The 57671-nt window shown below is 41.0% G+C and carries 46 protein-coding genes, 2 tRNA genes, 1 other RNA gene and 1 pseudogene (1 of these 50 only partly in view); 34 read left to right on the forward strand and 16 right to left on the reverse strand.

All coding sequences use genetic code 11. The annotated features are described in order from the left end of the window. The 15 genes from rlmE to nlpI all read left to right on the forward strand — a co-directional run. On the forward strand, window positions 1-562 hold the 3' portion of the coding sequence (rlmE, locus tag SKA34_RS14085) for a 23S rRNA (uridine(2552)-2'-O)-methyltransferase RlmE (protein WP_005369560.1). It extends 68 nt beyond the left edge of the window; 562 of the gene's 630 nt are visible here — the last part of the coding sequence; its start codon lies beyond the left edge, outside the window; it ends in the stop codon at window positions 560-562. Between the two features lie 49 nt (window positions 563-611). Further along, window positions 612-2567, forward strand: a complete 1956-nt coding sequence (ftsH, locus tag SKA34_RS14090) for an ATP-dependent zinc metalloprotease FtsH (protein WP_006646201.1) — start codon at window positions 612-614, stop codon at window positions 2565-2567. A gap of 67 nt (window positions 2568-2634) precedes the next feature. Beyond that, window positions 2635-3468 carry a dihydropteroate synthase gene (gene folP / locus SKA34_RS14095; RefSeq protein WP_006646202.1) on the forward strand — a complete coding sequence of 278 codons (834 nt, stop codon included), beginning with the start codon at window positions 2635-2637 and terminating at the stop codon, window positions 3466-3468. Window positions 3469-3540: 72 nt separating this feature from the next. Next, window positions 3541-4878, forward strand: coding sequence for a phosphoglucosamine mutase (glmM, locus tag SKA34_RS14100; protein WP_006646203.1), 1338 nt, complete (start codon window positions 3541-3543; stop codon window positions 4876-4878). A gap of 264 nt (window positions 4879-5142) precedes the next feature. Next, a complete protein-coding gene (secG, locus tag SKA34_RS14105) occupies window positions 5143-5484 on the forward strand; it encodes a preprotein translocase subunit SecG (RefSeq protein ID WP_006646204.1) in 342 nt (113 codons plus the stop codon). A gap of 11 nt (window positions 5485-5495) precedes the next feature. Then, window positions 5496-5580: transfer RNA gene (locus tag SKA34_RS14110), tRNA-Leu, on the forward strand. Between the two features lie 57 nt (window positions 5581-5637). Further along, window positions 5638-5714: transfer RNA gene (locus SKA34_RS14115), tRNA-Met, on the forward strand. Window positions 5715-5902: 188 nt separating this feature from the next. Further along, window positions 5903-6358 (forward strand): ribosome maturation factor RimP, encoded by a 456-nt coding sequence (rimP, locus tag SKA34_RS14120; protein ID WP_006646205.1) that lies wholly within the window; start codon window positions 5903-5905, stop codon window positions 6356-6358. Window positions 6359-6380: 22 nt separating this feature from the next. Continuing rightward, entirely contained in the window at window positions 6381-7868 is a 1488-nt protein-coding gene (gene nusA / locus SKA34_RS14125; RefSeq protein ID WP_006646206.1) for a transcription termination factor NusA, read from the forward strand. A gap of 26 nt (window positions 7869-7894) precedes the next feature. After that, complete coding sequence (gene infB / locus SKA34_RS14130) at window positions 7895-10627, forward strand: translation initiation factor IF-2 (RefSeq protein ID WP_006646207.1); 2733 nt, start codon at window positions 7895-7897, stop codon at window positions 10625-10627. Between the two features lie 93 nt (window positions 10628-10720). Beyond that, window positions 10721-11116: a 30S ribosome-binding factor RbfA gene (gene rbfA, locus SKA34_RS14135; RefSeq protein WP_006646208.1), complete on the forward strand. Its 396-nt coding sequence runs from the start codon at window positions 10721-10723 to the stop codon at window positions 11114-11116. 2 nt (window positions 11117-11118) lie between these two features. Continuing rightward, window positions 11119-12069, forward strand: a complete 951-nt coding sequence (gene truB / locus SKA34_RS14140) for a tRNA pseudouridine(55) synthase TruB (RefSeq protein WP_006646209.1) — start codon at window positions 11119-11121, stop codon at window positions 12067-12069. A 196-nt stretch (window positions 12070-12265) separates the two neighbouring features. Next, the gene (rpsO, locus tag SKA34_RS14145) at window positions 12266-12535 is read left to right on the forward strand and encodes a 30S ribosomal protein S15 (RefSeq protein WP_006646210.1); all 270 of its coding nucleotides are present in this window, start codon (window positions 12266-12268) and stop codon (window positions 12533-12535) included. A gap of 390 nt (window positions 12536-12925) precedes the next feature. Then, window positions 12926-15052: a polyribonucleotide nucleotidyltransferase gene (gene pnp, locus SKA34_RS14150; protein ID WP_006646211.1), complete on the forward strand. Its 2127-nt coding sequence runs from the start codon at window positions 12926-12928 to the stop codon at window positions 15050-15052. Window positions 15053-15183: 131 nt separating this feature from the next. Further along, window positions 15184-16104 carry a lipoprotein NlpI gene (gene nlpI, locus SKA34_RS14155; RefSeq protein ID WP_006646212.1) on the forward strand — a complete coding sequence of 307 codons (921 nt, stop codon included), beginning with the start codon at window positions 15184-15186 and terminating at the stop codon, window positions 16102-16104. 46 nt (window positions 16105-16150) lie between these two features. Here nlpI and SKA34_RS14160 read toward each other — a convergent pair whose 3' ends face one another. The 3 genes from SKA34_RS14160 to SKA34_RS14170 all read right to left on the reverse strand — a co-directional run bounded on the left by SKA34_RS14160 (window position 16151) and on the right by SKA34_RS14170 (window position 20228). Next, window positions 16151-17029, reverse strand: a complete 879-nt coding sequence (locus tag SKA34_RS14160; RefSeq protein WP_006646213.1) for a U32 family peptidase — start codon at window positions 17027-17029, stop codon at window positions 16151-16153. A 10-nt stretch (window positions 17030-17039) separates the two neighbouring features. Further along, complete coding sequence (locus SKA34_RS14165) at window positions 17040-18047, reverse strand: peptidase U32 family protein (RefSeq protein ID WP_006646214.1); 1008 nt, start codon at window positions 18045-18047, stop codon at window positions 17040-17042. Window positions 18048-18194: 147 nt separating this feature from the next. Next, on the reverse strand, window positions 18195-20228 hold the full coding sequence (locus tag SKA34_RS14170; RefSeq protein WP_198138494.1) for a bifunctional diguanylate cyclase/phosphodiesterase: 2034 nt from the start codon (window positions 20226-20228) through the stop codon (window positions 18195-18197). Window positions 20229-20455: 227 nt separating this feature from the next. Here SKA34_RS14170 and SKA34_RS14175 point away from each other — a divergent pair, with 227 nt between their 5' ends. The 5 genes from SKA34_RS14175 (at window position 20456) to rimI (ending at window position 23773) form a co-directional block, all read left to right on the forward strand. Further along, on the forward strand, window positions 20456-20977 hold the full coding sequence (locus tag SKA34_RS14175; RefSeq protein ID WP_006646216.1) for an SCP2 domain-containing protein: 522 nt from the start codon (window positions 20456-20458) through the stop codon (window positions 20975-20977). Then, complete coding sequence (locus SKA34_RS14180; RefSeq protein ID WP_006646217.1) at window positions 20967-21470, forward strand: GNAT family N-acetyltransferase; 504 nt, start codon at window positions 20967-20969, stop codon at window positions 21468-21470. Before SKA34_RS14175 ends, SKA34_RS14180 begins: the two co-directional genes overlap by 11 nt. A 189-nt stretch (window positions 21471-21659) precedes the next feature. Further along, window positions 21660-22757 (forward strand): glycerol dehydrogenase, encoded by a 1098-nt coding sequence (locus tag SKA34_RS14185; protein WP_006646218.1) that lies wholly within the window; start codon window positions 21660-21662, stop codon window positions 22755-22757. A 169-nt stretch (window positions 22758-22926) separates the two neighbouring features. Further along, entirely contained in the window at window positions 22927-23328 is a 402-nt protein-coding gene (locus SKA34_RS14190) for a DNA polymerase III subunit psi (RefSeq protein WP_006646219.1), read from the forward strand. Continuing rightward, entirely contained in the window at window positions 23318-23773 is a 456-nt protein-coding gene (gene rimI, locus SKA34_RS14195; RefSeq protein WP_006646220.1) for a ribosomal protein S18-alanine N-acetyltransferase, read from the forward strand. The genes SKA34_RS14190 and rimI overlap by 11 nt, the downstream gene beginning before the upstream one ends. A 74-nt stretch (window positions 23774-23847) precedes the next feature. Here the strand turns inward: rimI and prfC are convergent, their stop codons facing one another. Next, window positions 23848-25437: a peptide chain release factor 3 gene (prfC, locus tag SKA34_RS14200; protein WP_006646221.1), complete on the reverse strand. Its 1590-nt coding sequence runs from the start codon at window positions 25435-25437 to the stop codon at window positions 23848-23850. A gap of 217 nt (window positions 25438-25654) precedes the next feature. Between prfC and SKA34_RS14205 the strand changes: the two genes are divergently transcribed. The 6 genes from SKA34_RS14205 (at window position 25655) to deoD (ending at window position 32990) form a co-directional block, all read left to right on the forward strand. After that, window positions 25655-26437, forward strand: coding sequence for a TatD family hydrolase (locus SKA34_RS14205; protein ID WP_006646222.1), 783 nt, complete (start codon window positions 25655-25657; stop codon window positions 26435-26437). Window positions 26438-26656: 219 nt separating this feature from the next. Next, window positions 26657-27946 (forward strand): NupC/NupG family nucleoside CNT transporter, encoded by a 1290-nt coding sequence (locus SKA34_RS14210; RefSeq protein WP_039860563.1) that lies wholly within the window; start codon window positions 26657-26659, stop codon window positions 27944-27946. Window positions 27947-28545: 599 nt separating this feature from the next. Continuing rightward, the gene (deoC, locus tag SKA34_RS14215; protein ID WP_006646224.1) at window positions 28546-29322 is read left to right on the forward strand and encodes a deoxyribose-phosphate aldolase; all 777 of its coding nucleotides are present in this window, start codon (window positions 28546-28548) and stop codon (window positions 29320-29322) included. A gap of 211 nt (window positions 29323-29533) precedes the next feature. Further along, window positions 29534-30865 (forward strand): thymidine phosphorylase, encoded by a 1332-nt coding sequence (gene deoA, locus SKA34_RS14220; protein WP_006646225.1) that lies wholly within the window; start codon window positions 29534-29536, stop codon window positions 30863-30865. 10 nt (window positions 30866-30875) lie between these two features. After that, window positions 30876-32096: a phosphopentomutase gene (locus SKA34_RS14225; RefSeq protein WP_006646226.1), complete on the forward strand. Its 1221-nt coding sequence runs from the start codon at window positions 30876-30878 to the stop codon at window positions 32094-32096. Between the two features lie 171 nt (window positions 32097-32267). Then, on the forward strand, window positions 32268-32990 hold the full coding sequence (gene deoD / locus SKA34_RS14230) for a purine-nucleoside phosphorylase (RefSeq protein ID WP_006646227.1): 723 nt from the start codon (window positions 32268-32270) through the stop codon (window positions 32988-32990). A gap of 88 nt (window positions 32991-33078) precedes the next feature. Here the strand turns inward: deoD and SKA34_RS14235 are convergent, their stop codons facing one another. Continuing rightward, complete coding sequence (locus SKA34_RS14235) at window positions 33079-33693, reverse strand: YtjB family periplasmic protein (RefSeq protein WP_006646228.1); 615 nt, start codon at window positions 33691-33693, stop codon at window positions 33079-33081. Window positions 33694-34026: 333 nt separating this feature from the next. On the opposite strand from SKA34_RS14235, the gene serB reads away from it, so the two are divergent. Continuing rightward, on the forward strand, window positions 34027-34992 hold the full coding sequence (serB, locus tag SKA34_RS14240) for a phosphoserine phosphatase (protein WP_006646229.1): 966 nt from the start codon (window positions 34027-34029) through the stop codon (window positions 34990-34992). Between the two features lie 90 nt (window positions 34993-35082). Here serB and SKA34_RS14245 read toward each other — a convergent pair whose 3' ends face one another. Beyond that, window positions 35083-37434 (reverse strand): PilZ domain-containing protein, encoded by a 2352-nt coding sequence (locus SKA34_RS14245; protein ID WP_006646230.1) that lies wholly within the window; start codon window positions 37432-37434, stop codon window positions 35083-35085. Window positions 37435-37581: 147 nt separating this feature from the next. On the opposite strand from SKA34_RS14245, the gene radA reads away from it, so the two are divergent. Continuing rightward, entirely contained in the window at window positions 37582-38976 is a 1395-nt protein-coding gene (gene radA / locus SKA34_RS14250) for a DNA repair protein RadA (protein WP_006646231.1), read from the forward strand. A gap of 67 nt (window positions 38977-39043) precedes the next feature. Here the strand turns inward: radA and SKA34_RS14255 are convergent, their stop codons facing one another. Both SKA34_RS14255 and ettA read right to left on the reverse strand, forming a co-directional pair. Then, complete coding sequence (locus tag SKA34_RS14255; protein ID WP_006646232.1) at window positions 39044-40027, reverse strand: M23 family metallopeptidase; 984 nt, start codon at window positions 40025-40027, stop codon at window positions 39044-39046. Between the two features lie 186 nt (window positions 40028-40213). Further along, complete coding sequence (gene ettA / locus SKA34_RS14260) at window positions 40214-41881, reverse strand: energy-dependent translational throttle protein EttA (RefSeq protein WP_006646233.1); 1668 nt, start codon at window positions 41879-41881, stop codon at window positions 40214-40216. A gap of 263 nt (window positions 41882-42144) precedes the next feature. Between ettA and sltY the strand changes: the two genes are divergently transcribed. Together sltY and trpR are read left to right on the forward strand one after the other, a co-directional pair. Continuing rightward, a complete protein-coding gene (sltY, locus tag SKA34_RS14265) occupies window positions 42145-44094 on the forward strand; it encodes a murein transglycosylase (protein WP_006646235.1) in 1950 nt (649 codons plus the stop codon). Between the two features lie 157 nt (window positions 44095-44251). Next, window positions 44252-44569 carry a trp operon repressor gene (gene trpR / locus SKA34_RS14270; RefSeq protein WP_039860686.1) on the forward strand — a complete coding sequence of 106 codons (318 nt, stop codon included), beginning with the start codon at window positions 44252-44254 and terminating at the stop codon, window positions 44567-44569. A 48-nt stretch (window positions 44570-44617) separates the two neighbouring features. Here trpR and yjjX read toward each other — a convergent pair whose 3' ends face one another. After that, window positions 44618-45133 (reverse strand): inosine/xanthosine triphosphatase, encoded by a 516-nt coding sequence (yjjX, locus tag SKA34_RS14275; protein ID WP_006646237.1) that lies wholly within the window; start codon window positions 45131-45133, stop codon window positions 44618-44620. Window positions 45134-45279: 146 nt separating this feature from the next. Continuing rightward, complete coding sequence (locus tag SKA34_RS14280; RefSeq protein ID WP_006646238.1) at window positions 45280-45921, reverse strand: helix-turn-helix transcriptional regulator; 642 nt, start codon at window positions 45919-45921, stop codon at window positions 45280-45282. A 650-nt stretch (window positions 45922-46571) separates the two neighbouring features. Between SKA34_RS14280 and SKA34_RS14285 the strand changes: the two genes are divergently transcribed. Together SKA34_RS14285 and SKA34_RS14290 are read left to right on the forward strand one after the other, a co-directional pair. Then, a complete protein-coding gene (locus tag SKA34_RS14285) occupies window positions 46572-49208 on the forward strand; it encodes a hypothetical protein (RefSeq protein WP_157044500.1) in 2637 nt (878 codons plus the stop codon). Between the two features lie 121 nt (window positions 49209-49329). Next, window positions 49330-50652: an IS4-like element ISPhsp1 family transposase gene (locus SKA34_RS14290; RefSeq protein ID WP_006643914.1), complete on the forward strand. Its 1323-nt coding sequence runs from the start codon at window positions 49330-49332 to the stop codon at window positions 50650-50652. Between the two features lie 57 nt (window positions 50653-50709). Here the strand turns inward: SKA34_RS14290 and ahpF are convergent, their stop codons facing one another. From ahpF to smpB, 4 genes are all read right to left on the reverse strand, one after another. After that, complete coding sequence (gene ahpF, locus SKA34_RS14295; protein ID WP_006646240.1) at window positions 50710-52290, reverse strand: alkyl hydroperoxide reductase subunit F; 1581 nt, start codon at window positions 52288-52290, stop codon at window positions 50710-50712. A gap of 252 nt (window positions 52291-52542) precedes the next feature. Further along, on the reverse strand, window positions 52543-53100 hold the full coding sequence (gene ahpC, locus SKA34_RS14300; protein ID WP_005369476.1) for an alkyl hydroperoxide reductase subunit C: 558 nt from the start codon (window positions 53098-53100) through the stop codon (window positions 52543-52545). 381 nt (window positions 53101-53481) lie between these two features. Then, window positions 53482-53851, reverse strand: a transfer-messenger RNA (tmRNA) gene (gene ssrA, locus SKA34_RS22660). Window positions 53852-53963: 112 nt separating this feature from the next. Next, on the reverse strand, window positions 53964-54446 hold the full coding sequence (gene smpB / locus SKA34_RS14305; protein ID WP_006646241.1) for an SsrA-binding protein SmpB: 483 nt from the start codon (window positions 54444-54446) through the stop codon (window positions 53964-53966). A gap of 204 nt (window positions 54447-54650) precedes the next feature. On the opposite strand from smpB, the gene SKA34_RS14310 reads away from it, so the two are divergent. Next, window positions 54651-55085: an SRPBCC family protein gene (locus tag SKA34_RS14310; protein ID WP_006646242.1), complete on the forward strand. Its 435-nt coding sequence runs from the start codon at window positions 54651-54653 to the stop codon at window positions 55083-55085. Continuing rightward, a complete protein-coding gene (locus SKA34_RS14315; RefSeq protein ID WP_006646243.1) occupies window positions 55075-55389 on the forward strand; it encodes an RnfH family protein in 315 nt (104 codons plus the stop codon). The genes SKA34_RS14310 and SKA34_RS14315 overlap by 11 nt, the downstream gene beginning before the upstream one ends. 75 nt (window positions 55390-55464) lie before the next feature. Here SKA34_RS14315 and bamE read toward each other — a convergent pair whose 3' ends face one another. Continuing rightward, entirely contained in the window at window positions 55465-55821 is a 357-nt protein-coding gene (gene bamE, locus SKA34_RS14320) for an outer membrane protein assembly factor BamE (RefSeq protein ID WP_006646244.1), read from the reverse strand. A 170-nt stretch (window positions 55822-55991) separates the two neighbouring features. Next, window positions 55992-57658 (reverse strand): annotated as a pseudogene (recN, locus tag SKA34_RS14325) (DNA repair protein RecN). Between the last annotated feature and the right edge of the window lie 13 nt (window positions 57659-57671).

Genomic DNA, 57671 nt, shown 5'->3' on the forward strand with positions numbered 1-57671 from the left:
TCAGGAAGCACAGAAACGTGGTTATCGTTCACGTGCATTCTTTAAAATTGAAGAAATTCAGAACAAAGATAAGTTATTAAAACCGGGCATGACAGTGGTTGACCTTGGTGCTGCACCTGGTGGTTGGTCACAATATGCGGCAGAAATTGTAGGCAGTGAAGGGCAAGTCATTGCTTGTGATATTTTGCCAATGGATTCCCTTCCAGGAGTGAGTTTCCTGCAAGGTGATTTCCGAGAAGAGGCAGTGTTAGATGCACTATTGGACCGCATTCAACCAGATATGGTTGACGTGGTGATGTCTGATATGGCACCTAATATGAGTGGTAATCTTGCATCCGACCAACCGAGAGCGATGTATCTTGTTGAGCTTGCACTAGATATGTGTCGACAAGTACTTGCACCGAATGGCAGTTTTACGGTAAAAGTTTTCCAAGGCGAAGGTTTTGACCAATATCTAGCTGAAATTCGTAGTATGTTCAAAGTGGTTAAAATTCGTAAACCAGATTCCTCGCGAGATCGCTCGCGTGAAGTCTATATTGTGGCTACAGGTTACAAACTGTAGTAATCTACATTCATCTTTTAGTTATCGCGAGGTTAACACCTTGAGTGACATGGCAAAAAACTTGATTTTATGGTTAGTCATTGCCGTTGTTCTTATGTCTGTATTCCAAAGTTTTGGAACTAACAGTAGTAAAGCAAGTGGTCAAGTAGACTATACAACATTTGTCCGTCAAATCGGTCAGGATCAGATAAAGGAAGTGCGATTCAATGATCGTGAAATCACTGTAACCAAACGTGATAATGCGAGCTATGTAACATACTTACCTGTCGCTAATGATCCTAAGCTGTTAGACGATTTAATTAACGCTAACGTAGCTGTTGCAGGTACACCACCTGAAGAGCCTAGCCTACTGGCTTCAATCTTCATTTCGTGGTTCCCAATGCTTCTATTAATTGGTGTTTGGATATTCTTTATGCGTCAGATGCAGGGCGGTGGTGGCAAAGGCGCCATGTCGTTCGGTAAATCTAAAGCGCGTATGATGAGCGAAGACCAAATCAAAACAACGTTCGCCGATGTGGCTGGTTGTGATGAAGCGAAAGAAGACGTTAAAGAACTGGTTGATTACTTACGTGATCCAAGCCGTTTCCAAAAGCTAGGTGGTAAAATCCCAACAGGTGTGTTGATGGTTGGTCCTCCTGGTACAGGTAAAACGTTACTTGCAAAAGCGATTGCAGGTGAAGCGAAAGTACCGTTCTTTACTATTTCTGGTTCTGACTTTGTTGAGATGTTTGTTGGTGTTGGTGCATCTCGTGTGCGTGACATGTTTGAGCAAGCAAAAAAGGCTGCACCTTGTATCATCTTTATCGATGAAATCGATGCGGTAGGTCGTCAACGTGGTGCTGGTGTTGGTGGTGGTCACGATGAGCGTGAGCAAACACTTAACCAGATGCTCGTTGAGATGGATGGCTTTGAAGGCAATGAGGGTATTATCGTTATTGCTGCAACGAACCGTCCTGATGTACTAGATCCAGCATTACTTCGTCCTGGTCGTTTTGACCGTCAAGTAGTGGTAGGTCTTCCTGATGTACGTGGCCGTGAGCAGATCCTTAAAGTTCACATGCGTAAAGTACCACTAGATGGTGATGTAAATCCGTCATTGATTGCACGTGGTACACCAGGTTTCTCTGGTGCTGATTTAGCAAACCTTGTTAACGAAGCGGCATTATTTGCTGCCCGTGGTAATAAGCGCACTGTTTCGATGGTTGAGTTCGAATTAGCGAAAGATAAGATCATGATGGGCGCAGAGCGTAAATCAATGGTTATGTCTGAAGAGCAAAAGGAATCAACAGCGTATCACGAAGCAGGTCACGCAATTATTGGTCGTTTAGTACCGGATCATGATCCTGTTTATAAAGTATCAATTATTCCACGTGGTCGTGCGCTAGGTGTAACGATGTACTTACCCGAGCAAGATCGTGTAAGTCACTCTCGTGAGTTCTTGGAGTCAATGATTTCAAGTCTTTACGGTGGTCGTTTAGCTGAAGAATTGATTTACGGCGTAGATAAAGTATCAACGGGTGCATCAAATGACATCGAACGCGCAACTGATATTGCACGTAAGATGGTGACTCAGTGGGGCTTCTCTGAGAAGTTAGGTCCATTACTTTATGCTGAAGATGAAGGTGAAGTATTCCTTGGTCGTTCAGTTACACAAAGTAAGCATATGTCTGATGACACAGCAAAGCTGATTGATACTGAAGTTCGCACTTTAATTGACCGTAACTATCAACGTGCTCGTCAAATTCTAGCTGATAATATGGATATCATGCATGCAATGAAAGATGCATTGATGAAATATGAAACTATTGATGCTGGTCAGATTGATGACTTGATGGAACGTAAATCAGAAATCCGTGCACCGAAAGGCTGGTCGGATAATGACGATACAATGAAACCATCGAGCAAAGAAGCACCTGAAACTGAATTAGCACCTGATGAGCCAATTGGCGATGGTATTGATGCGTTGACGAAAGAAGACGATACCGATACAAAACCTCAGGCTTAATTTAGCGTTGAATAAAAACCCTGGCCTTGGTCAGGGTTTTTTTTATCTTGATAAAATGGAATAGCAGATGCAGTTAACCAGTCGTAATAAAAATTTAGATCTATCTACCCCACAGGTCATGGGTATTTTAAATGTTACGCCAGATTCATTTTCAGATGGTGGACAGTTTACTCGTATCGATTATGCGCTAAACCATGTGGAAAGCATGCTACAAGCTGGCACATCCATTATTGATATCGGTGGTGAGTCAACGCGACCTGGTGCTAAAGACGTGGCACTTAATGAAGAGTTGGATCGCGTGGTACCGATTATAGAAGCTATCCGTCAACGTTTTGATTGTTGGATTTCAATTGATACCAGTAAAGCTCTGGTCATGAAAGAGGCGGTAAATGCTGGGGCTGATCTGATTAATGATGTTCGTGCGTTACAAGAGCCGAATGCATTAGAGATTGCCGCAAAAGCGAATGTGCCGATTTGCTTGATGCATATGCAAGGCCAGCCTCGTACAATGCAGCACCAACCGAATTATAATCATCTTATTCAGGATGTTTCTGATTTTCTGAGTGAGCGAATTTCAGCGTGTGAAAATGTTGGTATTTCACGTCAGCAGTTGATCCTTGATCCAGGTTTTGGATTTGGTAAAACGCTTGAACATAATTATCAATTGTTGGCGAAATTTGAACAATTTCACCAATTTGGTTTACCTGTATTAGCGGGGATGTCGCGTAAATCAATGATATTCAATTTATTAGGTAAGCCACCTGCTGAATGTCTCGCGGGTAGTTTAGCTTGTGCTACCATTGCAGCAATGAAAGGTGCGCATATTGTTCGTGTTCATGACGCTAAAGAAACAGCTGAAGTTATGAAAATTTATAATATGGTAATGCAACAAGCGAAATAAAAATGAATTGTGATGCTCACTTAATTAGTATTAGTGCGTCACAGAAGTATTCAACATAGCTAGGAGCAAAACATGTCTGAACGTAAGTTCTTTGGTACTGATGGTATTCGTGGTTTAGTAGGTGAAGCACCAATTACACCTGACTTTGTAATGAAGTTAGGTTGGGCTGCTGGTCGCGTACTATCGCAAACTGGGACAAAAAAAGTCTTAATTGGTAAAGATACCCGTATCTCTGGCTATATGTTGGAATCTGCGTTAGAAGCAGGCTTAGCAGCTGCAGGCTTAAAAGCCGCATTCACCGGACCAATGCCAACACCAGCAGTTGCTTATCTTACTCGTACGTTTCGAGCAGAAGCCGGTATTGTTATTTCAGCATCACATAACCCGTATTACGATAACGGTATAAAGTTTTTTTCTGCAAAAGGTACTAAGTTACCTGATGATATTGAGCTAGCAATTGAAGCTGAAATGGAAAAACCATTAACCTGTGTAGAATCAGCATTACTTGGTAAAGCTTATCGTATCGATGATGCAGCTGGACGTTACATTGAATTTTGTAAAGGTACTTTTCCAACCCATTTAAGCCTTGAAGGTTTTAAGATTATTGTCGATTGTGCCCACGGCGCGACTTACCATATTGCACCTAAAGTTTTTTCTGAACTAGGCGCTGAAGTTATCGCTATTGGTTGTGAGCCTAATGGTGTGAACATTAACGACAAAGTAGGAGCAACTGATGTCGCTGCGCTTCAGGCTAAAGTGCTTGAAGAAAAAGCGGATTTTGGTATCGCACTGGATGGTGATGGCGATCGTGTGATCATGGTTGATGAGCTAGGGAACAAAGTTGATGGTGACCAAATTGCCTACATTATCGCTCGCGATGCATTACGCCGTGGCGAGCTAAAAGGGGGTGTTGTTGGTACATTGATGACAAATATGGGCATGGAAGTTGCTCTTAAGAATTTAGGCATTCCATTTGTACGTGCCAAAGTAGGCGATCGTTACGTAATGGAAGAGCTGCAGAAGCATGACTGGTTGATTGGTGCTGAGAACTCTGGTCATGTCATTTTGCTTGATAAAGTGACAACCGGCGATGGTATTGTTGCTGGCCTTCAAGTTATGGCATCAATCGTTGCAAGTAAGATGAGCTTAAAAGAACTTTGTGATGGTATGGTTATGTTCCCTCAAGTACTTGAAAATGTACGCTTCAAAGGGACATCAGATCCATTAAAGTCTGATGCAGTTATTACTGCAACTAAATTAGTTGAAGAAAAGTTAGGTGATAATGGTCGAGTATTGCTACGTAAGTCAGGCACTGAGCCATTAATTCGTGTTATGGTTGAAGGTCAAGATGCGGCTGATGTTCAGCAATATGCTCTTGATATTGCAAAAGCAGTAAAAGAAAACTGTTAATTTGCATTTCGCGATAAATTTCAACTCTGAATTTTATCGAATAAAGAAAGAAGGCAGAGTAGCGTGATACTCTGCCTATATTTTTATGTCGACTTCGTTTTGGCTAAATGTTGTGCAAGTGATGTGGTGTAAAGCATTTTTCATCAAATATTACTTGTCACTACGATAGGGTTTCGCTAGTATGCAGTCGCTCCTTGGAAGATGGAGTGCGCTGGCCCTGCATAGAGCAAAGCTGGCATAGCAATTTAACCATAGGTGGAAGCCATGTACGAAATTCTACTTGTGATTTATCTTGTCGCCGCGCTTGGTGTAATTGGCCTAGTTTTGGTACAGCAAGGTAAAGGCGCAGATATGGGAGCCTCATTTGGGGCTGGAGCATCAGGCACATTGTTTGGCTCTAGCGGTTCCGGTAACTTTTTAACCCGAATGACAACAGTTTTGGCTGCAATTTTCTTTGTTATAAGTCTTGTTCTTGGCAATATGAGTGCAAAACAAGCAACAGAGGGAAGTGGTTGGGATAACCTAACTGCACCAGCGACAATACAACCTGTTGTTGAAAAAACAAAAACTGAGAAGGCACCATCAACTGATGAGATCCCTCAGTAATTAAAGATTTAGCCGAGATGGTGAAATTGGTAGACACGCTAGCATGAGGTGCTAGTGCCGCAAGGTGTAGGGGTTCAAGTCCCCTTCTCGGCACCATTATACTGGTTACTTGTAAAAGTAACGCCCGAACGATATAATTCGTTAGAATTCGGACGCGGGGTGGAGCAGCTTGGTAGCTCGTCGGGCTCATAACCCGAAGGTCGTTGGTTCAAATCCAGCCCCCGCAACCACTTTCCTGAAAATAAACTATTCTTAAATGCGAATGTTTGTTTTCTTATTGAGGCAACTTTATAGAGCCTCGGTAATCAGGGTCCAGTAATAAAAAACCCCGTAATTCGGGGTTTTTTATTATCTGAAACATGACCATTCAGGTATCTACTGGGCTTTATGCCCTTTTTTTGTTTCCAGGGGGGTTGTTTTGACAGCTTTAGAGACACAATTAACCGAGATGCTCGAACCATCAGTACTAGCTTTAGGCTTTGAATTGGTAGGTTTAGAGTTCATTCGTGCTGGTGAGCACTCCACACTTCGCGTATTTATTGACCACGAAAATGGTATCAATGTAGATGGTTGCGCAGAAGTTAGTCGCCAAATAAGTGCAGTGATGGATGTTGAAGATCCAATTACTGTGGCTTATAACTTGGAAGTATCTTCCCCTGGATTGGAAAGACCACTATTCAAAGCAGCACATTATCAGCAGTTTGTTGGCCACGAAGCTAACATAGTGTTAAAAATGGCGATGGGTAACCGTCGCAAGTGGAAAGGTGACATTGTCGCAGTTGAAGGCGAATTGATCACACTTAAAGTAGATGGCAATGAAGAGTCCTTTGCACTGAGCAATATCTCGAAGGCCAACCTGGTTCCAAAATTCTAACCGCTAAATTGGGGCATTAGAAATGAACAAAGAAATTTTGGCTGTCGTAGAAGCGGTATCCAACGAAAAAGCTGTTCCACGTGAGCGTATTTTTGAAGCACTAGAAATTGCACTTGCAACAGCAACCAAAAAGAAACACGAAGCAGAGATTGAAGTTCGTGTTGCTATTGATCGTAAAACGGGTGAGTTTGAAACTTTCCGTCGCTGGAAAGCGGTAGAAGAAGTGACTCAACCAACGCTTGAAATCACACTTGAAGCGGCACAGTTTGAAGATCCAACAATTGTTGCTGGCGATTACGTTGAAGATGATATTGAATCTGTAACGTTTGACCGCATTACGACACAAACAGCTAAGCAAGTTATCGTACAAAAAGTACGTGAAGCTGAGCGTGCTCAAATTGTTGAGCAGTTTATCGATAACGAAGGTGAGTTAATCACAGGTATCGTTAAAAAAGTAAACCGTGATGCGGTTATTATTGACTTAGGTAGTAATGCAGAAGCTGTGATCCAACGTGATGATCAGCTTCCACGTGAAAACTTCCGTCCGGGTGACCGTGTACGTGGTCTGCTATATAAAGTTGCGCCAGAAGCGCGTGGCTTCCAGTTATTCATGACACGTTCAAAACCGGAAATGTTGTGTGAATTATTCCGCATTGAAGTGCCAGAAATGGGCGAAGAGCTTATTGAACTAATGGGCGCGGCTCGCGATCCTGGCTCTCGTGCAAAAATCGCAGTAAAAACTAACGATAAGCGTATTGACCCTGTTGGTGCGTGTGTTGGTATGCGTGGTGCACGTGTTCAAGCTGTTTCTAGTGAACTTGCGGGTGAGCGTATTGATATCGTGCTTTGGGATGAGAACCCAGCACAATATGTTATCAATGCAATGGCACCAGCTGAAGTTGATTCAATTATTGTTGATGAAGATAACCACACAATGGATATTGCAGTGCAGAAAGATAATCTTGCACAAGCTATCGGTCGTAGTGGTCAAAACGTTCGCCTAGCCTCTCAACTCACAGGTTGGGAACTAAACGTTATGACAGTTGAAGATCTTCAGAAGAAGCACCAAGAAGAAGCGAAAGAGTCAATTGAAGTGTTTACTAAGCATCTTGATATTGATGAAGATTTTGCAACGGTATTGGTTGAAGAAGGCTTCACAACGTTAGAAGAAATTGCTTACGTTCCATTAAGTGAGCTAATGGATGTTGATGGTCTTGATGAAGAGACTATCGATCAACTACGTAGTCGTGCAAAAGCTGCGCTAACTACGCTTGCGCTTGCTAAAGAAGAAACGCTTGACGGTGCTGAGCCAGCTGAAGACTTATTAGGTCTTGAAGGTTTAGAGCGTGAATTGGCGTTCAAATTTGCAGCGAAAGGTATTTGTACGCTTGAAGATCTTGCTGATCAGGGAACTGATGACTTGACCGACATTGAAGGCGTGGACGATGCAAAAGCGGGTGAGCTAATTATGGCTGCGCGTAATATTTGCTGGTTCAGCGACGAAGCGTAATAAAAATAAAGCAAGGGAGGAGCATTATGTCAGAGGTTACCGTTAAAACATTGGCGGAAGAAATTGGTACGCCAATTGACCGTTTACTTCAGCAGCTTTCAGAGGCTGGTATTGCTAAGAATGCTGATGAAAATGTAAGCCAAACCGAAAAGCAGGCGTTACTAAACCATCTCCAAAAAGAGCATGGAGGTAGCAGTAATACTGACGGCGCTCCAAATCGTCTTACTTTGCAACGCAAGACACGCAGTACGCTTAGTGTGTCTGGTAGCGGCGGCAAGAACAAAAATGTTCAAGTAGAAGTGCGTAAAAAGCGCACTTACGTCAAACGTTCAGCTTTAGAAGACGAACAACGCGCAGCAGAAGAAGCTGTGAAGCGTGAAGCCGAAGAAGCCGCAAAACGTGAAGCGGAAGCTATTGCCAATAAAGCAGCTGAAGAAGCAGCAAAACGTGACGCTGATGAAGCGGCGAAACGTGCCAAAGAAGAGCAGAGTAAAGCAGAAGAGTCTGCAAAACGAGAAGCGGAAGAAAAAGCAAAGCGAGACGCAGAGGACAAAGCGAATCGTACCAAACAGGACAAGCGTAAAGCTGAAGATAAAGCTTTACGCGCCGTCGCTGACAAACAGGCTAAACTAGATGCTGAGGCACTACAGCGTCGTCTGGAAGAGGAAGCCAAGCGAAAAGCCGAAGAAGAAAGTCAGCGTCAGCTAGAAGAGGCTCGCAAGATGGCAGAACAGAATGAAAAGAACGGGGTAAAACCTGATCAAAACGTAAGTATGGAAAAATCTGATTACCATACAACGACATCAACTTACGCACGTGCTGCGGAAGATGAACAAGACCGCAAAGAAGAAACTTCTCGCCGTCGTAAGAAGAAAAAACCTGCTGCTAAGCAAGATGAGCGCGGTGGCCGTGGTGGCCGTAACCAACGTGGTCGCGGTAAACCTCAAATGAACAAACCAAGCTCAATGCAACACGGCTTCGACAAAACAGCGCAAGTTGCTAAGCAAGACGTTGTTATTGGCGAAACAATTGTTGTTTCTGAACTTGCTAATAAGATGTCTGTAAAAGGCGTTGAAGTTATCAAGGTGATGATGAAGATGGGCGCTATGGCGACTATCAACCAAGTTATCGACCAAGAAACAGCAGCACTTGTTGCTGAAGAAATGGGTCACAAAGTTGTTCTACGTAAAGAGAATGAGCTAGAAGAAGCCGTTCTTTCTGATCGTAACGCAGATGACTTAGCAAAAGTTTCTCGTGCTCCTGTTGTAACTATCATGGGTCACGTTGACCATGGTAAAACATCAACACTTGACTACATTCGTAAAGCGCACGTAGCTTCTGGTGAAGCGGGTGGTATTACTCAGCACATCGGTGCATACCACGTTGAAACTGACAACGGCATGATCACTTTCCTTGATACTCCTGGACACGCAGCGTTTACAGCTATGCGTGCTCGTGGTGCTCAAGCGACAGATATCGTTGTACTTGTGGTTGCAGCTGACGATGGTGTAATGCCTCAAACAATCGAAGCAATCCAGCACGCGAAAGCGGCAGGTGTTCCTTTGATCGTTGCGGTAAACAAGATCGATAAAGAAGGTGCTAACCCAGATAACGTTAAAAATGAGCTTGCTCAATACGACGTTATTCCTGAGGAGTGGGGCGGTGAGAACATTTTTGTTCACATCTCTGCGAAACAGGGTACAAACATCGAAGGTTTACTAGAAGCTATTCTACTTCAGTCAGAAGTACTTGAATTAACAGCAGCCTCTGAAGGCATGGCTAAAGGTGTGGTTGTAGAATCACGTCTAGATAAAGGCCGTGGTCCTGTAGCGACTGTTCTTGTTCAAGAAGGTACACTTCATAAGGGCGATATCGTTCTTTGTGGTCTAGAGTACGGTCGTGTTCGTGCGATGCGTAACGAACTAGGTCAAGAAATCGAAGAAGCGGGTCCATCTATCCCTGTAGAGATCTTAGGTCTTTCAGGCGTACCTGCATCTGGTGACGAAGCGACTGTTGTACGTGACGAGCGTAAAGCACGTGAAGTTGCACTTTATCGTCAAGGTAAATTCCGTGATGTTAAACTAGCTCGCCAGCAGAAAGCGAAACTAGAGAACATGTTCTCTAACATGACTGCAGGTGAAGTTGCAGAGCTTAACGTTGTGCTTAAGGCTGACGTTCAAGGTTCTGTAGAAGCTATCGCAGATTCTCTACGTAAACTTTCAACTGATGAAGTTAAAGTGAATATCGTAGGTTCTGGTGTTGGTGGTATTACTGAAACTGACGCAGTACTTGCAGCTGCTTCTAACGCTATCGTGCTTGGTTTCAACGTTCGTGCTGATGCGTCTGCGCGTCGTACTATCGAAAATGAAAACCTAGACTTACGTTACTACTCAATCATTTACCAGCTAATTGACGAAGTTAAAGCGGCAATGGGCGGTATGCTTGCTCCGGAATTCAAGCAAGAGATCATTGGTCTTGCTGAAGTTCGTGACGTATTTAAGTCACCTAAGATCGGCGCAATCGCTGGTTGTTTGGTAACTGAAGGTACTATCAAGCGTAATAACCCTATCCGTGTTCTACGTGAAAACGTAGTTATCTACGAAGGTGAGCTTGAGTCGTTACGTCGTTTTAAAGATGACGTTAACGAAGTTAAGAACGGCTACGAATGTGGTATCGGCGTTAAGAACTACAATGATGTTCGCGTTGGTGACCAGATCGAAGTTTACGAAATTGTTGAAATTCAGCGTACTCTTGATTAATTATCAACGTCGCTAACTGATTCAACAACATGATTATGGGGAGCTTCGGCTCCCCATTCTTTCAAGAGCCCTATTCTTAGAGAGAGCAACAAAATGGCAAAAGAATTTAGCCGTACCCAACGTGTAGCACAACAGCTACAAAAAGAATTAGCTGTCATTCTACAGCGTGAAATCAAAGATCCAGCGATCGCAATGACAACGATTTCAAGCGTTGATGTATCACGTGATATGAATTACGCCAAAATCTATGTGACGTTTTTCCCAATCGGTGAGCAAACCGCTGAAGGTAGCCTAGCAGCACTACGTGAAATGGCTCCTTACATTCGCTCACTATTAGGTAAAGAGATCCGTTTACGTGTAACACCTGAGCTGAACTTTATTTTTGATCAGTCTCTAACAGAAGGTATGCGTATTTCAAACCTAGTATCGAAAGCAGTACGTGACGATGAAGATCGTCGTGATGAAGACGAAGAGAAAGGCGAGGAGTAAGCATGGCACGTCGTCGTAAAGGTCGCCCAATTAATGGTGTCATTTTAGTTGATAAGCCTACGGGAATTAGTTCAAACGATACCTTACAGAAAGTAAAACGTATCTTTTTTGCGCAAAAAGCGGGCCATACTGGTGCGCTTGATCCTTTGGCGACGGGGATGCTGCCCATCTGTTTTGGTGAAGCAACAAAGTTTTCTCAGTTTTTGTTAGATTCAGATAAACGCTATCGTGTGATCGCGAAACTGGGCGAACGTACAGATACGTCTGATTCTGATGGTGAAGTGGTAGAAACACGTGATGTAAACGTTAATCGTGAGCAACTCGAAGCGTGTATTGATAAGTTCCGTGGTACAACTGATCAGATCCCATCGATGTATTCTGCGCTGAAGTACAAAGGGCGTAAATTATACGAATATGCGCGTGAAGGCGTCGAGGTTCCTCGTGAATCACGAAAAATCACTGTTTATTCTGTTGATTTACTGCGTTTTGATAATGATGAAGTCGAAATGGAACTTCATGTATCAAAAGGTACTTATATTCGTACTATCGTTGATGATCTTGGCGAAATGCTAGGTTGTGGTGCTCACGTTATCATGTTGCGTCGTACAGGGGTTTCTAACTTCCCGTATGAGCGAATGGTTACTATTGAGCAGTTACAAGCGATGCTTGATGATGCAAAAGCCAATGAGATCGAGCCTGGCTCTGTACTGGATGCTTTATTGCTATCAACCGATACTGCAGTACAAGATTTGCCTGAAGTTAATATCAATGCTGAGATTGCGGTGCATGTGCTTAATGGTAATCCAGTACATGCTGACAATGTTCCCGAAGAAGGAACGTTAGTGCGTATTTCTGTTGGTTCTGAGCGTGAGTTTATTGGTGTCGGTACTATCGATATCAAAGGTATGCTGGCGCCAAAACGCGTAATGGCGAATGAACATCAGCAAGAATAATATGTAATAATCGAAGCGCTTATTGGTTTGTTTTTAATGAATGCAATTAAGTCTTTTATTTATTGCTTTTTATTGCCGTGGTTACTAATTATTCGCTTGTAGTTCTCTATATCGATCAGTATAATCCGCGGCTTGGGTGCCGGCTGAATCAGAGATTGGCGGCACAAATTAAAACATCTTGTATTAGGAATGAGTTATGTCTCTGAATGCAGAAACTAAAGCAGCAATCGTTGCAGATTACGCACAATGTGAAAATGATACTGGTTCTCCTGAAGTTCAGGTTGCACTTTTAACAGCGCAAATCAACCACCTTCAAGGTCACTTTGCTAACCACAAACACGACCACCACAGCCGTCGCGGTCTACTACGTATGGTTTCTCGTCGTCGTAAGCTTCTAGATTACCTAAAAGGTAAGAACCTAGATCGTTACCAAGACCTAATCAAGCGTCTAGGCCTACGTCGCTAAGATTGCTTTTAGAAAGGAGCCTAATGGCTCCTTTCTTTTTGTTTTAAAAAAAGATAATACATACCGCAGTTCATACTTTTCCTTCTGTTATTTTCCTCAATTTCGTCTACTATCTGTACCGAAGTTAATCTTATGTTTGTTGTATGCATGCTAAGGCAGGAATATGATGGATAAAGAGAGATGCTGTAGTTAATCCCATTTTTATGTATCACGAGTCGTTTTCGTCGACCTTTAGGTCGCGGCTAATAAAATACCTCATCATGATGAGATATTTCCTTAGTCGCGATACGTGAAATTACATGAAAGTGAATATCATCACATGACGCTGTTGTTTGTCTTAGTTATAATTAGCAGGCAAATAGAAAGCGGAATATATTTAAGGAAATTCACGTGAATCCTATCGTAAAGACTTTCCAGTACGGTAACCACACGGTTACTCTAGAAACTGGTGTTATGGCACGTCAAGCGACGGCTGCAGTAATGGTTAGCATGGACGACACTTCTGTGTTCGTTTCTGTTGTTGGTAAGAAAACAGCAGTAGAAGGTCAAGACTTCTTCCCGCTAACAGTGAACTACCAAGAGCGTACTTACGCTGCAGGTAAAATCCCAGGTGGTTTCTTCAAGCGTGAAGGTCGTCCTTCTGAAGGCGAAACACTGACTGCACGTCTAATTGACCGTCCAATTCGTCCGCTATTCCCTGACGATTTCAAAAACGAAGTTCAAGTTATTGCTACTGTGGTTTCTGTAAATCCAGCAGTAAACCCAGACATCGTAACAATGATCGGTACATCTGCAGCACTAACTATTTCTGGTATTCCATTTAACGGTCCTATCGGTGCGGCACGTGTTGGATACATCAACGATCAATTCGTGCTTAACCCAAGCAATGTTGAGCTAGAAGAAAGCCGTCTAGACCTTGTTGTTGCTGGTACGAAAGATGCAGTACTCATGGTTGAGTCAGAAGCTGACCGCCTATCAGAAGAGCAAATGCTACAAGCTGTTGTATTTGGTCACGACCAGCAACAAGTTGCTATCAATGCAATTAACGAGTTTGCTGCTGAAGTTGCGACTCCTGCTTGGGATTGGGTTGCTCCTCAAGAGAACACAGCACTTAAAAACAAGATCGCTGAACTTGCGGAAACTAAGCTTGTTGAAGCTTACCAAATCACTGAAAAAATGGCTCGTTACGACCGCATTCATGAGATTGCTGGCGAAGTAAACGATGCAATTCTTGCTGAAGATGCGGAAGCAAATACAAAAGAAATCCACACTATCTTCCACGATCTAGAGAAGACAGTTGTACGTGGTCGCATCATTGCGGGTAACCCACGTATCGATGGTCGTGAAAAAGACATGGTTCGTGCGTTAGACGTACGTACAGGTGTACTTCCACGTACTCACGGTTCTTCACTATTTACTCGTGGTGAAACTCAGGCACTTGTTACGGCAACGCTTGGTACGCAACGTGACGCACAGATCATTGATGGCCTAACTGGTGAGAAGAAAGATCACTTCCTACTACACTACAACTTCCCTCCATACTGTGTAGGTGAGACTGGTTTTGTAGGTTCACCTAAGCGTCGTGAAATTGGTCATGGTAAACTGGCTAAGCGTGGTATTGCTGCTGTAATGCCATCTGTAGACGAGTTCCCATACACAGTACGTGTAGTATCAGAAATCACTGAATCTAACGGTTCATCTTCAATGGCTTCTGTATGTGGTACGTCTCTAGCACTTATGGATGCTGGTGTGCCAATCAAAGCGTCTGTTGCGGGTATCGCAATGGGTCTTGTTAAAGAAGGTGATGATTTCGTTGTTCTTTCTGACATCCTTGGTGACGAAGATCACCTAGGTGATATGGACTTTAAAGTAGCAGGTACTGATGACGGTATTACTGCACTTCAAATGGATATCAAGATCGAAGGTATCACTAAAGAGATCATGCAGATTGCTCTTAACCAAGCTAAAGGTGCGCGTAAGCATATCCTTAGCGTAATGGATAACGCAATCAATACTCCACGTGAAGATATCTCTCAGTTCGCTCCTCGTATTCATACAATGAAGATCAACCCTGAGAAGATCAAAGATGTTATCGGTAAAGGTGGTGCTGTTATTCGTGCACTTACTGAAGAAACTGGTACTACAATCGAGATCGAAGACGATGGTACAGTGAAGATTGCTGCGACTGAAGGGACTGCTGCGAAAGAAGCAATCCGTCGTATCGAAGAAATCACAGCTGACGTTGAAGTAGGTCGTATCTACACTGGTAAAGTAATGCGTATCGTTGATTTCGGTGCGTTTGTATCTGTGATTGGTACTAAAGAAGGTCTAGTACACATTTCTCAAATCTCACAAGATCGTGTAGAGAAAGTGTCTGACTACCTACAAATGGGTCAAGAAGTTCAAGTTAAAGTGCTAGAAATCGACCGTCAAGGCCGTATCCGTCTAAGCATGAAAGAAGCAGTTGAAACACCAGCTGCTGAAGCGCCAGCTCAAAACGAACAGCCTCAAGGCTAAGTTTTTTGCTAAAAGCATGATATAAAGGGGCTATCTAGCCCCTTTTTGTTATCTAAAAAACATCATGCTGTGTTCTATGATGTAGAGTAATACAATAGGACCGTGATTATTAAGCCTTAGGGAGAAGTGCTTTGATAGCAAATCGCTTTACATTTGCCGTTATGACTGTAGTGATGATGCTAACAGGCTGTTCGGCGATACCAACCAAGTGGACTCATCCACCGATGGCTATTCCATTCCAGCCAACTTTACAGCAGCAAATTCAATTAGCTCGCATTGATCAAATTTTGCAGCGAGACGATATTCCACAGGCAACATTAGCGAAAATATATTATGAGCGTGGGCTAGTTAATGACAGCTTAGGGTTACGCGATTTAGCGCGATTAGATTTTAATAAATCCCTCACTTTAGAGCCGAGCCAACCCGATTTATATAATGTGTTAGGGGTCTATTTTACCCAAATGGCACATTTTGATGCGGCTTATGAAGCGTTTGATTCTACCTTAGAGTTAGCTCCTAACCACCTTTATGCTCAACGTAATCGCGGTATTGCCTTGTATTACGGTGAGCGCTATGAATTAGCAAATCAAGATCTATTGCCTCATTACGAACAAGATCATAATGATCCGTATCGCGTGATTTGGCTATACCTTAATGATGTTGAATTAACCCCAGAGAAGGCTCAAGCTCAATTAAAACAACGCTATGATGCTAGTGATAAAAAAGCGTGGGGATGGCAGTTGGTACGTTTGTTTTTAGGGCAGATTACAGAGCGACAATTACTCAGTGATATTGCGGAGCAAAGCGAAAATAATGATCAACTTGCTGAACATTTAACAGAAGCGTATTTTTATCTAGGTAAGCTACATCAAAACAATCAGGATTACTCTACCGCTGTAATGCTCTATAAGTTGGCGTTAGCAGGCAATGTGTATGAGTTTATTGAGCACCGATTGTCGCTCCTTGAGCTCAGTCGATTATACTCTGAGTATCAAGATCAATCCCCTGATACTCAAAATGAAGAAACCGTCCCAGTAGTTCCTGGGGGATAAAAAGAAAAGCCGCAATAGCGGCTTTTTTATTTTTGTATTTTAGCAATTATTCTCTGGTGTTCAATCCAGCTAAGCTATGCCAGTAACCATTACATTGATGGCTATTCTCTATGTGATGACGAGTTGCACTTTGTTCATTCGCACGGAAATCATCAACCAAAGATAATGTATCAAGGCCAAGTGGGCTTAATCGCACGACATCAACGATATCTGCCATACCTTTAAGATCGTTTATCAGGTTATAGCAGTAGCCTGATTGAGTCTGAATACCATTTAGGGTAAAGACTTTTTGGTTTTCTTGGCTATTTACCGTGATCCCTTGTGGGTACTTAATACAGCAGGTTTCACAGTCATCTTTGGCGCGATTCTCTGCACGAGCGGTAAAGCAACGGGCAGAATACGCTAACGGTAGATAGCCATAGCTAAACACTTCCGTTTCAAATTTATTGCGAATGCCAAGTTTTTCACATTCAATTAAGGTGTTATTTAGCCATTCACGCGATAACTCAACGGGCATACACCAGCGGGTCATACCTTGTTTTAAAAACAGGTTCAATGTTTGGGCGTTATAACAGTTAACCGCAGGGCCAACGACAAAAGGAATTTTTGCTTCAGAAGCTAATTGAATCGCAGAGACATCGTTAGCTTCAATGATAAAATCACCATTCTCGATGTACTTTTTCATGATGCTCACTTCGCTTGGCGCTTCGAGTAGCGCCATTGTCGATAACACGACTTGTTTTCCGCTATCTGCGATATCTTTCGCGATATCTAACCATTGCGCAGGCTTTAACTCACGACGTTTAGAACACACACTTTCGCCTAAATAAATGATATCAATAGTGCTGTTTTTTGTTTGTTGATAAAATGCTTCAACATCATTTTTAGGCCAGAAATAAAGTAATGGGCCAAGAGAATATTTCATGGTTTGGCTCCTATTGCCATTTACGGTGATAAGCACCGAGTGTGGTTTGTTTACCTTCTGATACATTACCAAGACATGCATTCCAAGCAGGATTTACTTGGTAGCCTTCTGGGTTAGCTAAATAGTGATCAATCGCTGCACGCCATGTGCGGGTGACCTGTTCAACATAAGCAGGACTACGCTGACGACCTTCAATTTTTACTGAGGCGATATTGGCCTTAAATAGCTCAGGAAGAATCTCAAGGGTATTTAGGCTCGTTGGCTCTTCAAGGGCATGATAGCGTTTGCTCTCACCATCGATGTTGATATCAAAGCGACCTTTACATAATGTAGGGTAGCCAGCGTTTTCACCATGGCCATAGCGGTCAATGAGTACTTCGTTTAAACGAGACTCCAAGCCTTGTGGCGTTTCTTGCCAACGGACAAATTTTGCTGGTGAACAAGCACCTACAGTATTAGGGGATTCACCTGTCATGTAAGACGATAAGTAGCAACGTCCTTCTGACATAATACATAGGCTACCAAAAGCAAAGACTTCTAGCTCCATATCCGTATTACGTGCCAGCTGTTTTACTTGGTGAATAGATAAAACGCGTGGTAATACAACGCGTTTTATATTGAAATTTTGTTTATAAAAATCAATCGCGGCAGTGTTAGTTGCTGAAGCTTGTACTGATAGGTGAAGTTCTAAATCTGGATACGTCGTAGCGGCGTATTCTAGCACTGCAATATCAGCGACAATCAGCGCATCAACCCCCATAGCTGCTGCATTATCTACCGCTTTTGTCCAACGGTTGAAACCATCGGGATGGGCAAAGGTGTTGAGTGCAACATGTAATTTACGGTCGTGATCTTTTACGTACTGTACGGCTTTTTCGAGTTTACGGCCTGTAAAGTTTAAGCCTGCAAAATGGCGGGCGTTAGTATCATCCTTGAAACCGATATAAACGGCATCTGCACCATTATCAATTGCGGTTTTTAAGGCTGGAAGGTTACCAGCGGGGCAGAGAAGCTCCATTATTTTTTATCATCCAGTCTTTGAATAAAATTATGACCTTTGATACTAAAATTCTTTATCTTATGGTGCTTTGATTTTAGGCAGTTTTTCGTTGTTTTTATTAATAAAAAGGAGCGTTCTCGCTCCTTTTTTTGTGGTTTTTTTGACTCATTTATTTTGCAATAAAATGGCTTCTAATTCATGTTTTGGCATGGGGCGATAGAAGTGGAAACCTTGGATATAATCACAATTTAAATTAGATAGCAGTGTGGCTTGTTGACGGGTTTCAATTCCTTCGGCAACAACACTCATTTTTAGTGATTTACCTAAGTTGATAATGTTTTCAATTAAGGTTACCTGTTTGGGAATGGTGTCGATATCTTGAATAAACGCGCGATCCACTTTTAGTTCATCTAAGGGGAAGCGTGCAAGATAAGAGAGCGACGAATATCCAGTACCAAAGTCATCAATCGACAGTGCAAAGCCTAACTGTTTAATGGCATTAAGCATTTGGATGGTATGTTCACCATCACTCATTACCGCACTTTCTGTTAGTTCAAAGGTAATGTCAGCAGGGTTAATATCTGTTGATAAACGTAATTTATCGACAAAGTTAATTAAGCCTGAATTACCAAACTGTTGTGGTGATAAGTTAATCGCGACTCGTCCTGTTAGCAGTTTACGTTTTTTCCACTGACTGACGGTGGTGAAAACTTCACGCATGACTGCGCAGCCCAATTGTTCTATTAAGCCAGAGCTTTCCGCGACAGGAATAAATTGAGCAGGGCTAATATAGCCTTCAACGGGATGTTTCCAACGCACTAATGCTTCAGCGCCATCAATAGCAAAGTCACGGGCATTAACTTTTGGTTGATACCAGACTTCAAGGCCATTATTTTGCAGCGCTTTTTGTAGTTCTATTTCAAGCCATAAACGCATTCGCGCTTCTTTGCTCATGGCATCATTAAATTCAACTAAGCGGTTTCGACCTCGATGTTTCGCTTCATACATGGCGGTATCGGCATTTTGTAGCATCATGCGCGCATCATTACCGTGCCCTGGGGAGGTGACCATTCCAATAGAGCAGGCTAAGTGCTTTCTAAAATGACGTAGTTCAAACGGTTGATTAACCAGCGCTATGATTTGCTCTGAGATAATTTCGCCAGTGCGTTCATGCTCAGGGTTTGGTAATAGGATCGCAAACTCATCACCGCTTAAATAGCCCAAAATAGCCGTTTCAGGTAGTAATCGACGTAAGCGTTGTGCAATTTCTTGTAGCACTTTATCGCCAATGTGGTGGCCGAGTGAATCATTGATATTTTTAAAATTATCAATATCAATATAAAGCATCACGACAGGCGTTTCTGCTTTCATCAGTTGGTCTAACTGACGTGTAAAACCGTAACGATTGAGCAAGCCAGTTAATGGATCCATTTGTACTAGCTGTTCAATTTGCCCTTGCTGGCGCTTATTGCTTTTTTCTTGGATGCTTTCGAGTTTAACTAGTAACGCTTCAGTACCCATTTGTTTAACAGGAGATATGGTCAGCTTTAAAGGCTTAGTCTGTTCGTTATGAATAATTGGAAAGTAGTTTATTGTCTCTTTATTATCATTATTTTTTAAACGATGACTGGTGCAAGGTTGTTTCTGATTATCTTGCAGTAGCTGGTCCAGTGGGCGACCCAGTAGTTCTTTTTTTGAATGTAAACCAAGTTGTATCGCTGCTTGATCATTAGCATTAATAATAATGTTATTTTCAACTAAACAAATACCTTCAGTGATCAAGTTATTCAATTGTGTTAACTGATGTTCTGTCTCTTCTAATGAATGGATCAGGATTTGACGTTCAGAGGTATCAATTGAATGTAGAATGATATGTTGGACGGCGCCCCTGCTATCCAATAATGGGGCAAGACTAAAGTGTAGACTTGATTCGTGTCTGCTATCGTTAAGCACGACTTCAGCCTCAATACTCTCGCCATTAAATGCACGCTCATAGTAAGGTTTAAGGGAGTGATAATAATGTTGACCTAAGACATTGGTGTCGTTATTGCCGAGTAATTCTTCTCGCTCAAGACCACTGATTTCAATAAAACGATTATTTACCGCGTGATAGTTATGTTGTCGATCAAGGATGGCAAAAAAGAAAGGGCTATTATCCGTCAGCAAAGGGAACCAATAATCTAGTTGCTCTGTTGGCATGTCGTCACCATTCTCCATAATTTGTGCAGATATGTGCATTGCTGAATAGTAGTCAATCGTATTTTTATTTATCTTTGTACTCTAACTCGAATGTGCACAACATAGCGAAAATTATTATCAAATTTGTTGATACAGAAGCATTTTTTTTGACTTAAGGCATGAAACGAAATAGCGATCTTGCCATACAATCGATGTCTAAGTGCGCTTTTAAACAGGAATAAATCATAGTGATTGCTCAACTTCGAAAACAACTAGTTCAACACGGTCCTTCATTGCTACGTGTACCTGCCAAACTGACACCTTTTTCGTTTCAGAAAAAAGTGATGTTGGATGGCTTAGCTATGGTTTTCAAAGAAGCACTAGAAGATGGTGATTTTGAGTTTTTAGAAGATCGTTGGCTTAAAGTTGAAGTGCGTGATTTAGGCTTACAGTGGTTTATAAGTTACGAAGGTGAAAAGCTAGTTGTAGCAGAGTCTTGTGAACAAGAAGATGTGAGTTTCAGTGGTGAGTGTAATGATTTAGTACTTATTGCTGCACGTAAGGAAGATCCTGATACACTGTTCTTCCAACGTCGTCTTCGAATTGAAGGTGATACTGAGCTAGGGCTAGAAGTTAAAAACTTGATGGATAGTATCGATCTTGATTCTTTACCTGCTCCTGTGAAATTTATTTTGCAGCAATCTGCTGATTTCATTCATCAAGGTATGCATGATAGCAGTGCTGCCCAAGAGGCCTTAAATGCTCATTAGATCCGAAGCTCCCGCTGATATCTTAACTATTGATACGCTATTAAAAGCTGTATTTCCCACTGATGCTGAAGCGAAACTTGTTATGGCGTTACGCGAAAATGGAAAGCGAACCTTATCGCTGGTGGCATGTAATGATGAAGGTGAAGTGGTGGGTTATGCCTTTTTTAGCCCAGTAACGGTTGATGGTGTTGACACCAATTGGCAAGGCCTTGCGCCTTTAGCGGTTCGTGATGATTACCAAAGTCAGGGAATTGGTTTGACGTTGCTTGAAGAAGCAAAAAGTGTACTCGCAGATTTTGACTATCCCGTTATAGTGGCTGTGGGGAATCATGAATATTATGAAAAAGCGGGTTTTAAAAAAGCAGTTGATCATCAACTAACCTCTACTTTGCCTGATATAAAAAATGCATTTATGGTTTATGAAGTTATTCCTGAATCAGTCGTACAATATCAAGGTAAGGTTGAATACTGTAATGAATTCAACTCACTATAAGTACAGTTTGTACGTATTTATAGATTAATGTTTTAACGTCTTACAATGAAAGCACAGCCATACCACGCTGTGCTTTTTATGTTTAAAAATTATTAGTATTGAGAAGTAAGATATCTAATTTCCACATATAGCTAATTACTACATCGTGATAATTTGTTACTTATATAAATATAATTAGGACTGTCACCGATGATCCCTCGCAGCATCACATCGCCAAAAAAATTCATTATTGGTCAAGATTTACTTTCTCAACTTGATGCTTTTATAAAAGACTTTGGCAATAATGCCTTATTGATTTGTGATGATTTCATTTTAGATCGCGTTCAACAAGAAGCGGTGCCTTGTTTAGAACTCGCGGGGATCAAGACATATTGCGAGAAATTCCAGTATGAATGTAGTGATAACGAAATTGAACGTTTACGTAAGATAGTAACAGCACAAAATGCAAATGTTGTTGTTGGTATTGGTGGTGGTAAAACCATGGATGTGGCAAAGGCTGTTGCGCATTATAGCAATGCATCTGTGGTGATCTTCCCAACAATTGCGTCAAGTGATGCACCTTGTACCGCGGTATCTGTTATCTATAAAGAGAGCGGTGAATTTGATCGTTACTTGTTATTACCGCAAAACCCTGATGTGGTATTAGCAGATACTCGTATTATTGCTCAAGCCCCGGAAAAATATTTTGCCGCAGGCATTGGTGATGCGCTAGCGACCTTTTTTGAAACGCGTGCTTGTTGTTATGCCGCAGGACTTAATCTGGTACAAAAACGTGTGTCACGTACCGGACTTGGTATGGCTCTTATGTGTTATGAGCTGATTGTCGATAATGTTGAAATGGCGATGGAAGCCGTCCGTCGTCAGGAAGTTACACCGGCATTAGAAGAGATGGTAGAAGCCATTGTGTATTTAAGTGGTGTGGCGGCAGAATCTGGCGGCATTGCGTGTGCACATGCGATCTGTAATGGCATGTCGTCACTTGAGAAATTTAAACATATTCAACATGGTGAAAAAGTAACATTTGGCTTATTAGTACAATTGGTATTAGAAAAAGCCGATATTGAAGAAATCGAGAATGTTATTTACGTGATCAAAATGGCAGGGTTACCACTGACATTAGCTGATTTTGGTATTAATGAATGGGTTGAAGATGATTGGCGTCAGATTGTTGATATTGCCTGTTCTCCAAGTAATTCAATGAGTAATATGCCTGTTACTGTGAGTGCGGAGCAAGTGTACCAAGCGGTTATTGCAGCCAATGAATTAGCACAACGTTATCACGATTAACTTGATTTTATATGAGAGAGATACCGGCCTTGAGTCGGTATTTTTTATCTCCGTCTTGAGTAAGACTTTATGAGTACAACCGATACGTAATTTGGTAGGATCTGCGCTCATAGATCCTCATAGCGTGCTCAGGCATGCTGTGATTGATAGAAAAGATAGCAGGTGTGGAATGAAACAGCGTGATATTCAGGTTCTACAAGAAATGGGCCTCACTTATTGGCAGGTTAGAAAACCTGAAATATTTCCCAATCAAGAGATCCCAGTTATCGATTTACCTGAAGATTGCAAGTTACTACTGATAACTAATGATGAACTTAATGAGCATGACGCTTGGCTTTTCGGACGGATCCTGAGCAGTATGAAATTAACGCCAGAACAAGCATTATGCTTACCGCTTGAAGCCGTTGAGCAAGTCGGTGAGCATCACTTTACATGGTGCTGGTTTGCGGGTTGCCAAGGGGTTCACCCTGCAGGCTGTCAGGTATTAAATTCCGTATCTTTACACTTAATGCATAATGATCCTTCATCGAAGAAAGCATTATGGCAACAGATCTGTAGTTATGACGTATAAAATTATTCCATTAGGCACCCAGCATGTTGATGATGTTTGGCGTATTGAACAAGTAGCTCATGCTTTTCCATGGGCTGAGTCGATGATCCGTAAAGAGCCAAATCGTATTGCTGCTAATTATGTGTTAGTTGTTGATGAGCAGGTAGTAGGTTACTGCTTTGGTCAATTAGTGGCGGGTGAAGGAACACTGTTAAATATTGCAATTGATCCTACTCATCAACGAAAGGGATATGGCAAGGTGTTACTCAATGGTTTTATTGATGCGTTAGAAGCCAAGCAAGCGGAAGAGATCTGGTTAGAAGTTCGTGAGAGTAACACTGGTGCGTATAAACTTTATGAAGCAACTGGCTTTAATGAAACCAATCGCCGTATTGATTACTACCCAACGGAAAATGGGCGTGAAGATGCCTTGATCATGGCGTATATGTTTATGCCTTTTGGCTAAGTCCAAAATCTGTGATTAAGTGATATAAAAAAGCCGAGCGTGATGCTCGGCTTTGTTCTATCTAGCTGAGGTGATTAGTGCTCACGAGTTGCACGGAAATCAACTTCAGGGAAACGCTCTTTTGCAAGGTTTAAGTTAACCATAGTTGGTGCAATATAAGAGAGATTATCGCCACCATCGAGTGCAAGGTTTGATTGGTTCTTACGCTTAAACTCTTCGAGTTTTTTCACGTCATTACACTCAACCCAACGCGCAGTTGCTACGTTAACGCCTTCATAGATCGCTTCAACATTATATTCAGCTTTAAGACGGGCAACAACCACATCAAACTGAAGTACACCAACCGCACCAACGATCAAATCGTTGTTTTGTAGTGGACGGAATACCTGTACGGCACCTTCTTCTGAAAGCTGTACCAGACCTTTTAATAGCTGCTTTTGCTTTAGTGGATCTTTAAGGCGAATACGACGGAACAATTCAGGCGCGAAGTTAGGAATACCTGCGAATTTCAGGCTTTCACCTTGAGTGAAGGTATCACCAATTTGAATCGTACCGTGGTTATGTAGGCCAATAATATCACCGGCATAAGCCGTTTCTGCACGAGAACGATCACCTGCCATAAATGTTACCGCATCAGAAATACTTACATTTTTTCCAGTACGAACATGGTTCATCTTCATACCTTGAGTGTAAGTACCCGATACAATACGCATAAAGGCAATACGGTCACGGTGTTTAGGATCCATATTGGCTTGGATCTTAAATACGAAGCCAGAGAATTTCTCTTCCGTTGCTTCAACTTCACGTTCATTAGCTTGGCGTGCTAAAGGCTTTGGCGCCCAAGCTGTTAAGCCATCAAGCATGTGGTCAACGCCAAAGTTACCCAGCGCTGTACCGAAAAATACGGGGGTTAGTTCACCGGCTAAAAATAATTCTTCATCAAATTCATTTGATGCGCCCATCACAAGCTCAAGTTCTTCACGAAGTTGTTCAGCAAGCTCTGTCCCAATTGCTTCATCAAGATCTGGGCTTTCTAACCCTTTAATGATGCGTTGATCTTGAATTGTGTGGCCTTGACCTGTGCTATAAAAGATCGTTTCATCACGGTGAATATGGTAAACACCTTTGAACTCCTTACCACAACCGATAGGCCATGAAATAGGGGCACAAGCCATACCTAATTCATTTTCTACTTCATCAAGAAGCTCCATTGGATCACGGATATCACGGTCCAATTTGTTCATGAAAGTAACAATAGGTGTATCACGTAGACGGGTTACTTCCATTAGCTTACGGGTACGATCCTCGACACCTTTTGCCGCATCGATAACCATTAAACATGAATCAACAGCGGTTAGGGTACGGTAAGTATCTTCAGAGAAGTCTTCGTGTCCTGGAGTGTCAAGAAGGTTTACTAGGCACTCGTTATATGGGAACTGCATCACAGATGTAGTTACCGAGATACCACGTTCTTTTTCCATCTCCATCCAGTCTGACTTGGCGTGTTGGTTTGAACCACGGCCTTTTACTGTACCTGCTTTTTGGATAGCGTTTCCGAATAACAGTACTTTTTCAGTAATGGTGGTCTTACCCGCATCGGGGTGAGAGATGATTGCGAAAGTACGACGTTTTGATACTTCGCCCTGAAACTGAGTTTGCGACATTAGCGTGTTCTTTTTTAATAAAAGTACTCCGTTGCTGCCGTATTACATCAAGCAAAGCAACAGAACAGAATGAATGGAGTGAGTTGTCGCTTATTGTCGCTGATTTTAGCGCGAGACTCAATCTAGGTGTATAAGAATCATTAAGAGTAGGTGGAAATAATCATTAAGCTTATATTGAATCACCACTATCAACATATTAGTTACGACAGGAATATTTATGATAGATACCCACTGCCATTTTGATTTTCCTCCCTTTAATGATGACCCAGAGCAAGCATTGTCTTTGGCGCAGGAGGGAGGAGTTAAACAGATCTTGATCCCAACGGTAGGACTATCGAATTGGGCTAAAGTACAGCAGTTATGTCAGCGCTATCCTGCACTTTATTACGGTTTGGGTATCCATCCTTTCTTTAGTTCTGAGCATACTAGTGATTTTTGTCAGCGTTTAAATTTTGAGTTGAAAGAGGCCGTTAAACAACCGCATTCAAAATGTGTTGCTGTGGGTGAGTGCGGGTTAGATTTTACGATTGAAACAGTTGATAGAGAGTTACAACAAACATGGTTACAAACACAATTACAGTTAGCTAATATCTATCGGCTGCCGATTATTTTGCATTGCCGTAAAGCTTTTCCAGAATTAATGCGAGCCATTAAAGCGAAAACTCCATCTCAAGGTGGGGTTTACCATGGGTTTAGTGGCAGTTACCAGCAAGCGGTTCAATTAATAGATCTCGGCTTAAAAATTGGTGTTGGCGGCACTATTACCTATGAGCGAGCGAAAAAAACGCGAGAGACTATCACGAAAATACCACTTTCTGAGATTGTGTTAGAAACTGATGCGCCTGATATGCCTGTTTATAGCTTTCAAGGTCAGCCGAACAGACCGGAAAGAATCGCCTATATAGCGCAGTCTGTTGCATCTCTTAAAGGGATAAGTATCGAGTCTGTAACTGAGGCGACAACCTTAACGGCACATGAACTTTTTAAAATTCCATCGTGATCTTGGTGCAAAACGCAACCGATTGCGTAAAACGTTTGCTTTTTGGTCTGGCTATCTTGTGAGCAAGATCACAGACCGAGAAACTCTTGCATGGTTGTGGCTATAAAACTGTGATGATGGCATTACTTTGTTAGCGATTGCATGCGTATAATGCGCCGGACTCTTAAAGAGCCGAATTGTCGAGACGCCAAACTTAACTTAATAGGATAGACATAAACCATGAGCATGTTTATGAGCCTGGTTGGGATGGTTGTACTGCTACTTATTGCAGTTCTACTATCAGACAACCGTAAAGCAATTAATCTACGTACTGTTGGAGGCGCATTCGCTATCCAATTTTTATTAGGTGCATTTGTTCTTTATGTACCAGTGGGTCGTGATGTGCTATATGGCATGTCTCAGGCAGTTGCTAATGTTATTGCTTATGGTAATGACGGTATCAATTTCCTCTTTGGCGGTCTAACATCGGACAAAATGTTTGAAGTGTTCGGTGGTGGCGGCTTTGTATTCGCACTACGCGTTCTTCCTGTTATTGTTTTCTTTTCCGCGTTGATCAGTGTTCTTTACTACCTAGGTGTGATGCAAGTTGTTATCAATATCCTTGGTGGTGGTCTACGCAAAGTATTGGGTACTTCTCACGCTGAATCTATGTCAGCGACAGCAAACATTTTTGTTGGCCAAACAGAAGCGCCGCTAGTTGTTCGTCCATTCATTCCTAAAATGACTCAGTCTGAGCTATTTGCCGTAATGTGTGGTGGTTTGGCGTCAGTTGCTGGTGGTGTACTTGCAGGTTACGCACAAATGGGTGTTCCGCTAGAGTACCTAATTGCAGCATCATTCATGGCAGCCCCTGGTGGTTTATTGTTTGCTAAAATCATTAAGCCAGAAACAGAGCAGCCTGTAGAGCAGATTGCAGGTGTCGACGAAGAAGGCGTTGAAAAGCCAGCTAACGTTATCGATGCAGCAGCAGCAGGCGCATCATCAGGTATGCAACTTGCGCTAAACGTAGGTGCAATGCTTCTAGCGTTCATCGGTTTGATTGCTCTAATTAACGGTATGCTTGGTGGTATCGGTGGTTGGTTCGGTATGCCTGAGCTGACTCTTGAACTTATTCTAGGTTACATCTTCGCACCATTGGCTTACCTTATCGGCGTTCCATGGGGTGAAGCACAAGTGGCGGGTTCATTCATTGGTCAGAAGATTGTTGTTAACGAATTCGTTGCTTACTTAAACTTTGCACCGTACTTAAAAGACGTTGCTGATGGCGGTATGGTTGTGGCACAAACAGGTGTTGCAATGACTGAGAAGACTAAAGCTATCATCTCATTCGCACTATGTGGTTTCGCTAACCTATCATCGGTTGCAATCCTACTGGGTGGCCTAGGTGGCCTTGCTCCAAGTCGCCGTGCAGAGATTGCTCGCTTTGGTATGAAGGCAGTAGCAGCTGGTACATTATCTAACTTAATGTCTGCAACGATTGCTGGTCTGTTTATCTCTTTAGCAATGTAATTGTAGAGATAACCGAATAAAGAAGAACGCCTCAATGAAAATTGGGGCGTTTTTTTATGCCTAATATTTTTGTTTATAAAAGGTAATCAACAGTAAAAGTAAACATTATGGCTATTGTTCTAAATTAACTTCATAAAATCGATTGCGTTCCCTTTTCTTATATTCCACTCTGCCATTCTTATGCCACAGATTATGAGTGTGTGGATACAGGTAATATCAGGATCAGAAGCAATATAATGACGTAAAAAAGTGTTCATTAACTGTTTCTAATTCTCTATTTTAGTAAACACATTATCCACTGGTGGAAACATAAGTTTAATAGGCTAAAGACGGCAGTCTTGCTATTATTGAACCTAACAAATATAGCTATTTGTAAGAGCGGACGAGTTGATCGGCTCTTGCGTGGGAATAGGGATAAGTCATTTAGTAAGTATGCACTTACTGAAACTTCAAGGAATCAAGTCCGCTCATTTGTTGCAGTAGTTCTTACTGCATTCGGTAGCCTAATGAATAATCATTAGCGCTTTACCTTCGTTTATACTGATATTAGAGCCTTATAGCTAAGCGCTTTAAATGTAATATTACGACTGGAGATAGTCATGAGCGATTTAAAAACTGCTGCACTACGTGCACTTAAATTAATGGATTTAACAACACTGAACGATGACGACACTGACGCAAAAGTGATCGAGCTTTGTAATAATGCAAAAACAGTGGTTGGTAATACTGCAGCAGTGTGTATTTACCCTCGCTTTATCCCAGTAGCGAAAAAGCAACTACGTGAGCAAGGTACTCCAGATGTACGTATTGCAACGGTAACAAACTTCCCACACGGTAATGATGATATTGAGATTGCTGTTGCTGAAACCAAAGCGGCAGTGGCTTACGGTGCTGACGAAGTAGACGTAGTATTCCCATACCGCGCACTTATGGTTGGTAATGCAGACATTGGCTTTGAACTAGTGAAGCAATGTAAAGCTGCATGTGGCGATAACGTACTGCTTAAAGTCATTATCGAAACCGGTGAGCTAAAAACCGAATCGTTAATTAAGCAAGCATCTGAAATTTCAATTAAAGCAGGCGCTGATTTTATTAAAACATCAACTGGTAAAGTGCCTGTTAATGCAACACCAGAATATGCGCAAATCATGCTTAACGTGATCAAAGATATGGGCGTTGCTAAAACTGTTGGCTTTAAGCCTGCTGGTGGTGTTCGCACAGCTGAAGATGCACAGCAATACCTAGCAATGGCTGATGATATTCTTGGTGCTGAGTGGGCTGATAGTCGTCATTACCGTTTTGGTGCATCGAGCTTACTTGCTAATCTGTTACACACATTAGGTGAAGGTGAAGAAGCGGCGCAAGGCGGCTACTAATCCTTTATAAACAAGGTGGTGAAATGCCACCTTGTTTTTAACTCTCTGGCGGCATTATTAATGTCGTACTAATTCTTTAATTGGCTTTTCCAGCACTGCACTTTCGTGGTTGTTGCCTTTTTTGCACCTAAAATTTAGAAATAAAGCAAAATGAAAAATAATTAAAGCATTGGTAATCCCTACTTCGCTGAATTAAAAAAAGAGGACCAGCATGTACTTACCTCAAGAAATCATTCGTAAAAAACGTGACAATATTGAATTAAGCGCCGATGAAATTAACTTTTTCATTCAAGGTGTAGCGAAAAATACCGTCTCTGAAGGCCAAATCGCCGCATTTGCAATGGCGATTTATTTTAATGATATGACAATGGATGAGCGTGTTGCCTTAACGTGTGCGATGCGTGATTCAGGCATGGTGATTGATTGGGGATACATGCACTTTGATGGTCCTATTGTTGATAAGCACTCAACAGGTGGTGTAGGTGATGTCACTTCGCTGATGCTAGGTGCAATGGTTGCTGCATGTGGTGGTTACGTGCCAATGATCTCAGGTCGTGGCTTAGGTCATACGGGTGGCACATTAGATAAATTAGAAGCTATTCCAGGTTATAACATCACACCAACCAATGAAGTCTTCGGTAAAGTAACCAAAGAAGCCGGTGTGGCGATTATTGGTCAGACAGGCGATTTAGCACCAGCGGATAAACGTGTGTACGCAACACGTGATGTAACCGCGACGGTTGATAATATCTCGCTTATTACCGCTTCTATTTTATCGAAGAAATTGGCGGCTGGCCTAGATTATCTTGTGATGGATGTCAAAGTGGGCTCTGGCGCTTTCATGCCAACTTACCAAGCATCGGAAGATCTTGCAAAATCAATTGTAGCTGTTGCAAATGGTGCTGGCACTTGTACTTCTGCATTGTTAACGGATATGAACCAAGTATTAGCATCAAGTGCGGGTAACGCTGTTGAAGTACGTGAAGCGGTACAGTTTCTAACCGGTGATTACCGTAACCCTCGTTTGTTTGAAGTAACCATGGCACTGTGTGCAGAAATGTTAGTGATCAGTAAATTAGCAGCTGATACCCAACAAGCGCGTGCAAAACTGCAGGCTGTATTAGATAACGGTCAAGCGGCTGAGCGGTTTGGTAAAATGGTAGCTGGCTTAGGTGGCCCTACTGATTTTATCGAAAACTATGACAACTATTTAGAGAAAGCAGAGATTGTAAAACCAGTATTTGCGGAAACAACGGGTTTTGCTCATGCTATGGATACGCGTGGCTTAGGTATGGCGGTTGTTGGTATGGGCGGTGGTCGTCGTGTAGCTAGCGATAATATTGACTATGCGGTTGGCTTTAGTGACATGATCCGTTTAGGTGAGGAAGTTTACGCCGATACCCCTCTTGCAATGGTACATGCTCGTACTGAAGCGCAATGGGAAGAAGCAGCGAAAGCGATTCGCAGTAATATTACGGTGAATGAGAGCAAACCGGAAGCGACTCCTGAAGTTTACCGTCGTATCAGCAAACAAGATGTGTAATGGAGTAACAATGAAACGTTCAATTATTTTAGTGCTAGATTCTTTTGGTATTGGTGCCTCTGCAGATGCGGATAAATTTGGTGATGTAGGTGCAAATACTTTTGGTCACATAGCACAGGCGTGTACACGTGGCGAAGCAAATAACGGCGATCGCAACGGTCCATTACACTTACCTAATTTAACCAAACTCGGACTAGCAAAAGCGTGTGAAGAATCATGCGGTAGCTTCCCTGAAGGCATGGATCCAAACTCTGAGATCACTGGTGCTTATGGTCATGCTCAAGAACTTTCTTCAGGTAAGGACACACCGTCTGGTCACTGGGAAATTGCAGGTGTACCTGTATTGTTTGAATGGGGTTACTTTAGCGATAAAGCAAACAGTTTTCCTAAAGAACTAACCGATCGCATTCTTGCTCGTGCAGGCTTAGACGATTTCTTAGGTAACTGTCATGCATCAGGTACACAAGTGCTTGATGATTTGGGCGAAGAGCACATGAGAACGGGTCAACCAATCTTCTATACGTCTGCTGACTCAGTATTTCAGATTGCATGTCATGAAGAGACATTTGGTTTAGATCGCCTATTAGATCTTTGTCAAATTGCCCGTGAAGAGCTAGAAGATTACAACATTGGTCGTGTTATCGCGCGTCCATTTATCGGTGCGGGTAAAGGTCAATTTGAACGTACGGGTAATCGTCGTGATTTATCACTTGAGCCACCGGCTGCAACAGTGCTGCAAAAACTTGTTGATGAAAAACAAGGTGAAGTGGTATCGATTGGTAAAATTTCCGATATCTATGCAGGCTGTGGTATTTCAAGCAAAGTAAAAGCGACAGGTATTCCTGCTTTATTTGATGCGACACTAGAACAAATGAAACATGCGGGTGACAACACTATCGTATTTACCAACTTTGTTGATTTTGATTCAGCTTATGGGCACCGCCGAAATGTTGCGGGTTATGCGGCTGCGCTTGAGTACTTCGATCGTCGTCTACCTGAGATTTTAGCGTTACTTCAAGATGACGATGTACTGATCATCACCGCCGATCATGGTTGTGATCCAACATGGCCAGGCACAGATCATACCCGTGAACACATTCCAGTATTGGTATCGGGTCCTAAAGTTAAGCCGGGTTCATTAGGTTTACGTGAAAGCTTTGCTGATATTGGTCAGAGCCTAGCGGAGTACTTTGGAACATCTGATATGGAATACGGTAAGTCGTTTCTATAACTCAAATTAAAACAAGGGTAAATCTTATTTACCCTTGTTTATCATAAAAAAAGCATGATTATTTAGCATTTTCCACTTTATAATGCCAAACAATCACAGCATGTTTAGCTAAACGTTAGTGATTAATTTTTAACACTGACAGCTAACTAAAAATAGGAAAAGGATACAACTATGGCTACTCCACATATTAATGCTGAAATGGGTGATTTTGCAGATGTAGTTTTAATGCCGGGCGATCCGCTTCGTGCTAAATACATCGCTGAAACTTTCCTAGATGATGCAAAAGAAGTATGTAATGTACGTAGTATGTTAGGCTTCACGGGCACTTACAAAGGTCGTAAGATCTCTGTTATGGGTCACGGTATGGGTATTCCATCATGTTCTATCTACGCAACAGAATTAATCAAAGATTTTGGTGTGAAGAAGATCATTCGTGTGGGTAGTTGTGGTGCAGTACGTGATGACGTTAAGCTACGTGACGTTGTTATCGGTATGGGTGCATCAACAGATTCTAAAGTAAACCGTATTCGTTTTGGCGGTCATGACTTTGCAGCGATTGCTGATTTCGGCATGGTACAAAATGCGGTAGATGCAGCTAAAGCGAAAGGTATTCCAGTTAAAGTGGGTAATATCTTCTCTGCGGATCTGTTCTACAATCCTGATTTTGAATTTTTCAAAACAATGGATAAGTACGGCATCGTTGGCGTTGAAATGGAAGCGGCTGGTATCTATGGTGTTGCAGCTGAGTTTGGTGCAAAAGCATTAACTATCTGTACTGTTTCTGATCACATTCTACGTGGTGAAGCAACAACATCTGAAGAGCGTCAATTGACATTCAATGAGATGATCGAAATCGCGTTAGATTCTGTGATCCTAGGTGATGCAGAAGCATAATCTTTACTGATTAAGCACAAAAAAACGGAAACAGCTCGCTGTTTCCGTTTTTTTATCTTGTTAATTTGTCTGTGATTAACAAACGTATTTAGTCTTTCGCGTTTGCCGTAAGAAAAAACGGAAAGTGCCAGATGTCTTTTCTGCGACCAAAGGTAAAAGCAAGCAACAACCCAATCATCAATGAAGCCAGTGTTAAGCCTCGAATAATATGGGTCATATAATGAATTTGGTCTTTGGCATTAGCTAACAATTTATTGTGCTCAAGCGTAATACGAACAAAACCAATCACATGCTTATTTGCAAAAATAGGCTCAACAATTTGCTGGCGACCAATACTTGCCATCGCAAGCGGTGTTGATAGTCCAGTTAGTTGTGGCAATGGCATCGAGTTGTCTGTTTTTGCCAAGGTCAAACCTTCAATATTGTAGATAGTAGCGTCTAAAATTAAAGACTCCCCGGATAAGTTATTAACCAACTTTTGCAATTTATCTTGGTTATTATCCGTAATATCACTGGCTGCATTTTCTGCCGCTTGTCGTACTAACATGCGTGATAATGTTTGAGTTTGTTCACTTAGCATTTGGTAATTACGCTGGGTTAAGAGCGCGCCGTATTCCAGCATTCCAATTAATGCCAAGCTACATAATAGGAGAACAGAAAGTCGTCCTAGATGTTGCCAGCGTTTCTTTTTCCACTTTATCATCGAGTTAACCTTTGCTGTGTTCTGGTGGTATTTTACACGATAATGGAGTGGTTAAGAATATCCCCGTTTATTTGATTTATTGTTAATAAAAACAATATTTTAAATATATTTACTGATTTTTAGTCATAAATAATTACTCTTTTTATTGTATTTATTTAAGATAAGTAAGTGAAAATTAACTATGTTTTATTACAGTTTAGTAACATTTTTGGGTTGCTCTTCACTATCTGTATCGGTAGTTTGTAAAGAAGTAGCGACAAGTTGCACCATTATTATGATATTGCCATTTAAATCATCGTAATATAGCAATAAGTTACTTTTAGGATAAATAATATGGATATTGAGTACGTGCTGAAAATAAAAAAACACCCCACGCTGTATAAACGTTTCCCACAACTATTAACAGTAACCAATGGTGATAAACGCCAAGCGCAATGGTTATTTTATGGGAAAAATATTAGCCATTATGATATTGAATTATTAAACAGTGCGGTACACGGTGATCTTCAATTACTGGCTGGCTGGAAAGTGGGATCTTATGATGTTTTCACGATCGCTAATGATCTTACTGAACAAGCAGAACAAACACTGGCTGAATTACAATTAGATTACTTCCAACTTTCGGATCTTCCTGAGTTAGCTGAACCAGGGTTAGTCGTTTTCGATATGGACTCTACCGCAATTCAAATTGAATGTATTGATGAAATCGCTAAGTTAGCCGGCGTTGGAGAGCAAGTTGCTGAAGTAACAGAGCGTGCGATGCAAGGTGAACTTGATTTTGAGCAGAGCTTGCGCCAACGTGTTGGTACACTCGCAGGTGCTGATGAAGCGATCTTGGCCCAAGTAAAAGAAAATTTACCTTTTATGCCTGAGATGCGTGAAGTGGTGGCAACATTGCATGCCTATGGTTGGAAAGTAGCAATTGCTTCTGGCGGCTTTACTTATTTCTCTGATTATTTACAGCAAGAGTTAGATTTAGTAGGGGCGTTCTCGAATCAACTAGAAATCGTTGATGGTAAACTAACGGGGAATGTTCTTGGTGATGTGGTGGATGCGCAAGCAAAAGCAAATATCCTGCAAGGTCTTGCTGAGCAATATGATATCGAACTACACAATACGGTCGCTGTGGGCGATGGAGCAAATGATCTGGTGATGATGAAAGCGGCAGGTTTAGGGATTGCTTATCACGCGAAACCGAAAGTTGAACAACAAGCACCAGCAGTGATCCGCCATGCGGATCTTGGTGGTATTTTATGTATCTTATCAGCATCACTCGTACCACAACGACTAAGCTGGTAAATCATTTAGATATAGATAAAAAGTCGTTGATTGTCTCTATTTATTATAGAAACCATCAACGGCTTTTTTAATGGATAAAGAGTCGCATTATTAGCTGATCTCTAATCGAACTAACACTTCATCTGTTATATCAAATATTTCGCCACAACCGATCAAAGAAATAAATTCTGCTTCTAAAGCTCGTGCTCGATGGAGAGTTAAACGGGCTAATTCACTGAGCTTCTCACCAATTAACGCTGTTAAAGGATTAAAAACAGGTAAAGCTGTGACACGAATAGCGATAAAGCTTCCGCTTTTACGTGCAAATGAGATAAAGCGAATACGCTCTTCAACGCTATCAAACTCATAGCTGGCTTTGACTGTTATCTGTTTTATCTTGCCATCAATCTGCTCAAAAGCGATATAGAGTTCATTAACATAAGGTTCACGTATATTCTCGATAGGACGCATTGGATACGCTAACATTTCTTTTACTCGACGCTTAAACAATAAGCCAAGTTCAAAATGTTTTTGATCACCTAGTTGATAAAAAATATCAGCGAGTGGCGACAATGGAAAGTTCGATCCAACAGCTTTGACTTTTATTTTGTGATCTATTTTTTCGGCAAAATAAGGAATGCTATTTAAACGCGTTAATAGCATTTGGTGCATAGCAAGCAACATAGCAGGAGAGGGAAGTTGCTCCTCACAAAGGGCAAACTTTTCTTCATTATTTTTAATGAGTTTACGTAAAAACTTTTCACCTACACGTGATTCTTGACTATCGCGTATCGTAAGTTGGATATTTTTTCCGTTAGGGCTCGTACGAATCACTTGATAGGGCATTCGGCCTAAGATATCGAGCTTAGCTAAGCGCTGTAGTTGCTCAAATTTAATCGCAACGGGATCATCTTTTTTACAGCGAAATGGCGTATCAAGATTAATATTGAGTCCACGGCTCGAAAAGTCGATCGATTGACCATGGCTAATTAATTGCCCTTGTTGATATAACGAGATCGTTGTTTTATAGCTAAAACGTGATTCACTGCGTTGAGGTTTTGGATCAAAATGGATCGCTTCAGCTAAACAAACCGGATTTTTCGGATGCCTAAAAGGATTGATCGCTTGGCTCGATAATGTTGATTTCTGCGTTAAACGATAATCTGATTGGGTATTTTTATGGGTGATATCTTGCAGAACCCCAACATGGGTGAGATCTTGAAATTTCTCAATCATTTCGGGAGCAACATCATTGAGCTTTTCAAGCTCTTGTTGACGTAAAGGGTAAACCGTTAACCGCATTACTCGCCAGCTATCGCGGTGCGAGCCTAATTGCCAAAAAATACGGCGCTGCTCTTGGTCCATTTCAGGTAAGGCGGCAGAATAAAAATAGCGTTGACCTTGATGATCGTGATGGAAGCAATAAATTAAGGTGCTAGATTGCTTTAGCCCTTTATGTCCTAGTGAAGCAATGCGCTGCTCTGATAATAATTGATTGATCACGGGTTGATTACGTTCATCATGCCAGTATTGCCATAAATAACGGTTGTGATCGGTCAGTAAAGCGTATTTAAGCTCAGTATCAGAGAAAAAGAGAGGTAGCCCTACGGTATGTTTAAGAAAGCAATGTTCATAGCCTTGGGTACGCGCTTGAATAATTTTATCTTCATGATTATTTCGATGGCGGAGTATGCCTTTATTTTGACTTGTGACGATCAGTTTTTTTAACGCTTCATTTTCACTTAGCGCAATAAGACGAAGCCATTTAAAGCTAGCGTCTTCAGGGTTATCATCAATACCTAATACACGGTAGCGATGAGATTGCTCTAAAAGAGGCTCATTGTGTATTTCTGCCAATTGTGGGAAGTAAGCATCAATAGTTTGCCCTAATCGATAGCTAAAGGCTGAGGGGACTTTAAACTTCGCTCCGGATGACGAAAGATCCGTCGTCATTCCCCAGATCTGTTGATTGAAAGGAATACTGATAGTTACTGGTGTACTAATTTGTAGTCGATTTTCTTCCCGATGGAGATAATGACCAAAACGGATCAAATTAGCAGTAAATAACTCGGTGGTTGCTTTTTTCTCCGTCGATGTTGCACGCTCACCTTGTTGATGTAATTCTCTAAAATTATTATGCGTATTCACCAAGGCCTCATAGAGACCAACGCAATATTGATTATTGAAGACTTTACTACGACGGTGAAGAATATTAATAGCAACATCATCGAGCCAATGGGTTTGACCATTAAAAGTATAAGAGCGGCACTGACCTTTTACGCGACCACGTAAATCAATGATTTTTTTGCACGGGGTCATTAACCGATTAATTTCCATTTTGATACGGAGTTTGATTGGCCCTGATTCATTACTGGTTAAACTATCAAAAACTTGGTGGAAATCTTCACTTCCATAAGCAGGTAGTAGTTGCTCTATGAGTGCTTTGTAATCGTCCAACTGCATTTTATTTTCTGTTAAAAGATTCACTGATAGTATTATCTGCTGATGGTGATAAAAGTTTAATGAAAAGTAACAAAAATTCATATTTAAGTTGAGGTTTACATTGAATAATATTGGTTTATTCGATGGATTAGACATTTAGGGTAAAGAATGGCAAAAGCAGCAAAACGAGCATATGTTTGTAGTGATTGTGGGATGGACTTTGCTCGTTGGCAAGGTCAGTGCTCTGGATGTAAATCGTGGAATACGATCACTGAATTTACGATCCCTAACACCAAATCTGGATTAACCAGTAGCTCGGCACGTTCAAGTATTGGCGGCTATGCGGGTGTTGTGGGGGGCGGTTCGAAAAAGCTTAATGAAGTTGAAACCGTTGAAGCTGAAAAAATGCTAACGGGCATTGGCGAGCTTGATCGTGTGTTATGTGGTGGTTTAACAACGGGATCAGTGAATATTATTTCTGGTGATCCGGGAGCAGGTAAAACAACGCTATTGTCAGATCTGGTTTCTCGGATGTCACAGCTGATGCCATCACTTTACTGTACTGCAGAAGAATCACTGTCGCAGTTTAAGAATCGTGTAAATCGCCTCAAGCTAAATTGCAATGAAGATAATTTATATCTGATGGCGGAAACCAGTGTTGAAGCGATCATCGCAGAGCTTGAAGTAAAGCAAATCAAGTTTGCGGTAATTGACTCCATTCAGGCAGTATCAACAGAACTTGCCAATGGTAGTCCGGGTTCGCCATCGCAAGTAAAGGCGGCAGCGCAAGCATTAACTCAGTACTGTAAACAAAATAATGTGACGATGTTTTTGATCGCGCATGTGAATAAAAATAATGAAATTGCCGGTCCTCAGACGCTTGTTCACATTGTCGATTCTCTGCTGCACATTGATACTAATGATGGTCAAGTACGTACCCTGCGCGCCAATAAAAACCGTTTTGGTGATGTTGATACGGTAGGTATTTTCCGTATGACAGAGCGAGGTATGCTCAGTGTTGATAACCCAAGTGAGATCTTTTTATCTGGCTCAACAACGGAATCTTCAGGCTCTGCTATTACCTGTATTCGAAAAGGTAACCGTAATCTATTGTTAGAGATCCAGTGTTTAACCACTGAAACTGAAGGTGAATTTCCACAGCGTGTTTGTGTGGGGTTGAATATGAACCGGATTAAGATGCTAACGGGGATCTTACGTAAACATGCGAAGACTAAGATTTACCACGATACCTTTTTTAATATTGTTGGTGGTTTGAAAATTGACGAGTCAGAAACCTGTATTGACTTGGCGCTGGTGGCTGCGTTGTTAAGTAGCCTTAATGAATTTGTGGTACCACGTACTACGTGCATTATGGGTGAACTTAGTCTTAACGGTGATGTGCGCCCAATTGATAGTGGTGTACCTCGAGTAAAAGAAGCAGCGCAGCATGGTTTTACCGAAATTTTTATCCCTTTTCGTAACTACCATAAATCGATGGAAGGCTTAGGGGCGAAGATTACGCCTATCAAAACCATTCATGAACTGTTAGATCTGATCAATTAATGAAAAAGCGAGAGGTGTTTCTTTTGAGTAAAGAGCAGTGCCTCTCGTTTTTCGTTATAGCTTACCGTTAAGGTGTGTTGGCTTGTTTTGGGTTTGATTTCGGCTGATTAACGGTTTGAAACATAGCTTCATGATTTTGAGAAGCAAGCTGTACCTGCATCTCAACCATACTACCAACTGTGTTGAGTAAGGATGCCCATTGCACATTGGGTTCTTTTTTAAAGATGGTGTCGAAACTTTTAATATCCCAATCGACAAAGGGACGTGGATTTAATGGTTTACCTAAAAAGTGGATCTCATAATGGAGATGGGGACCTGTTGAAAGACCTGAATTTCCAGTCCAGCCAATCAATTGACCCTTATTAACAAATTGCCCTGCTTTGACATTAAATTTGCTCATGTGAGAGTAAGTCGATACAAACCCCATAGCGTGATTTAAGATTAGCTGATTACCATAACCACGTTGGCTTTTATTCACTTTCTCTATTACAGCATCGGCAGGGGCATAAATCGGCGTACCTCTTTTTGCCGCAAAGTCTAAGCCATCATGCCTTTTTCGTTGTTTGGTAATGGGATGTACACGAGTACCAAATCCCGATGTTAATTGTACATTCGGGGTGGGCTTACCATTAGGAATAAGCTGAAACAGTGTTGCTTTCATCGCCGAATCAATCGCTGCAGTATTAACGCGTTCTTGAAGATTAAGATCTTTATTTGTTTCATGTAATCCCAGCACATATTCCATGTCATCAATACGCTGATTCAGTATTTTTAATACTTGTTTTTTTTGCTCTATTGTCGCTTTCAACGTTTGATTTAATGCGGTTTCTTCAGATAATGATGCACTGAGCTCTAAGGCTTGGTTTTGTAGTTTAGAAAGTTGCTGGTGGGAGTGTTGGGCTGAGACATAAAGCTCAAACATGGTTTGTGTACTGTAGATAAGCACGCTACAAAATAGAAATAGGGCGATATAACGAAAATGGTTAGTCAGTAATGTTTTTTTATTACTATTACGTAGTTTTGTAGTAAACGATTTTATATTAAACATCATAAAAGAAGACACATTGAGCAATTTCTGAAGTTAGAGTCTATGTGTTCAGAACAATTATTGCTAGTTACCTTACTCTCATTTGTGTAACAGCTATACGGTTTTATAGTCTTATCTCCCCTGTTTTTATTAAGAAATAAAAAAGAGCAACCGAAGTTGCTCTTTATATTTTTGTTATTGGTTTAGCGCTTATTTAGCAATACGCTTGTACTTAATACGGTGTGGTTCTGCCGCATCAGCGCCCAGCGTTTTCTTCAACCAATCGGTGTATTCAGTAAAGTTACCTTCAAAGAAGCTCACCTGACCTTCATCACGGTAGTCAAGAATATGGGTTGCTACACGGTCGAGGAACCAACGGTCGTGCGAGATCACCATTGCACAACCAGGGAACTCTAGTAGCGCTTCTTCAAGTGCACGTAGCGTTTCAACGTCAAGGTCGTTGGTTGGCTCATCGAGCAGTAATACGTTACCGCCTGCTTTCAGTAACTTTGCAAGGTGAACACGGTTACGTTCACCACCAGAGAGATCGCCAATGCGTTTCTGATGATCACTGCCTTTGAAGTTAAAACGAGAGACATAAGCACGTGCAGGAATTTCGAAGTTGTTGATCTTGATGATATCAGCGCCTTCAGAAATTTCTTGGTAAACCGTGTTGTTGTCGTTCATGCTATCGCGGAACTGATCAACCGATGCCAATTTAACCGTATCACCTAGCTCAATCGTGCCTGAATCAGGTTGCTCTGTGCCACTTAGCATTTTAAATAGCGTTGATTTACCCGCGCCGTTAGCACCGATGATACCGACGATAGCACCTTTAGGCATACTGAATGATAAGTCATCAATTAATACGCGATCACCGAACGATTTAGTCAGGTTTTTCACTTCGATAACTTTATCACCTAGACGCTCACCTGGCGGAATAAATAGCTCGTTAGTCTCATTACGCTTTTGGTGTTCGTTAGTGCTTAGCTCTTCAAAGCGTGCCATACGTGCTTTCGATTTCGCTTGGCGGCCTTTAGGGTTTTGACGAACCCACTCTAGCTCTTTCTCGATGGTTTTTTGTAGTGCACGCTCTTGAGAAGCTTCTTGTTTTAGACGCGCATCTTTTTGCTCAAGCCAAGAGGTGTAGTTACCTTGCCATGGAATACCTTCACCACGGTCAAGCTCTAAAATCCAACCTGCCGCGTTATCAAGGAAGTAACGGTCGTGCGTGATAGCCACAACAGTACCGTTGTAATCAACCAAAAAGTGCTCAAGCCATGCCACTGATTCTGCATCTAAGTGGTTGGTTGGTTCGTCCAGTAGAAGCATGTCAGGCTTATCAAGCAGTAGACGACAAATCGCGACACGGCGACGCTCACCACCCGATAGGTTCTTAATCACAGCATCCCAGTCAGGTAGGCGTAGGGCATCTGCTGCACGCTCAAGTTGCATACCAAGGTTGTGACCATCTTTAGTTTCGATCAGCGCTTCAAGGTCGCCTTGCTCTTTTGCAAGTGCATCAAAATCTGCATCAGGTTCTGCGTAAGCTGCGTATACTTGATCTAAACGTATCAGTGCTTCTTTTACATCAGACACTGATTCTTCAACGATTTCACGTACCGTTTTACTTTCATCTAGAATTGGTTCCTGAGGAAGGTAACCGATTTTTAGACCAGCTTGAGGGCGCGCTTCACCTTCGATATCGGTATCGATACCCGCCATAATGCGAAGTAGTGTTGATTTACCGGCACCGTTTAGACCTAGGACACCGATCTTAGCGCCAGGGAAAAAGCTTAGTGAAATATCTTTTAAAATTTGACGCTTAGGTGGGACGATTTTTCCCACTCGCGACATGGTATAGACGTAATCAGCCATATCCGTGTGTGATCTCTACTTAAAAAATGAAAGGGAATATTTTACCTGTTCTGGACTGAAGTTTAACAGAATTGTTTATATTTAGTGGTGAGAGTAATAAAAAACTGACTCAAAAAAGCAGGTTGATTTCGCATTAATGTTACAAAAGGCTATTCTGTTATCTGAATCGGCTTATGAATTATTTGCTAATATTATTGTCTCAGATTTAGTTGCTGGTACCGTTTAGCCATAGCAACAGGGATTTTACTTTTATCTATATTGACATGGAGCTTCTAGTGCCACGCATTCCAACTTCCCCTAATATTTTTTCAATAGCACTGTTATCACTGGGTATTGTTAGCACGTTTACAGTGCAGGCAGCATCGTTAGAGCAACAGCGTACTTGGTATGATCAAGCGCAATCAGCGTTTGATAAAAAAGACATGGCAACATTTAACGCTAACAAAAGAAAATTAGGTGGGTATCCGCTATATCCATACTTGGAATACCGTCTATTTAATAAAGACTTAGATGATAAAACACCTAGCCAAGTAAAAATCTTTGTTAACAAATATAAGGCATTGCCTTTTAGCCAAACCATTCAGCGTAACTACTTGTCTTCTCTTGCTGGAGATGACAGGTGGCGCGATTTCCTATCGGTACAGCCGACAGAGCCAAGTCGCACTTCTCTAAAATGTTCTTACTTCTATGCTAAGAGCCAAACGGGCCATGCAAGCCAAGCGTGGGCGGGAGCCGAGAAACTGTGGAAGACGGGGAGTTCATTGCCTTCGGTTTGTGATCCATTATTAGATGCATGGACTGCTGCGGGGAAACGTACTAATACATTGATCCTTGATCGTATGTTGCTAGCGTTTGAAAAAGGAAATAAGAGTTTAGTGGCTTACCTTGATAAACAATTATCGGGTAGTGCACAAGCAACAGGGGATAAAATCCTTGCGCTATTAGATAAGCCTCAAGGTGTTGCTGATTTTGCTAAACAAAGCAAAGTGACGAAGTTCAACCAAGCGTTAACTGAACCTGCATATTATCGATTAGCTCGTACTGATGTTAAGCAAGCTGTTGCTTCATATAACCAAGTGGTTTCAGGTCAGCATTTTGATAAAGCGACCAAGCAAGTATTGGCTGATGCGGTTGCATCACGACTTATGTCAACCAGCGATCCTGTGCTAGCGAAATGGCGTGATAGTAAACTGAAAACGAGCCAGAACGTAAGTATTTTAGAGCGCCGTATTCGTAATTCGATCCGTGAAGCGGATTGGAGTAGCGTACAAACGTGGATCAATCGTCTACCCAAAGAGGCGAAAGATAGCTCTCGCTGGACATTCTGGGAAGCTCAGCTGCTAGCAAAAAAAGGCCAGAAGAAGCAAGCAGATAAAATTTATCAATCACTGTTAGGCGAACGTGATTTTTACAGTGCTGCCGCTGCAACAATTTTACACAAGCCGATTGTATACCCTAATCAAAAAGGGCCAACTTCGACGAAGCTGATCCAGCCACATATAAAGACATTAAAGCGTATTGGTGAGTTGATTGATACTGATAGGTTGGTAGCAGCTAACCGTGAATGGGGCTATTTGTTATCGAAAGCTCAAGGGGTACAAACTAAACGTCAGTTAGCGGTTTATGCGGAAAAACATAAGTGGCATCACTTAGCGGTTCAGGCGACTATTTCAGGTAAATTGTGGGATCATATGGCACTTCGTTTTCCACTCGCGCATAAATGGTGGTTTGACTTCTTTAGTAAAAAACGTGGTATACCGACATCAACCATGATGGCATTAGCTCGACAAGAAAGTGCCTTAAATATTCATGCACAATCACACGTTGGTGCGCGTGGCTTAATGCAATTAATGCCAGCAACAGCAGCGCATACGGCGAAGAAATTAGGTCGAGATTATTCCGGTAAAGAAAGCTTATTCGATCCCGGCGTTAATATTCGCTTAGGCAGTGGCTATCTAAAAATGATGCTAGATAAAAACGACGATAATCGTATCTATTCTTTTGCCTCGTATAACGCAGGACCTGGTCGTGTAAGACAGTGGAAAAAACAGACCGATGGTAAGTTAGATGTGTATAGCTTTATTGAGCAAATTCCATTTAATGAAACTCGAGGTTATGTGCAAAACGTGCTTATGTTCGATGTGTACTACAACGAACTAATGGGTAAAAAGGCACCGTTATTAACACAGAAAGAATTAAAAGCACGTTATTAATAACAGCGACTTACCTATCGCGATTAACCATAAAAGCCGAGTGTCGTGACACTCGGCTTTTTATTATTTGTAATAACGAGAATTACTGGCTGATATCTTGGTGTCGATAGATTATCAAGGTACACTGCAGCAAGATGACATACCTGATGAGGTAACTATGACAACAACTTCTGACAGCCCTGACTTCACCGAGTGGCAGAATGTACTTGATTTGATCCGCCATGCTTCTGCAGAGGAGCGAGATGCGTTGTTACTCCAAGTATTATTAACCCATGATGAGCGAGAAGCATTAATTGCACGTGTGAATATCGTCCATGAATTACTGAATGGTGAACGAAGTCAGCGTAAGATCAGTGAATTATTAGGGGTCGGTGTCGCTACAATCACCCGAGGTTCTAATGAGTTAAAACATCAGGATGATGAAACAAAAGTATGGTTAGCGAATTTTCTTGCGCAGAATAAACCAGAGCAATAATTATGTTGAAAATAGGATATTGTTAACTCAACAATATCCTATTTTTTGTTAGAACAATTGCGGATTAAGGAAAGGGATCAAAGCCAAGATTAACGCTTGCTGATAAACCGAGCTTCGCGTTAATAAATGATTTGTGAGCATCGCAATTGCTCCACCTTGTTGTTTCACATTTTGTTGGTTAAACATTTCATCCATAATGTCACCTAACTCCATTCCTTGTTGTATTTTCTCAAGTGCTGATGGCGGTAACGGTAATGATGCTGAGCGTGATTCACTATATTGCCCATTATGCTCAATCACCATCCATGCAAACGTAAACTTATCGTCAATCCCCGCTTCTAATCCCACAATATAGTCAGCCTTAGGACATTGTTCACGACAGTGTTTTACCCTATTTCGTGCGCCCAATAAGGTTTCTTCATTGGTTAGGGGCTGATCTCGCACACCACTTTGAGCAGCAATACCTTCAACATTAAAAGAAAGCATAGGAAAAGCGAGAGAAAAAGCATCGCGTACAGCAGCAATTTTTGCAGGGTTAGTTGAAGCGACCATAACTGTTTGCATGAGTGAATACCTAAATCAAATCGAATGCGTCTCAGTGTACTGGAAAGATATTGAGTCGGTAAACTATTGAAATGATATTGGGAAAAGGAAAATAAAAAAGCCTGCGATTTCTTGCAGGCTTTCGTTACTTTGATTACCTCTGATAATTACAGGCGATCGTAAGCCCAATCAGATTGGATGATGTAACCGTGAATTTGAAACTCATCGTTGTTAACGAACAAGTTAGGAAAATCAGGTTGTGATGTCGAGAATACAACACCATCAGCGAGTTGCGTCATATGGTAAAAGTCAGGCTCACTCCCACGAACAGAGGCAAAAACAGGTTGCTTAGGACGGTAATCAGCATTTTTTGTCGCTAGTGCATAGCTACCAACAGGCGCACATTGTGAAATATTTTCGTTATCGATTAATAGGCCTAAACACTCTTCACGCTCTAGATGCTGGGGGATCGCACGCTTGCTGATCACCTCGACAGAGCTACCGTCGTTATATGCTGAAAAGTCTTTACGGTGAATAACAGGGATGTAAGTGCATGTTGCGGCACTATCTAACTCAGTACTGATTGTTGTTGTTGCTTGAGTACCAGTATCGACCTGACCTGTTAAAATATAACCAATAGAGGTATTTAATGTATCTGCAATTTTATCTAGTTCACGAACTTCAATGCCGTACTTACCGGATAGTTTACGGCTCATCGTGCCTTGTTGAAGATCTAGAGCTTCGCCAAGTTGCTTCTGGCTGATACCTTGTACCTTAGCCAAACGCTTAATTCTCTCTAAATATTCCATAACATTAGCTTCCTGCTTTAAAAAAGGAGAATGCAAAGGGCATTCTTAAAAGTCATAACTGAGTTTACTGATAATTGTAATAAAGGAATCACTCAAGGAACAAAAGTGCGATTTATCTAGTTAAAGAAATATACCCTGAAGGAAATATGGGTAAAAAAAGGGACAAAATACGCGATTAAAAAAAAGTGGCTATAAAAGAATATCGCTAATACTGTATGAAATGTCACTTTAATAGCGTTAATGATTATAAGGCATTGATTAAAATAATTATATTAATGAGTTTGGTTGGTTTTCATGATGTCTTATTCAGGATTGATATGTGTTTCGATGCATATTTTATTTGAAATGGAAATTAATAACCGCATTGCTTAGTGTTTATAGGTATTTAATCGGTATTGTGTTTATTAATAGATATTTAATATTAACAATTTTATTGATTCCTTATTGGAATAACTATGGGTGAGATTGTCATCATAGAAGGAATTTTAAATACAAGAAAGACTGCTATGATAATTTCAATAAAATCAATATTTAAGCTGTAGATGAGAGGTTGAGCTAAGGAATCATCGAATACACTATCACTTCGTTATGCGCATAGATGCGTATTGTGTATGCTCTTGGTTAAATTGTATTGATTAAGGGAATAGTTGGTGAGATATATAGTGGTTTCAATTATGCTTTTGGCTATGTTTGGTTGTAAGGAAGATAATGAAAAAAGTAATATTGAACCTTTATCTGATGTAGAGTCTTTTGCACGCTCTAATGAGCAAGACGTTGTTGACAGTAATGATGCCTTACCCCCAGAAAACCCTCCCGTTATAAATGATAATGTTTCTTCTCAGCCTGAAGGTTCAACGGTTGTTGATGAAGAGATGGAAGATAATGTTTTTCCTCAGCCTGAAGGTTCAACGGTTGTTGATGAAGAGATGGAAGATAATGTTTTTCCTCAGCCTGAAGGTTCAACGGTTGTTGATGAAGACATGGAAGATAATGTTTCTCCTCAGCCTGAAGGTTCAACGGTTGTTGATGAAGACATGGGAAATAATGTTTCTCCTCAGCCTGAAGATTCAATAGCTGTTGATGAGAATATTGAAGGAGATGAGACGCTTCCGATACCGGATCAAAATGAAAAAAAACAAGATATTAACTTACTTGTTTCAGTTGATGGTGTAAACGTTCCTCATTCAGATTTATTAGTATTTGATAAAGAAAACCGATTTATTATAAAAGATAATACTCAATATATATTACATAAAATTTCCGGCTGTAACGGTTACCTTGATAATGGTCATTATATTATTAATGATATAAGTAGCTGTAACATTAATGCTGAATTTAAGACGAAAAAATATCACGTAACGTCTAAAATTGAGGGCGATGGTGAGCTGTTACCATCAGATTTTCATATAGAAAAAGATAAAAAAACTAATGTAACTATATCCCCAAGTAAATTTAATAAGCTTATTTCTATAAAAGGATGTAATGGCGAATTAAAAGGTGAATTATATGCCATTGATAGCGTAAATAATGATTGTGAAATAGAAGCTTTATTTGAAAAGGAACCGTTGACATCGATAAAATATGAAAATGTAAAATATACTGAGACAAATCTTCTTGTATCACCAAAAAAAACACCGATAATTGACGCTGTTATCAGTAATATTGAAAGCAATCAACCGAGCAATAAATTTAACTTTACAGATATATATTTCAATTATATTGATGGTTACTGGCACATAGATAATAAAACATCATTACCTTTAAAAATGCTTTCTGTTAAGTTTGACGGTAATATAGTGCTAATACAATTATCACAACAATTACCACCATATAGCTCTGGAATACTCGATTTTTATTCTGTATCTCCCGCTGATATAAAACTTGAAAGCCAAACTAAAATGTTTAACCCCCAGATGATAATGGGGCCTTATCAAGATTTATGTTCTGAAAAAGAAGGCGATGGTACGGCATGTTATTCTTTACCTGATGAAGTAGAAAGAAAAATTATTGAGGTCTATTTAGCTAATATGCATTTATTAGCAAATACATTTAATTACACAAAAGAAAAAGATGATTTTTTTGAAAGACGATGCAGTCTGAATAACGAACAATGTGATAATTATAGTGATGATTTACTTCCTATTTCACAACGAAATTTAATGCGATTTGGTGCAGAGGGTCACCGATTAACATTAAAAGTGATGAGAAATAAATACAAAGCAGAAGGCGTCGGAGGGGGAAGTACGCCAAACTTATCGTTATTTGAAACAACGACAGGTGGGTGGGCTTCGATTTACTACAAGTACACTAAACCTGATTATAGTAAGTACAGACATTTTACTAATTCAGCTTACACGACTTGGTATCATGAAATCGCTCATGGCTTTGGTTATGGGCACTCGAGTGGCATGACGTACGGTTTTGCTGATTATTTTTCAGCAAGTCTCGTTTCAAATGATCTAACTGAAATTGAAAGAACGCAATTACCTTTAAATCCTATTCCTGAATTATTATTAGAAACTGAATTTATAGATGATAATAAAATTAACATCGAATTCTTATCTAATACAGGCGCCGAATTAAAAAATGTAAAACTTGATGTTTTAACGTCTTGTCCATGGAACTATTCACTTTCATATTATGACACTTATGAAAATGACTCTGCTGTTATCCATTATGATGATGCCCCTAAGTGTCCTTTGTTTTTAAGAGCGATATCGAGTGATTTAAAATTCATTGCCACTAAGAAAATAAGTAAGTTTGAACTAACAACATCGAAGCAATATAAGATAAAAAATAAAACGTTTACTATTCTTAGTGATAGGCTTTTAGATAGAGATGCAAATGGATGGGGAATTAGAAGCCTTTGCCCTTTAAATAACCATTTAGCAACGAAAGATGAGTATAGTGAATTATGGCAATACTTATATGATGCTGATAAGTTAGCGTCTTTATCAAAAAAACTATATTTGGCATCAGATGGTCCCAGAAGTTATGTTATTTGGCAACTTAACCTTACTGTGGATGAAATGATATCTAAACATTATGGAATGACGAAATTTTTAAACTACCAAGGTCTGGCTTGTGTGACGGATGAACCATTAAAATCTAATGATGAATATCAGGAACTTAATCTTGATAAAGAGTTTAATGATCCAAAGTATTGGCATACAACTGAATTAAATGATGTACTTTTTGGTAAAGTTAAAAAAGAAAACTTCTGGCATGTAAGTAAAATAGAAAAAGTATTGTTTAATAAATACTATTTCCTTAAGTTAAATAATTAATTTTTATTGTTATAATAAAAAGACCGACTCTTTTGAGTCTAATGCCGATCGTTTAAGGTACTTGAACGATCCTAAGATCGCGTGATAATCCCTACCAACTTTTGTTGGTAGGGATTTTTATATGTTATTTGATGAGTTAAACCAAGCGCATGAAACGATAGAAAATAGTAGTAACTATGAGTCTGTTGTCAATGCTATTGAGATGGAATGGATTGAACAGGCTCTTCATAATACTAACAAAGCAAGTATTCGGCGTCGCCGATTACCAGCTCAACAAGCCGTATGGCTCGTCATTTGGATGGGTTTGCAACGCAACAAATCTATCAAGGAAGTATGCAGCTCTCTAGACTTAGCTCTTCAACCTCAACCAGAGAATAGTTGGTCTAGAGTTGCGCCTAGTGTTCTCACGGACAGTCGACGTCGATTGGATGAGGCTCCCTTAGCCGCACTTTTTAAGACAGCTATTTCGGCATGGAAAGCCGATGCACTTCAGCTAAACAGCGTCCTAAAACTCAATGTTCTTGCTGTCGACGGTACGACTTTTCGATGTCCTGACTCAGAAGAAAATGCTGAATCATTTGGCTTCATTTCTAAGAGCTACAAACCTTACCCTCAGCTTCGATTAGTTGGACTGATGGCTGCTGAAACTCGCATGATGCTGGGCGCATCGTTTGATGCGTGCAATGTTGGTGAAGCGACATTAGCGCATCGCCTGCTAACAGATGTTCCCTGTAATTCACTAACCTTATTCGACCGTTGCTATTTCTCTGCAGATTTACTAATTAACTGGCAAAAAGCGGCAACTAACAGTCACTGGTTAACACCAATAAAGCGTAAGCTTCGTTATGAAGTTCTTGAGGAATACGCTCACAACGACATGCTCATCGAGATGCCAATATCGCCGCAGGCGAGAAAGAAGAACTCTGAGCTGCCTGACACCTGGCAAGCAAGGCTTATACTGTACAAAGATCCTGCGGGTGAAATTGAAGGTTTTATTACCTCTTTGGTAGACCCAAATCAATACCCACTCGAAGAGCTACTGCGTATCTACTGGCAGCGTTGGGAGATAGAAGAAGGCTTTGGTGAGATAAAACAAACTCAGTTGCAAAGCGAAGTTACCCTGAGGAGTCGGTTCCCATCTGGAGTAAAACAAGAACTCTGGGGGGTGTTGCTAGCATATAACTTAGTGCGACTAGAAATGGTACAGATAGCCGCAGATGCAGATGTGAAGCCGACTCGAGTGAGTTTTACGGCAGCAATTAACCTCATTGACAACCAGCTTAGGTGGTTAGCATTAAGTCCAGATGGAACACTCCCAGCGAAGCTCAAGCAAATGCGTGAGGCCGTGAGCCACTTTATTCTTCCAGATAAAAGAAAGGACCGAACGTTTCCACGTTCAGTCCTGTTTGTGCCATCCAAGTATCCGTTTAGGTATAAACGATGATGCTTATCCGAACGGCATTAGACTCTTTTGAGTCGGCCTTTAAAATTAATAGTTATGCTATTTATTATTTGGTACAGGGGTGCGAATTAAGTAATCAAATGCCCCTAAACTTGCTTTAGCACCTTCACCCATTGCAATAATGATTTGCTTGTAAGGAACCGTTGTTACATCACCTGCTGCAAAAATACCGTTAACGTTGGTATTACCGTGAGCACCAATTTCAATCTCACCACGTGGTGTTAATGCAACTACTGACTCTTTTAGCCATTCAGTATTTGGTACTAAACCAATCTGAACAAAAATACCTGCAAGTTCGATGTGTTTGATTTCATCCGTGTTACGATCTTTGTAACTGATACCTGTAACGCGAGTACCATCGCCAACCACTTCTGTCGTTTGTGCCATTTTTATAATATCGATGTTAGGCATGCTTTCTGCTTTATTGATCAACACTTGGTCAGCACGTAAGGTGTCAGCAAATTCAAGAACAGTCACATGTTCAACAATACCGGCAAGATCAATCGCTGCTTCAATACCTGAGTTACCACCACCGATAACAGCAGTGCGCTTGCCTTTGAATAATGGACCGTCACAGTGAGGACAGTAAGCCACACCTTTATTACGGTACTCTTGCTCACCAGGAACGTTCATTTCACGCCAGCGAGCACCAGTACTGATAATCACGCTACGCGCCTTTAGCATAGCGCCGCTTTCTAGATAAACGTGCGTATAACCATCTTCAGTATCAGCCGCTTCAACAATGTTATTAACACGCTGCTCGCTCATAATATCAACGTTGTATTGTTTTACGTGCTCTTCAAGGCTTGCCGCTAAACGGGGGCCTTGGGTTTCTTTAACAGAAATAAAGTTCTCGATAGACATGGTATCCATTACCTGACCACCGAAACGCTCAGCAACAACACCAGTACGAATACCTTTACGTGCAGCGTAGATTGCAGCAGATGCACCAGCAGGGCCACCACCGACAACTAATACATCAAATGGGGCTTTTTCGTTTAGGTTTGCCGCTACTTTCTTAGCAGCGCCTGTATCTAACTTATTTAAAATTTCAGTTAGCGACATACGACCTTGACCAAAGACTTCACCGTTCACATAAATAGTCGGTACAGCCATGATATTACGTTCAGTTACTTCATCTTGGAAAGCAGCGCCATCAATCATGCTTGCTTTAATGCGTGGGTTAATCGCTGCCATCATGTTGAATGCTTGCACAACATCAGGACAGTTCTGGCATGATAATGAAATAAAGGTTTCAACAACAATATCTTGATCTAAAGCCGCGATTTGGTCGATAACCGCTTGCTCTATTTTCATTGGGTGACCACCACTGTGTAGTAGCGCCAATACCAATGAAGTAAATTCGTGTCCCATTGGCAGACCTGCAAAGCTGATTGAGGTCTGTTTGGTTGGGTTAACCACTTGCATTACAGGCTTACGTTCACTGGCATTATTATCTTCAATAACACTAACTTTATCGTTTAGTTCTGCGATTTCGTGAGCAAGCTCATGCAGTTTTTGTGCAGTGTCACTATCATCTAAACTTAATACCAGTTGGATATCTGTTTTTAAATTTTCTAAATACGCTTTTAATTGCTGCTTCATGCTTTGTTCTAACATAATCTTGCCTTTTTAATTTATTTACGGCTTCACAGCAGATAAAGAATGCGGATCTACTGTTATACGACATATCGCCTATATAAAAAGGCTTAAATATGTTTGAAGGTATTTGAATGAATAAGGCACCAAACATGACGTTTATGCTTGATGCCTTATTACTTTTAAATAAGGGAATTATTTAAAAGTAGGATAAGTAATAAGTGAGTCTATATAGGGAATAAAATCACTCATTATTATCAAAGGTAAATAAGATTAGATCTTACCTACTAGGTCTAGAGAAGGAGTGAGTGTTGCTTCGCCTTCTTTCCATTTTGCAGGGCAAACTTCACCTGGGTGTGCTGCAACATATTGTGCTGCTTTCACTTTACGCATTAGATCATCAGCTTCACGACCGATACCTTCAGCAGTGATTTCCATTGCTTGGATAACACCTTGTGGATCGATTAGGAAAGTAGCACGGTCTGCAAGACCTTGACCTTCACGCATAACATTGAAGTTATTAGTGATGTTACCTGTTTGGTCGCCTACCATGTAGTAGTTGATTTTACCGATAGTGTCAGAGCTGTCGTGCCATGCTTTGTGAGTGAAGTGAGTATCTGTCGATACAGAGAATACTTCAACACCGCGCTCTTGAAGCTCAGCGTAATGGTCAGCTAGATCGCCAAGCTCAGTTGGACATACAAAAGTAAAGTCAGCTGGGTAGAAGAAGAATACCGCCCACTTACCTAAAACGTCTTGCTCAGTGATTTCTACGAATTTGCCTTCTTTGTATGCTGTTGCGCTAAATGGCTTGATTTCTGTGTTGATCATGATGGAATCCTTTTAAATATTATTTTAAGTTTTTATGCTGTAGTGCAAATCAAATCTCTGGATCCATTATTGTTAAAACAGCAAAATTTAGGAAATCGTTATAGTCGATACATTCAATAGCTAAAACCTATTAGGCTGAATGATTATTTTTAAACAGGTGTTTTGATCAAGATTAACGCAAGAAGATAAAAGGTAGATATCGTTTAGGGAGACGAGATTTGGTTTTATTGGTTGATAGTAGAATGGCTGGAGCAGTTAAGGAGGTTTAACACTCAGGCGTTCAAGTTTTCGATGATGTTGTGTTAAACAAGTAAGAAAAAGAAATGGCGAATTTAGATACAAAAAAGGCCACTTCCTGAGAAGTGGCCTTTTCCAAACGTTTGGTGGAGCTGGCGGGATTTGAACCCGCGTCCAAAATCAGTCTAACAGATGGCGCTACATGTTTAGTCAATCTTTATTCTCGTATCCACACTGCGAATTGACACGCTATGCTAATACATACCAGAATTCTATTTCGCGGTTCATCTCTCTAGTCAAAGAATCCCTCGCTATCTCGTTTGGGTTTGAACCCCTGTTATTCCCCGTCTTACAAGCGGAAGCTAGGGCAGGAGCGCTCTTAGCAGGGTATTAAGCTGCTAGTGCGTAGTTTTCGTCGTTTGCGACTATTTTTTTGCGGCTGTTTAACGAGGCAAACCGCACCTCGACATGCTCCACAAGCCTTCGTGATCCTGTCGAATCCTGAATCAGCCCCAGATGCGTTTGATGTTAGCAGAATAATTAACTAGGTCAACAGGTATATTATAATTCAATTACCAAGTGATTGATTACTATTCAAATGCTAACACCATGTTGTATTAAGTAACTTAACGGTTATTACCTTTCAAGATTCTCGCTTTATCGCGCTGCCAATCTTTTGCTTTACTGTCTGCACGTTTGTCATGCAACTTCTTACCACGAGCGGTACCAATTTTGATTTTTACAAAAGAGGTGCTCCAGTACATGTTTAGTGCAACGATTGTATCGCCTTCACGGTTTACCGAATCGGCCAACTTTCTAAGTTCACGACGGTTAAGCAATAGCTTACGTACGCGTGTTGGATCGGCAACCACGTGAGTAGATGCTGCATTTAATGGAGCAATGGTTAAACCTGAAATAAAGGCTTCGTCATTGCGTAAGAAAACATAACTTTCAGTCATATTTACTTTACCGTCACGGATAGCTTTTACTTCCCACCCTTGTAGTACCATACCTGCTTCGTATTCATCACCGATGGCAAATTCGAATCGAGCACTTTTATTTTTGGCAATAGTGTTACTGCCTGGCTTTTTGTTTGGTTTTTTAGCCATGATGACCTCTTAAAGTCGGTGTTGCTGTCCCAAATATGCACAAATAATGCTGTATTTGGTCGAATAAGCTATTGAACTTAACATAATTAATCTTTCAAACAATAGTAATTTTGGAAGAATGAAAACTAATGATATTATATGGCCATCTATTTTAGCTTCTAAATACTGGCTTTATAGAGAAATCTGTTCTTTGAAGGAGATTCTATGGCACAAATTAGCCGCTCTGCACTTGTTCCATTTAGTGCCCAACAAATGTTTGAATTAGTTAATGATGTAGAGTCATATCCAACATTTCTACCAGGCTGTTCTGGAAGTAAAGTTATTGAATCTTCTCAAGAACACATGATGGCATCTGTCGATGTAGCAAAGGCCGGTATTCGCAAAACATTTGTTACGCATAATAAATTGGTCGATTTTAATCAAATTGATATGCAGTTGATAGATGGCCCATTCCGTAAGCTTGTTGGTGGATGGACGTTTACAGAATTAGATTCAACAGCATGTAAAATTGAGTTTAATCTGGAATTTGAATTTACTAGCAGTTTGATAGATGCGGCTTTTGGTAAAATTTTCCGTGATCTAACTGGTAGTATGGTTCAGGCTTTTACTCAGCGAGCAAAAGAAGTTTATGCATTCTGATCAACCACTGATACACGTTGAGGTTGTATACGCATTACCCAATATGCAGCGCGTATTAAAATTAGCAGTTGTTGCTGATACGCCCATCCAAGAAATTATCGAACAATCTGGCATTCTAGGCATGTATCCTGATATTGACTTAAAGAAGAATAAAGTTGGGATTTATAGCCGAAATGTGAAGCTAGATGGTACGGCAAGAGAAGGGGATAGAATTGAAATTTATCGCCCATTAGTTGCCGATCCTCGTGAGATCCGCCGCAAGCGCGCAGAGCAGGCTAAATTAGAAGCTGATAAAAATAAATAAGCTTTAGAATAGCTGTTTACTAGACATAAAAAAGCTCGCATCAGCGAGCTTTTTTTTAAGTGTATACAAGAGCTATTAATTCATAGAGTCCATGAATTGGGCACCTTGTTTGAAATCTCCTTTCATACTAACAAGCTGGGCTTGTGGGTTGAAAGTTAAGATCAGATTCTTCTGGATCGGCTTATCATGGCCGTTCTTTTCATAGAAGATATAGTTCCATCTGTCTGGGTAACTTGGGTCTACCAACATAGGTGTGCCCAGAACATATTGAACTTGTGCTTTTGTCATACCGACACGAAGCATATCAACGCTTTTTTGTTCTACGTAGTTGCCTTGGTCGATATCAATACGATAGACCAAACGTTCAGCGATTGAACAGCCACTAAGTAAGCCTAACGCTAGGGTTAGGGCTGCAATGTTTTTCCAAGTCATAGCATCCTGGCTTTTTAGCTTTAACTGCTGCGATGATAAACAAGGTCTATGCAGAAGTAAAAAGCGGTAAAGAAAAAAAGTAAATAATTTTGATATTCGACTACTACTTCTCGTAATAGTTGCATCTGTGTCTTAGTTTATTTCATAACCGCTAAATAAGCGAAACTTAATCAAGCTGCAATGAGTAACTCTTTTGCATTGGCTAATGTTCGTTCAGTAATTTCACTGCCACCGAGTAGACGTGCTAATTCTGCAATACGATCGTCTTCTGTTAGAGATCGCATATTCGTTTCTGTCTGTCCTTCCGATGTTTTTTTCGCAACAAACATTTGTTGATGACCACAACCTGCGACTTGCGGTAAGTGTGTGACACACATTACTTGGGTTGATTCACCTAAGGTTCTTAGCATTTTTCCGACAATCGCGGCCGTTGGTCCACTGATACCCACATCGACTTCATCGAAAATCAAACTTGGTGTTTCTATTTTTTGTGCTGTGATCACTTGAATTGCGAGTGATATACGTGAAAGCTCACCACCCGATGCAACTTTACCAAGCGGCTGTAAAGGCTGACCTGGGTTGGTTGAAACTAAAAAGCTAATACTGTCATAACCAATAGGACTAAGCATACGTTCAGGATCGCTGGCGATATTAATCGAGAACTCACCGTGCTCCATACTAAGCGTATGCATACTTTCAGAGATCTTTTGATCTAGCTCTTTAGCATAACGTTGGCGACTTTTGCTTAGCTTTTCTGCGGCAAGAAGGCACTTTTGGCGTAATGCTTCTACGTTTTCTGCCATTTCTTCTAAACGTTCATCGCTACAATCAAGATTGTCTAATTCTTTAAGTAGATCTTGATGCTTTTGGTATAACTCGTTTGGCATTACGTAATGTTTACGCGCCATCGACATGATTTTAGCTAAGCGCTCTTCTAAATAGATCAATCGATGTGGATCCATATCTAAGTTATCAAGATAGCTGCGTAGCTCTTGGCTTGCTTCTTGAACTTGAATAATGGCTTCTTCAAGCATTTGCGGGATAACATTCAGGCTATTGTCATATTCACCTAAATTGCACACTTGTTGAGATGCCATTTGAAGCAGTTGCAAAGCGTTACCATCGTCATTGTCATAAAGCATTGATAATGCCGTTTGGCTTGCAACCGCTAATTCACCACTATTCGATAAGCGTTTGTGCTCTTCTTCAATCTCGTTAAATTCTTCTTCGCCGAGTGCGAGTTCATCTAATTCTTTTACTTGATATTGTAATAGCTGTTTTTGTGCTTCGTTTTCTTCGCGGCTTTGGGTTAAGCGCTTCAATTCATTATGCGCTTGACGCCAGCGTTGATACGTTTTACGGGTTTTATCCAGTAACGAATGGTGACTGCATATTGATCTAGCATGTGTTGCTGATATTCAGGACGCATTAATTGCTGGTGAGCATGTTGTCCGTGAATGTTGATCAGCAATTGTCCCAATGCTTTTTGCTGTGAAGCCGGAACAGGGCTGCCATTAATGAAGCCACGAGAGCGGCCTTCTTTAGTGATCACACGACGCAAGATACATTCTTCGCCATCCATTAAATCGTTATCTTCTAGCCAACGTCGAGCAGCTTGGTTATTAGCCAATAAAAAAGCGGCAGATATTTCCGCTTTATCTTCATTAGGACGAACCATAGTTGCTTCTGCACGATCACCAAGGCATAAGCCAAGTGCATCGATAGCGATAGATTTACCTGCGCCCGTTTCACCTGTAATGGTGGTCATACCGGGTTTAAGTTCAAATTGAAGCGCTTTAACAATGGCAAAATTAGAGATAGTCATGTGTGCCAGCATGTGTTCACCTGTT

Source organism: Photobacterium sp. SKA34 (genome assembly GCF_000153325.1).
Taxonomy (GTDB): Bacteria; Pseudomonadota; Gammaproteobacteria; order Enterobacterales; family Vibrionaceae; genus Photobacterium.

Bases quoted from the DNA above. Each gene is read 5' to 3' on its own strand.
- ftsH (WP_006646201.1), top strand. From the start codon at position 612: ATGGCAAAAAACTTGATTTTATGGTTAGTCATTGCCGTTGTTCTTATG.
- folP (WP_006646202.1), top strand. From the start codon at position 2,635: ATGCAGTTAACCAGTCGTAATAAAAATTTAGATCTATCTACCCCACAG.
- glmM (WP_006646203.1), top strand. From the start codon at position 3,541: ATGTCTGAACGTAAGTTCTTTGGTACTGATGGTATTCGTGGTTTAGTA.
- secG (WP_006646204.1), top strand. From the start codon at position 5,143: ATGTACGAAATTCTACTTGTGATTTATCTTGTCGCCGCGCTTGGTGTA.
- nusA (WP_006646206.1), top strand. From the start codon at position 6,381: ATGAACAAAGAAATTTTGGCTGTCGTAGAAGCGGTATCCAACGAAAAA.
- infB (WP_006646207.1), top strand. From the start codon at position 7,895: ATGTCAGAGGTTACCGTTAAAACATTGGCGGAAGAAATTGGTACGCCA.
- rbfA (WP_006646208.1), top strand. From the start codon at position 10,721: ATGGCAAAAGAATTTAGCCGTACCCAACGTGTAGCACAACAGCTACAA.
- truB (WP_006646209.1), top strand. From the start codon at position 11,119: ATGGCACGTCGTCGTAAAGGTCGCCCAATTAATGGTGTCATTTTAGTT.
- rpsO (WP_006646210.1), top strand. From the start codon at position 12,266: ATGTCTCTGAATGCAGAAACTAAAGCAGCAATCGTTGCAGATTACGCA.
- SKA34_RS14160 (WP_006646213.1), bottom strand. From the start codon at position 17,029: ATGAAATATTCTCTTGGCCCATTACTTTATTTCTGGCCTAAAAATGAT.
- SKA34_RS14165 (WP_006646214.1), bottom strand. From the start codon at position 18,047: ATGGAGCTTCTCTGCCCCGCTGGTAACCTTCCAGCCTTAAAAACCGCA.
- SKA34_RS14170 (WP_198138494.1), bottom strand. From the start codon at position 20,228: ATGCCAACAGAGCAACTAGATTATTGGTTCCCTTTGCTGACGGATAAT.
- SKA34_RS14180 (WP_006646217.1), top strand. From the start codon at position 20,967: ATGCTCATTAGATCCGAAGCTCCCGCTGATATCTTAACTATTGATACG.
- SKA34_RS14185 (WP_006646218.1), top strand. From the start codon at position 21,660: ATGATCCCTCGCAGCATCACATCGCCAAAAAAATTCATTATTGGTCAA.
- SKA34_RS14190 (WP_006646219.1), top strand. From the start codon at position 22,927: ATGAAACAGCGTGATATTCAGGTTCTACAAGAAATGGGCCTCACTTAT.
- rimI (WP_006646220.1), top strand. From the start codon at position 23,318: ATGACGTATAAAATTATTCCATTAGGCACCCAGCATGTTGATGATGTT.
- prfC (WP_006646221.1), bottom strand. From the start codon at position 25,437: ATGTCGCAAACTCAGTTTCAGGGCGAAGTATCAAAACGTCGTACTTTC.
- SKA34_RS14205 (WP_006646222.1), top strand. From the start codon at position 25,655: ATGATAGATACCCACTGCCATTTTGATTTTCCTCCCTTTAATGATGAC.
- SKA34_RS14210 (WP_039860563.1), top strand. From the start codon at position 26,657: ATGAGCATGTTTATGAGCCTGGTTGGGATGGTTGTACTGCTACTTATT.
- deoC (WP_006646224.1), top strand. From the start codon at position 28,546: ATGAGCGATTTAAAAACTGCTGCACTACGTGCACTTAAATTAATGGAT.
- deoA (WP_006646225.1), top strand. From the start codon at position 29,534: ATGTACTTACCTCAAGAAATCATTCGTAAAAAACGTGACAATATTGAA.
- SKA34_RS14225 (WP_006646226.1), top strand. From the start codon at position 30,876: ATGAAACGTTCAATTATTTTAGTGCTAGATTCTTTTGGTATTGGTGCC.
- deoD (WP_006646227.1), top strand. From the start codon at position 32,268: ATGGCTACTCCACATATTAATGCTGAAATGGGTGATTTTGCAGATGTA.
- SKA34_RS14235 (WP_006646228.1), bottom strand. From the start codon at position 33,693: ATGATAAAGTGGAAAAAGAAACGCTGGCAACATCTAGGACGACTTTCT.
- serB (WP_006646229.1), top strand. From the start codon at position 34,027: ATGGATATTGAGTACGTGCTGAAAATAAAAAAACACCCCACGCTGTAT.
- SKA34_RS14245 (WP_006646230.1), bottom strand. From the start codon at position 37,434: ATGCAGTTGGACGATTACAAAGCACTCATAGAGCAACTACTACCTGCT.
- radA (WP_006646231.1), top strand. From the start codon at position 37,582: ATGGCAAAAGCAGCAAAACGAGCATATGTTTGTAGTGATTGTGGGATG.
- SKA34_RS14255 (WP_006646232.1), bottom strand. From the start codon at position 40,027: ATGATGTTTAATATAAAATCGTTTACTACAAAACTACGTAATAGTAAT.
- ettA (WP_006646233.1), bottom strand. From the start codon at position 41,881: ATGGCTGATTACGTCTATACCATGTCGCGAGTGGGAAAAATCGTCCCA.
- sltY (WP_006646235.1), top strand. From the start codon at position 42,145: ATGGAGCTTCTAGTGCCACGCATTCCAACTTCCCCTAATATTTTTTCA.
- trpR (WP_039860686.1), top strand. From the start codon at position 44,252: ATGACAACAACTTCTGACAGCCCTGACTTCACCGAGTGGCAGAATGTA.
- yjjX (WP_006646237.1), bottom strand. From the start codon at position 45,133: ATGCAAACAGTTATGGTCGCTTCAACTAACCCTGCAAAAATTGCTGCT.
- SKA34_RS14280 (WP_006646238.1), bottom strand. From the start codon at position 45,921: ATGGAATATTTAGAGAGAATTAAGCGTTTGGCTAAGGTACAAGGTATC.
- SKA34_RS14290 (WP_006643914.1), top strand. From the start codon at position 49,330: ATGTTATTTGATGAGTTAAACCAAGCGCATGAAACGATAGAAAATAGT.
- ahpF (WP_006646240.1), bottom strand. From the start codon at position 52,290: ATGTTAGAACAAAGCATGAAGCAGCAATTAAAAGCGTATTTAGAAAAT.
- ahpC (WP_005369476.1), bottom strand. From the start codon at position 53,100: ATGATCAACACAGAAATCAAGCCATTTAGCGCAACAGCATACAAAGAA.
- smpB (WP_006646241.1), bottom strand. From the start codon at position 54,446: ATGGCTAAAAAACCAAACAAAAAGCCAGGCAGTAACACTATTGCCAAA.
- SKA34_RS14310 (WP_006646242.1), top strand. From the start codon at position 54,651: ATGGCACAAATTAGCCGCTCTGCACTTGTTCCATTTAGTGCCCAACAA.
- SKA34_RS14315 (WP_006646243.1), top strand. From the start codon at position 55,075: ATGCATTCTGATCAACCACTGATACACGTTGAGGTTGTATACGCATTA.
- bamE (WP_006646244.1), bottom strand. From the start codon at position 55,821: ATGACTTGGAAAAACATTGCAGCCCTAACCCTAGCGTTAGGCTTACTT.